Genomic DNA, 54,768 nt, shown 5'->3' with positions numbered 1-54,768 from the left:
TTGCAACGACAGGAGTCAGCGTTTGTCGGGCCAATCTCTTCAGTTTGTCTCGGGCCGGTCGCCCCAGTCACCGAGCTCGACCTCGAAGTGCTGGGCGCCGATGTCTCGGAGGTAGCCCGCGAGGGTGTCCAGCTTCTTGAAGTAGCGCACGTTACCGCGCCGGGCCTCCAGCGTCAGCTCTTGATCCCCATCGCGCAATAGCAGGACGAAGCCCGAGGCCGTTCCACGGGCCACGAGCCGACCAGCCTTGCCTGTGGCAACCAAAATACGTAATATTGGCTCGCCAAGACATACACTTTTGGACGACGACATGACTTATTCTGGCGATCAGGGCGGAGGGCCGCCGGGCACTTCGGCCGCCATGGTACGCGCTCACGCGACCGAGCCGCGTGGGCGTGCCCGCGAGCGCCAGGAGGGCATGCCGCCCATCAAGACGCCCGAGCTGCGTCACCTAGTGGCCGCCAAGGGTGTCAAGGTCTTCACCGCCAGTGAGATCGAGCCCGGTCGCTATCGGCTGGTCGTGCAGTTCGCCCAGCGCAACCATGTGCTGACCGGCGCGCGGGGCGCGCCGCGCGAATGGGCCAGCCTCGACAGCGTGGCTGCCTACATGCGCCGCCTTGGCGCAACCGAGGTCACGGTCGCCATGCTGTGGCCGCAGCCGCCGGCAGCCCGTGCTTGACCACCCACTTGGAAGACCCGCGCATGACTCAGACCATCGCCGCGCTGAACTCCAAAGGGGGCGTCGGCAAGACCACCTTTCTGGCGAACCTGGGCGGTCTGCTGGCCGACATGGGTGCGCGCACCCTGTTGGTGGACGCCGACCCGCAACCCAGTCTCACCAAGTACTTCGCCCTGGCCGATGAGGCGCCGCAGGGCCTGGTCGAGGTGGTCACCCAGGGCACGGTCACGCCGGCCTGCATTTCGCGAACCTCGGTGCCTGGGCTGGACCTGGTGCGCTCCAACGATGGCGAAGCTCAACTGCAGCACTGGCTGCATGGACGGCCGGACGCCCGCACCCGGCTGGCCCGCGCATTGCGCAACCCCTACGTCCAGGAACACTACGACTTCATCCTGATCGACACCCAGGGCGCGATCGGGCCGCTGCAGACCGCTGCTGCTTTTGCCGCAGACACCCTGGTATCACCGCTTCCCCCGGACACCCCGTCGGTGCGGGAGTTCCGCTCAGGGACCTTGCGCGTGCTCCAGCGGCTGGAGCAGGACCCCAACGAGCCGCAGGCCGCGCTGGCTCCCATCCAGGCCGTCATCTGCCGTCACGAGTACACCCGAAACGCCCGCCAGCTGCTCGGTGAGCTGCGCGCCGAGTTCGACGTTGGCGACCGGGTCACCATCCTGGACACGGTGATTCCCAGCGCCGTCGCCTACAAGGACGCGTTCACCGCCCGGAGGCCGGTGCATCAGCTCAACCGCCAGGGCGGCACCCGGTGTCCGTCGGGCTATGAAGTGATGCACAGGATCGTCTGGGAGCTGCAGCCGCAGCTCTACGGGCACTTTGCAGGCCGCCTGCGCGGCGACCCCCGTGAGGTCTTCGGACCCTCGCAGACCGCCCACGCCGCTGCAAGGGCCGCATGAACACCTCCAGGAAGCGCCAGGGCTTCAACCCGCTCACCGACGGGCTGCCGCTGACCATCCCCGTCGGGCAGGCCATCGAGAACCTGGCCGCCGCCACCGCCCGCGCCGCTGCGCGCAGGAACCGACCCAACACTGCCATGCTTCGCCCGCACGACTCGACCATGCCGACGCCCTTTGGCGCCGCCAGCCCAGACAGCCTCGGTCCTCCTGGCAAGACCCCCAGCAGAGCGCAGCGTGACGAGGCCGAGTTCAAGGCCAGCTACGCCGTGGGCGACACCGCGCCGTCCAAGATCGACCTGCGCCGGGACTTGCCGGGCCCCATGCTGCTCAAGTCGGTCGACATCGTCCGCTACGACCACAACCCACGGCTCTATGCCAACGAGAAGCGAGAGGACATCCGCCACAGCCTGAAGGCCAATGGCTATCAGGGCACGCTGCAGGTGACGCGCAGGCACGCTGGCGAGCCGTACATGCTGGCGGCGGGCTCCAACACGACGCTCGAGCTCTTGCAGGAGCTCTATGCCCAGACCGGCGACGAGCGCTTCCTGTGGGTCAACTGCATCTACCAGCCCTACCAGGGCGAGACCACGCTGCTGTCTCAGCACCTCGGCGAGAACCTGAACCGTGGCGACATGAAGTTCTGGGAAGTCGCCGTGGGCATGTGTGAGCTGCTTGGGCTGATCGAGGAAGAGCGACGCCAACACGATCCAGGCGCCAAGCCCATGGCCGTTCGCGAGGCCAGCGAGGCACTGGCCGCCCGTGGCCTGAAGGCAGACAAGTCGCTGGTGACCATCTGGCGTTTTGCCACCAGCCGGCTGGCGCCGCTGGGGAGCGCCAGCGCCCATCTGACCCACCGTGGGGTGCAGGGCATCCTGCAGCCCCGGCTGAACGCTCTGCTGGCGCTGGCCACGCGCCTGGGCATGGACGAAGCCGCGTTCTGGGACGACCTGGTCGCCAAGGAGCTGCGGCTGTATACCACCTCAGCGCACGACGTGCAGGCCTTCGACCCCCATGAGGTCGCGGATCAGGTCGAAGCAGCCCTGGCCAAGCGTGCCTCGGAGTCGATCGAGTCCGTGCGCCACATGCTCTCGCTGCTCAAGCTGAATCCGAAGCTCACGATGGCTGAGCTGCGGCAGCCCTCCCCCAACCTGATCGCCACACCACCGGCGTCCTCCGCCGGCGGGCCCCTGCAGGACAGCGCCAGCACAGGACAGCCAGTCCGGCACCCTGTCGAGCAGCCTGTAGAGCAGCCTGTCGAGCCGTCACCCAGCCAACAGCGGCCGCTCAACCTCACCACGGTGATCCAGGGGTCGCCGCCTGGGGCGGGCACTGGCGCGCTGATCCCGTCCGCCCGCTCAGGCCTTGTCGAGCCACAGGGGGATGCGGCCCGGCCGGCGACCGGCGCAACCGGGACGCCGCGCGCATCGGTCGGTCCGCTGTTCAGCGCGGGCCAGGCGGATCGGGCCGATCCTCTGGGCGCGCTGCACTCCGCCGTCGATGAGCTGCTGGCCACCGCCGGACTGAGCGACGTGCTGCGCTGGCGCGACGAGATGCCGCTGGGCTTCTACCTGGACCTGCCCGACCGGCAGACCCACAGACGCCAGACGGTGCAGATCGGCAGTCCGCAAGACCAGGCGCGAACGGTGAAGACCATCGTCTGGTGGTCGCTGACGACGATCTCCGGCCAGTGGCTCGAAGGGGCCGTCGACTGCATCGACCACACCAGCGCCTTCTACCGGAGCTTCTCCGTCGAGCGGGAGGAGTCGCCCCTCGAAGGCACGGACATCGAGCCCGTGCAGCCCGAGCCCGTCGAGCTGCTGATGGCCCGTGTCACCCCGGGCCTCATCCGGCCCGCCATGACCCAACTGCGGGCGGTCGAGGAGCTGGCCGCGACCGTCATGGAGCAATTGCCCGAGCGCTGGATGCTGCTGCAGAAGCTGCTGCTGTCCGGCAACCCGTACTGACCAAGGATCGCCCCGACATGCACCAACGAGGAACTGTGCCCGGCCACCCTGGCGAGGCCCACCGGAGCCCGTCGACCGTGACACTGCGGGATCCCGCTGTCCAGATGTTCGCCCTCACCCGGCTGATCGCAGCCATGGAGGACGCCGATCCCCAGGTGCTGCACCAGATGCTCGGCGCCGGCATGACGCCAGAGCTGCTGGACCGGCTGCGCTCCATGCCACTGAACGAGGCCTTGCGCTTCGCCGTGGGTCAGTGCGGCCTGGCGATCGCAGTCGATACCGCGGCCATGCGTGCGCAGCTGCAGCGCATCGACCGCGCCAAGGCGGACCGCGAGGCCCTGGAATACCTGGTGCGCCATGGCGCGTCGCCGCGGCTGCTGACGCAGCTGTTCACGCTGTCGCAGTCCGACGCGCGGCGCCTGCGGCGCGTGCTGGCGCCCGATGTGGCCACCGGTGGGCGCCCCAGACTGCCCCCAGACGAGATGCGCGACGAGATCGAGCGCGTCTGGGCCGAGCTCGCGGCCGAGCCGTGCCCCAGGGCGCGCATCCGCCGCTTGCACGAACGCTTCGCGACCCAGGTGATTGCGTCGCTGGAGCTGGTGATCCTGCCCCAGGTCACCGGCGCCTGGCGCAGCAGCCCCCAGGCCTGATGAACGCTCTTCGTCGCCCCACTGGGCGACCACTTCCTCGGCCAGCACAGGGCGATCCCCTGTGAGGCCGCCCGACACCGTGACGAGGCACCTGCCATGAGCCAGACGACCCCTCACAAGCCCCCCTGCCCTATTCCTGAGCCGGCGCTACGCACCACGGCGCTTGCCGCCTCCGCGGCCACGCCTGGCGTCAACGCACGCCGCTCAACCGCGCCCGCCCAGGGCGGCGCCGTCCTCACCGATCTGGCCGCTGTGCGGCGGGCCAAGCAGAAAGAACGCGCCCGTGTGGCCCAGGCGGTGGACTGGTACATGGACCGTGCCGAGCAAGTGTGCCTCGCGGTGCCGATGATCTACATCTACATCGCCCACTCGATCGCGGCGGCGGTGGCGCTCTACCAGATCGAGGCCCGCAGCGAGGGGCAGTACCTGGAGCGCGGTGACCCCTGGGTCCACCTGGACCAAAGCGCGTGGCTGTACCTGACCAAGCTCGATGAAGCGCAGTGGGTCCAGGCCCGTGGTGAGCTGCGAGCGCTGGATCTGATCGAGGAGCGGCGCCGCTATGACCTGGATCGCAGCGAGATCATCACCCAGATCCAGTTCCTGCCGGATGCCTTCTCTCGGGCCAAGGGTCAGGTCCGCGATGACATCCGTCGCCAGCTCAAGGGCGGTGTTGACGCGGGTGGCTCATTGCCTGGCTATCCCTGCTGAGGAGCCATCCGGTGGCCTTGTTCCTGCCCAGATCCCCGAAGGCCTCTGCCAGGGCGGGCACCCCGCTGGCGACGCTGGCGGTGGAGGCAGGGCGTGCCGAGACATTGGCGCAGCCCGCCAGGCGCACCGTCGTGTTGCTGGGAAGTCTTGCCGGGCCCTTGGCCCACCCAGCGCAAGGCGCGCCACTGCCGTCGCTTGAGCCGGCCCGGCACTTCGCGTCCGACCTGGCCGAGACGCCGCGAGTGCCTCGCATCGCGTCGCGGGACCGAACCGTGGTGCCACCCGGTACCGCGCGCAGCCAACTGTCGTGTTCGATCGCTGTGGCCAGCCGCGTCGTCGAGTTGGTGGACGACACCTGCTCGGCGGTGCTGTTGTCGCAGCTGATCTACTGGACGCGACGCGGCCGCGATGTGGTCGCGCGAGACGGCTGGATCCACAAGTCCGCCAGAGAGTGGGAGATCGAGACCGGCCTGAGCTGGAAGATGCAGCGTCGCGCGCGCAAGATCCTGCTCGACAGTGGCCTGTTGGAGGAGCGGCTTCAGGCCATGCCCGCGAGCCTGGCCTTCCGTCTCAATCTCCGTGCGTTCGTGCCGCTGATGGCCGAGCGCAGCGAGATCGAGATGCCCGCGATCGACCTGTCCTGGTTCGTCGATCGTGACAGTCCGATCCTGGGCCGACTGCTGGGTCGCTCGTTCCTGTTCCACACGGCCCTGACGGCCCACATGTCGGTGCCGGCGGCCATGATGGCCTCGCGCCTGCTCTCGGCACAGGGCGACCTGCGCGCGCGGCCGGCCCGGCTCAAGTACGTGCAGCTCTCCCGGGAGGCCTGGCGGCGCGAGACCGGCCTGACCCGCCACCAGTGGCAGACCGCCCGCCGCGATCTCCAGGCGCTGGGGCTGTTGCTGGAGCGCCAACACAACTTCCCGCGCCGCGTCGACCTCAGCATCGATCCGGTGGCCACCGCGTCCTTGCTGGCTTGTGCGACAGCTGCGCCGATGGCCTCTGGGCTTGACGCCCTGGGTCCCCAATCTGAAGCTGGGTCGGTTTGGGCGAAACAGACCGGTGGCAACGCACACCCACCAAAGCGACCTGCTGCGTTGACCGAACCGGCCGACAGGTGTCGACCGAACCGACCCACAGCGATCGACCATTCCGGCCTTTATCTCCAGGAATCACTACAGGTTCAACCACAACCACAACTACCACTACCGCCACAGCCTGGGCCGAGCACACGAGGCGGAGGGGTCGACCCGTCCACGCCCGACTGGGGTGGGGGTGGGTGGCCTGCAGAGTGGCCCGGCCAGGCTGGCAGCGGCGCGCACTCGACATCCTGCGGTGATGAGGTGGCGCTCGTGGAGCCCGGGCTGGTATGGCCGGCTCCCTTTGGCGCCCAAGAGGGGGACCGCGAGGCCGCGGCCAGGCACCTGGCGGGCCTGGATCGGGTCATGCAACAGACCCTCCTGGACGAGGTCGCCTGGCGGGCCTCGCAAGGGACTGTGCGCTCGCCGGTGGGACTGCTGCGCACCCTGTGCCGCAAGGCGGCTGAGGGGGAGTTCGCTGCTGACGGTGCGCACCGCATTGCCAGTGCCCGGCGCCAGCGCGATCAGGCTGCGCTCGCAGCGGCGGCATCTCCCGAGGCAGCCGCGAGCTGCGCGCCATCGGCTGAGGTACGCGCCAAGTTCGATGCTCTGCGCCAGGAAGTGAAGAGGCGGCGGTGGCCAGCATGAGGCGCTGTCACAGCCAAAGCCCGAGTGAACTTGTCTGTCTTGCTGCAAGACAGACGGACCCGACTGGGCCGTCAGGGTGCGGCGGCTGCCAAAGCGGGCGCTGGGGCAGCGGCGCCACCTCGCCGGGACGCGGCCCGCGCAGGGCGGACCGAGGGCCGGCCATGCGGCGCCGCCGCAGCGCCGCTTCGCCCGCAGACACCTCGATCAACCACAACCATCAGTGAGGAGGATTTCCATGGCTCCCAGTGACTCCCATGATTCCTATGGCGCCCATGACGCCAGTCGACGCGGTCCCCGCCATCCCCGGCATGCACCTCCGTTTCCGGTGTCCAGGTCGTCCCCATTTCCGGACGGCTATGACATCGTGGCCGAGCGCCATGCCTTGAAGGACCTGGTCGAGGCCGATGACCTGGACATGGCGGATCCGAGGTTCCAGCGCTATGCCGAGCTCGAGCGGCGAGAAGCGCTGCTGCGCAGCATGCAGTCCGAGCACCACGCGACGGGCGGTGCGCAAAGGGATGTCGTGCCCTACCGTGAGGCCGTCGCGGTCAAGAACGACCTAGGTCGCCTGACGGACGAGGCCGACGATTCGATGACCATCCATACCAGAGAGGCGTCGCGGCTCTTCATCGGCCGGGCGATGCTGCCGGGTGAGACGGGCGTCGGTCAGTCGGGGGGCAAGAAGGTCGGCGCTGCGATGCGGGCCATCTGGTACCTCTCGGGCAACGACAACCCGTATGCGGACTTTGCGCTGATCGAGACCTGGACCTCAATGGAGAACGTGATCGCTGAGCTGGAGCGGCGCATCGACGGCATGGACCGCCGCCTGCACAGGATGCAGCGCCGCGGTCTGTCCTTCTCGATTGTTCGGGCGGACCCGCCCGTCAGCGTGGAGCTGGGATTTCGCAGTCCCTACGGCTACTCGGTGGTTCGTTTGATCTCGACCTTCGACTACTTCGTGCGGATGGTCAAGACGCTGGTGCGCAAGGACCTGTTGTCCGACAAGGAGGGGTACGAGGACATCTACACGATGACCCGTCACAGCCGCAGGATCTTTGAGCGGGTGGTCTGGCTCCAGCGCTACTTGTTGAGAGACGAGCTGCGCCCGCTCTCGCGCAGGGACTGGCTGGCCAGCGCGGACGAGCTGGCGAAAAAACGCGTTCAGGCGGCGGTGGCCTTGTTTGGTGAGCTGCCGCGGGGCGTCTTCAACGGCGATGTGCGGCCGCGTCACACGCGACGGCATCTGGACGTCTCGGCGGAAGAGCTGCGCCTGCTCAACGAGGTGCCCTTGGCGGGCGATGACGCTCAGCTGGTGGCTGCCACCGAGGGTCTGCAGTGAGGGCCCGCCGTGGTGGCCTGCGCTGCGCCAGTGGCGGCGCGGCCATCCTGCCCGGGGCATGGGGCGGCAAGGGCTGCGCCTGCGGCGGGGATGGCGAGCGCAAAGGGCTGTGACAGTGGTGGATCCCGTGGGTGATGGGGCTGTGGCAGCGGCGGAGCCCGAGGCGGCATGCTGATTCAGTGGCAGGGGTTTTTGGATGGAAACGCTGATGGATGTGCCGGCGGGGCAGATGGGGGTCACACAGGGGGTGGACCGCAAAGGGCCTTTAAAGGGTAAGGGCGGAGCCCTGGCGCAGTGGCACCGGCAGGCCGCACACAAGCTCGCGACAGTGCATCACGCCATGCAGGTGCTGGCGCAGGCCACACGGGAGGTCCAAGGCCGGCGCTGGAGTCTGCAGGTGCACAGGCTGCGGGACACGGCGCGGCAGTTGCGCTGGCGAGAGGTGTCGCCGCCTCGGTCGCACACGGTGTGGGAGTGCATCGAGCCTGAGCTGTCGCAGCTGGCCCCCGGCCTGGCGCAGTGGTTGCGGGAAACGCAGGACTCGGCCGTGCTGCTCAACCACCAGGAGCAGGTGGCGCGCTACGAGCTCAAGACGATTGCCAGGTTGCTCGGCAGCCGGGCGCAGCACGGCGGCGAACACGGCGCCGGGTGACAGTGGCCTGGCGCGTCGCTAGTATTCCAATGCATCGCCCTGGAGGGCACATGAACATGTTTGGCACCGTTGCCGCCCAACCCCTTCTGGTCCTCGTGGCTGTCGCTGTGGCCCTCGGTTGTGGCTACCTGCTGTGGCAGGTGCTCATCCGGCGGCTGCCGATCCATCACTTCGGGACCCATCAGGTGATCGAGGCGCTTCGGTGGGAGCCGCTGGCGCAGCAGCAGCGCCTGGCCGCGCAGGGCTCGCTGACCCGTCTGCAGTGGTTCCTGCTGAGAAGGCGTCATCTGGTCCGGCTGCGAACCGAGCTGCGCATCCGGTAGCGGATCGCGCTGGGCATCCAGCGCATCGACACAGACAACACCAGCAGCCGCAAAGGCGCATCTCCCCGGACACACCCCAAGAGGAAGCTGATCGACAAAGGGGACACCATGTCCATTGAATCCATCGTCCGCGGCAATCTGACCAAGGATCCCGAAGCCCGCGAAGTCAAGGTGAATGGCGAAAGCCGGCGGGTGGTCGACATCCGCATCTTCAGCGACGAGTACCGGCGCGAAGGGGAACAACTCATCCAGGACGACGACCGCTGCGTGGGCGTCGACGTCACGATCTGGTCCGAGCGGCTGGGTGAGCAGGTGATGGGCCACCTGCGCAAGGGCAGCCGTGTGGAGGCCAAGGGGGCGATGTACCTGCACCGCTACAAGGACCGCGAGACCGGTGAGCCGCGCGCCGGCCTGCAGATGAACGCCGACAGCGTGACGCTGGTGCTGGCGCGCATCGAGTCGATCGCCTTCGCGCCCTCGCGCCGCACACAGGAGGCCGAGGAGGCCGCGGCGGGCTGAGACGGGCACGGCCGGCTGGGTCGGTTGGCCGTCTGACAGCGCGCGCGGCCTAGCCGCCGGACAGCACACGACAGGAGCAATGCATGCATCACAGAACGCCCCCGGATCTGGCCGAGTCTGCCTGGCGCGCGGTGCGCGCCTGCGCCTTCGATGTCGTGCACCTGGCGGCGCGCTCCGGGCGCGCCAGCCTGAGGGTGCAAGGCGTGCAGCTGCTGGCCCAGCGCCTCGGCACCCCTCGCGCCAGTGCGCCCTGGGCCTTCGTTCGGCTTAGCATGCGCCGCGGCGCAGCGCCGGCCGAGGTCACCTTCGTGTCTTCGCTGACAGAGGAACGGGATCATGGCGGCTGAGTCGGGTGTGCAACGCGCTGCGGTGGTCACCGCGCAGGTTTGGTACGGCCGCTTCGGTGACATGCTGATCGAGACCTGTGTCGACGGCACGGTGTGGATCAATGGAGAGCCGGTGGCGGGCAAGCGGTCCCAGCCAGCGGCAGTGACGACGCCTTCGCCGCCGACGTCAGCGCAGGCAGAGGACGAGGCCGGTGCCCGCCCGGACGCAGCAGCGCAGGACCAGCCCTACGACTGCGATGCGCTCATCCAGGCCGCTGAGGACAAGGCCTTTGCGGGCTGTGGCCTGTCGGATTGGCTCTGGGAGCAGCGGGTGCAGGCCTACTACGCAGGCATCCTGGCCAGGGCCCCGGCGCAGCACCGCCAGCGCACCGTACAGGCCTTGCTGGCGCGAGGCTACGAGCCGGGCTATGTCTCACCCGATCTGGGGCCCGGCTACTGCAGCCGAACCGGCATTGACGAACACTACTGCACGTGCGGCTATCACCTCTGAGGCGATCGCGGTCGTGCGGCCGAGCCTGGCCAGCTCGTCAGGCACTGCCCAGGTGACCGGTGCCATGTCCACCGATGTCACCGAGCGGCCTTCCTTCGCGCCGGTCGCGCCCGCCTTGCGACCGTTTGTCCAGCGCGCCGCTTGCGACGGTCGGCGCATGGGCCTGGCCACGCCGTTCGGGGACGAGGTGAGCGCGCTGATGCGCTCCCTGGGTGCCAGCTGGACGCCCTACCGCCGCATGTGGCTGTGCGAGGTCGACGGCCTGCGCGAACTGCTGGACGGTCTGCAGCGCGCGGCCGCTCGTCTGCCGGCCTTCTCGTTCGACGATGCGCGGGCGCTGGCAGTGGCGGCCTGGCAGAACCCTCAGACCGACTACTTCACCTCGCTGCTCGATGTGCAAGTGATGCCCTTGGCCAAGGGCGGCTACGCGGTGTCATCGGCCTTCGATCCGCTGGTGGTGCGGGCGCTGAAGCGGCTGGGGGGACGATTCCACAAGCCCGCGCGGGCCTGGGAGGTCAGGCGCGATCGGCAGGAGATCCTTCGTGTGCTGCACGAGGTGGCCGGGGTCGACGAGACCGTCGTGTTCGTGCACGAAGGAGCGCTGCTGCTGGAAGACCTGGTGGCCGCTGCCAGGAGCGAGGTGCCGATCGCTGTGCCTGGCGCCGCTCCGCCGGCGACAGGTGGCGGTGAACAGGCGGAGACAGCCATGCCCTTGGGCGCCGGTTTTGTGTCTGCGCTGGGCACGCCGCTGGTGCGCTTGGCCGTGGACGAGAAGGCGCTGGCCAGGGCCGCGCGCGAATGCGGCCTGCGTGACTACCAGGTGGCCGGCGTGAGGCATCTGCTGGGCCTCTCCAGTGGCCTGTTGGCGGATGACATGGGTCTGGGCAAGACCAGGCAGGCCGTCGTGGCCGGTCGGCTCGCTGCCGGTGCTGACCAGGTGCTGGTCGCCTGCCCTGCCAGCCTGGCGCTGAATTGGGAGCGTGAGATCCGCGCGGTATACCCGAACGCCCGCATCGCGCTGGTGGGTCAGCACCCGATGGTGCAGGTCCGCGCAGCGGACTGGATCATCGCGAACTACGAGCGCCTGGGTGGCCTGGTGCGCGAGGCCAGCCTGCGACTGGCGGTCATGTTGGTGGACGAGGCTCACTACCTCAAGGAGCACCAGGCCGGACGCACCCGCAATGCGTTCTTGCTGGCTGAGCGTGTACCGCGGCGGTTTTTGCTGACCGGCACACCTGTGCTCAACCGCGAGATCGAGGTCCACACCCTGCTGCGACTCTCGGGGCATCCCTTGGGCCGGATGCCGCTGGTGGAGTTCCGCAAACAATTCGCCGGCGACGCTGGCAAGCGCGCCCAGCTCGCCGAGCGCGTCAGCGAGTGGATGCTGCGCCGGGGCAAGGACGTGCTCAAGGATCTGGGAGACAAGCTGCACCAGACCAGAGTCCTGCAGGCGCCGGACAAGCTGGCGGTGTACCGCAGCATCCTGGCCGATCCCAGCCTGCAGACGATGCCCAAGCTCACCAAGCTGCGTCAGCATCTGGAGGCCTCCAAGGTCGACTTCCTGATCGACTCGGTCCGATGCCTGCCCCAGAACGGCAAGGCGCTGATCTTCTGCGAGTACATGGACACCGTGGACCAGCTCAAGGAGGCCCTGGCCAGCGACGGCGTGCGCTGTGTCAGCCTGGTGGGCTCAGACCCACCCAAGAAGCGCATGGCGGCGGTGGACGCGTTTCAGCGGGACCCTGCGGTGCAGGTCTTCATCGGCACCACGATGGCGGCCGGGGTGGGCATCACGCTCACTGCGGCCAACTACGTCTTCTTCGCATCGCTGCCTTGGACGCCGGCGCTCAAGCGTCAGGCGGAGGACAGGGCCTACCGCAGCGGCAACACCCGCGATGTGTTCGTCATCACACCCCTGGTGGCCGGAACGATCGACGAGCAGATCTATGCCTTGCTCGAGGCCAAGCGCGACATCGAAATGTCGATCGTTGAGGCGAATCGGGTGGGGGTGGGTTGAGTGGTTCGGGCTCGCGCATGAGGGAGTAAGCAGCGGGCTCAGCTGGGGTTTCGCAGTGACAAGCAGCTAGGGCGGTGCGCCAGCGCACCGCGGCCCGTTCAGATCGCGAAGTCGATGAGCGCCCGACCTGCCGCAAGCTGCGTCTGCAGCCACTTCGGCTTCAGCCCGCGGCCCGACCAGGTCTGGCCGGATGCTGGGTCTCGGTACTTGGCGGCCACCTTGGTGCCAGCGGCCTTCTTGACGCCGTCGCCGGCGCGATGTGCCAGATCAGCTGCGGTGAGGCCGTACTCGGCCATCAGGGCTTTGACCTTGCTGATGGCGTCGGCGCGGGCGGTGCGTTGCATCTCGGCTATCTGCCGATCAAGGGCGTCCTTCTGGGCGATTAGGTCTTGGAGTGTGGACATTGCAAGGGTGAATGCTCTAGGAGGCGTCATGGTAGCGCCGCCACCCGACGATTCAAGACCAATCTGGGGACGCGCTTCACGCAATCGTCTATGGGCGGTTGGTAGAGTGAGGCGGCGGGCGGCCGCTCAATACCCTCTACTGATCGTGTACACCTTCAGCGCCGATGGGCGGAACACGCCGCGGGCTGTCATCAGGCACGACAAGAAAGGCATCACCATCCCCGAGGAGGAAATGATCTCGCTTGAGCGCGAGGTTCGAGAAGATGCAGGCCACTTGCTCAGCATAGCCGCCCGCATGGGTTGCGATTTCTAGCTCATGCCCTGAGCCACTGGCGCGCCACCATCGCCGGATGGACACAGCCCACATCCGTCCCACTCTTCAGGCGCCCGACCGCCCCTGCTGGCACTGCTCAGCCTGGGGAGGTTGGGCATGGGGCGGGCCCGCCGGCCGGTGCACCCGCCCGAACCACTCCGCGGTGCGGGCGATGCCTGAGCGAGGGTGCGCTGGCTGGCAGCGCGATCCCGGCGCCGACGATGAGCCAGGGCCCCCCACAGTCGTGCAAAATTATTACTGTTTGCAAGTAGGGGTCCTATCTTGATTACCAGGAAAACTGTCCTGATCCTAGGTGCAGGAGCGAGCATTCCGTATGGCTTTCCGAGCGGTTTAGATTTGACCAAGCTCATCAGGGCCATGAAGGCATCTGAACTCGAAATGGTTCCTATAAGCGAGGATTCCCGTGCAAGGAATAACAGAGCTGACGAATTCCTTTTTTCGTTCAACCGCTCGCAAGCGAAAAGCATAGACGCCTTCTTGGCTCGTAGAAGTGAGTTCTCCGACCTGGGAAAACTCGCGATAGCGATCCAAATACTTAAGCTGGAACAACCGGGGGTTATTTACGAAGGTCTGGCGCCGGGACGCTGGTTTTCAGACCTTTTGCACGCAATGGACGCTCCATGGGATCAGATGAACCAGAACAGAATATCTTTTGTCACGTTCAACTACGATAGGTCGCTTGAATTTGCCTTGTCGACGGCCCTGCAATATCGCCACGGAAAGACTCCAAACGAGGTGGAGGTGCTGATGAAGGAGTTTCCCATCGTGCACGCCTACGGGCAACTAGGCTCGCTAAACCCTGACGACCCTTCCTTTGTTCAATACGGTGCGCACAGCAACCCAATGGACACGCGTTTCCTCTTTCGTGCAATGCAGGGGATTCAGGTAATCCCTGAAGGACGTGACGGCAGCGATACGTTCTCCGAAGCACAGGCGCTCATTTCCCGTGCAGATGCCATTTGCTTTCTGGGGTTCGGGTTCGATGAAACGAACGTACGACGCCTCGGAGGAGAATCAATCTTGGGATCAGGTGGGGAGACGCATTTTGCCGCCTCGGCTTTTCACTTAACAAAGGCCGAGACAGAAAAGGCCCTCAGGTCGATCTGCCATAACAAGTGGACGAGTTACTACCGGGACAGAATGTTCAATTCAGACTGCGCTAATACACTGAGGGAATCGTTGATTTTAGGGTAGGCATACATATAGAACTACATCCCCCCCTTCAGGGGGATTCACACCGCCGTGCCGCCGCGCGACGCTCGCGCGATGCCCTACGTCTTCACCCCGCCGGCTGCCTTCGAGTGGCCCGACATCTGGCTGCGCCAGGACATGCGCGGGCGCTTCTACTTCCTGATGGAGCCCATCCGAGCCGCGGCTGAGGCCTGCGGCATCCCCGAGGAGGATCTCGACCGGCAGACCGCCACGACGATCGCGGCAGAGTGGTACCGGCACCACCTGCGGCACGGCGGCCGGCACTTCCCGCTGGCTGATCGGTGGCTGGCTGACCTTGAAGCTCAGTCGGACCGTACGCACTGACCTCGGCGATCATTGACTCCCGCGACCGCGGTTCTCAGTCCATCAAGCAATCGGAGGAGAAGTTGAACAAGCGCATACTCACCACAGGGACAGTTGGCATCGAAAGAAGGAGTTGGAACCCGCCAGCGCCTCCACCGCCGAGCCCGCCACCGCCACCGCCGCCACCGCCGCCACCGCCACCGCCACCGCCACCGCCACCGCCACCGCCACCGCCACCGCCACCGCCACCGCCACCCTCGACGTGACAGAAAGTAGCGCTCGATGCCCACCACCTCCGCCACCCGAGAGCTTGGCGCCGCCGTTTCTGATGTGCGTTACGCTGTGATCTACGGTGAGCTGAATGAGCGCTTCTGGACCCGAATCGACACGGCGTTGAGCCTCGTCAGTGCCATCGGTGGCTCAGCGGCGGTGGCGACATTCCTGGCGCAGTCCAACTTGGCCAATGCAGTAGCCGGAGCCGTTCTCGCGCTCGCTGGCGTATTGGGCTTGGTGTTGCGGCCCGGCCAAAAAGCGTCGCAGTTCCGTGAAGCGCGTATCGGCTACTTGAACCTGCTGGGGCGCGCTTGGTCGATGCAGGTTGGTGAGGTCGACGCAGAGCGCGCGCGCTTGGAGGCTGCCGCCCCTATTGGGCTGGACGGCTTGGGTCCGGTTGCGTGGAATCGTCTCGTGATACAGCTTGGGGACGAAGACCGCGCGCAGGGGTTGACCACTTGGCAGTCTGTGCTGGCTTGGATCGCGTAGCACCCAGATCCAGCAAGGCCCCGCTGACACAGGCCGAGGCGGCAGACAACATGGCGGACGGCCCGCAGGACAGCCCTTCGACACCGGTTGGCCCGCACAGTTTGGCGGACTCGATCATTCGTATCGCGCTCGTGCGCAAGTCCTCTTGGCTGAAATTCCAGCAGAGGCTATCCCGGTCCAGCTGTCGACACGCTCAGATCGGCGATGCCAAGCTTGCGAAAAGCGCGTATGGGCCACGAACGGTCGCGGCGCGTTCAGCTACGCTTGAAAGCCGCCTTGCCTCGACTTGTGTTCTTCTTGCCAGGCGGTGACTCGGGCGCCCTGGCGTGACAACGGTCTATGTCAGCTCCAGGCAGCTGTCATCAATTGGGCGAAGTCGCGCCGCGACAGAACGGCCGTGCAATCGCGCCAGTCCTTTTCTGGCGGCGCCATCGTGGCGGTGTAGCGAAGGTCGAAGCCGGTGGCCTCGCGCTGGACGTTGATGTACTCGTCCATCTTCAGGCCCAGTGCCTCGATGTCGTCGATCCACTCGTCCTTGATCGTGTCCGGGACGGACCCGAACAGGTCGTAGCGGTCGCGCATGCGGTCCGAGAGGCGGTCGTAGATCTTCTCGTCGACGGTCTGCTCGTTGACCAGGTTGAGCATGTCCACGGTGTCACGCTTCTGGCCGAAGCGCTTGATGCGGCCGATACGCTGCTCCAGCCGCGTCGGGTTCCAGGGCAGGTCGACGTTCACCAGCGTGCCCAGGGTCTGAAGGTTGAGGCCTTCGCAGGCCGCATCCGTGGCCACCATGATCCGGATCTGGTGCTCGGCCACCATCTTCTTCAGCGTCTCGCGTTCGCACGACACACTGTCGCCACGTTGGTAGAGCCGGCTGCGGCCCGCACCGGCGTAAAGGCCGATCGCTTCATCGGGGTAGCGCTGTGCGAGTTGTTCCGCCACCCAGCGCGCGGTGTCGTAGTACTGGCTGAAGATGATCACGCCCAGCTCCAGCCACTTCTCGCGGTCCAGGTAGTACAGAAGTGCCGCCAGCTTGGGGTCGGACGCGATCCGCTCCAGCCGGTTCAGCAGCCGCTCCAGGGCCTCGCGTTCGTCGGTGTTTTCAACGGCCAGCTCCGCGTCGCCCTCGTCTTCCTCGTCGCGCAGTGTCTGGCCCTGAAGCAGCGCTCGCACCGTGTTCAGGCCCGCGTGGATGGACGAGCAGATGCGCTGCTCGACCAGGTTCTTCATGAACCCGCCGCCACCCGCGCGACCCTGGCCACGCGCGCTCAAGGCCTTGCCGAAGGCGCGTGCCTCACGGTAGGCCTCCCGAAAGTCTTCGCTGGTGCGCAGGGCCTTGGCCTCGAACAAGGCATCGAAGCCGTGGGGCTCTCGGATCAGCTGGCGATCAGGGTGAACGTCCACGCCCACCCGGGCCAGCAGGCCGGCGTCCTCCAGGCTGACGCGCTTGCGCAGCACCACGTGGCGCACCAAGGGGTTCTCGCGTTGGAAGAAGGTGGCGCCGGACACCTGACGGTGCAGTTCGTCTTCCAGGATCTCGCGCGTGTCCTCGCTCAGGTCGGCCAACGACCGGGCGGTCTGGGTCTCGCCGTTCACCAGCCCCAGGTCCTGGCGGATTGCACTGAACAGCCGCCTTGCGCGCGGCTCGCGCGTGGAGTCCACCAGCGGCAGCGGGGACCGCAGCAGCTCCCACGCATGCTCGGCGGAAGTCACCTCCTGCCGGCCGGACAGAATCTCCAGCACCTCGCCGGCCCGGTGCCAGGCCGCAAAGTCGTTGCCCAACACAAAGTTGCCGCGCCCCTGGTGCAGGATGCCGATCAGGTCCCACAGGTCCTGCGGCTGCGTCTGGATGGGCGTCGCCGTGCCCAGCAGCACATGCTCCGACCGGGCCGCGATCTCGCGCATGAAGGCCAGCAGCTCGTTCGGCGTGCCCGCGTCGGCACCGAAGCCCTGCCGCGTGCGGGCCTTGTGTGCCTCGTCCAGGATCACCAGGCCGAAACGCAGGCCCAGCAGGTGCTGCTTCTCGGCCGATTGCCGCATCATCAGCCCGGTCGAGACGATGCCGATGCGCAGTGGGCAACGGGCGATGTGCTCACGGCCCGCGGGCGAGATGGCCCGCTCCTGATCATCGAGCCACACCTTGCGCACCGTGTCCCAGCGCGCGCACGGAATGCCCAGCTTGTCCAGCATCTCGGTCTGCCATTGCTCGCACAGCGTGGCCGGCGCAAAGATCACCACCGGCCGCCGGGCTTGCTGCTCACGGTCGGCCAGCAGGCACAGCGTCAGCGCTGCGGTGCCGAGTGACAGCGTCTTGCCCAGGCCCACCTCATCGGCCAGCAGCAGGCGCACCACCTTGTGCATCTGGTGGTGGCGCAGACACTCGGTTACGAAGCCTTGCTGCCATGGCTGCAGGGCCAGGCCTTCGCGGTACAGCGGCGACTCGATCAGCGCGGCCGGCGCCACGTCGCCTTCGTCGTCGATCTCGTCGAACACCACCTCGCGGCGGTAGCCCCGCCGGTGCACCTCGCGGATCACCGCTTCGGGCAGAGGGCGCGAGGCGTTCCACAGGAAGTCGAATTCGCTCTCGATCCAGGCCACACCCTCGGGAGACTCGTCTTCCCACAGGATCTCGTAGTGGCGCTGCCAGCCGCTGCGGGTTTCGTTCATCGAGCCGATGAAGCCCAGCTTGCGCCCATCGGCCAGCTCGATGACGCCGGCCTTGCCGTGCACGAAGCCGCACACGCTGTCGGGCGCCACGCGCACCGCCTGGCCGTGCCGCTGCAGGAAGGCATCCAGTCGGCGGTAGCGGTCGCGGTTAAGCAGTGCCTCGGCCTCGATGGCCTTCTCGTTCCAGCGGCCCATCATGCGGGCCTCGCGCAGCTGAGCCACCTTCAGGTCGTCGGGGTGGATGTCGACGTTGCAGACGATGCGGACGTGAGGAATGCCCTCCAGCAGCTCGTGCGCCACCTCGAACAGCGAGCTGGTGAAGTAGCCCGCGATGCGCCGGTAGCTGTGCGCTCCTTTCAGGTGCTCCAGCAGAAAGCTGGCGTCCAGCCGGTGCGTGCGTGACGAGAACCGCCGGATGGACATGACGTTGTCGCCCTCAGATCCCGAAGCGCTGGTTCTTCAGCCGGGCGCCCAGCACCTCAGCTGCCGTGCGCACATCGACCTCGGAAGCGTTGCGCTCCACGAAGGCCAGCAGGTCCACCAGCAGCGGGCGGGCTTCCAGGAAGTCGGGCATCTCGGCCTGCAGCTGGCTGATGATGGTCTGCGGCTCCAGGTCGGCGCGCATCTGCTGCAGCGCAATCACCAGCCGGCCCAGGCGCGTGGCGCCGAGCTCGGTGCTGTCGGTTAGGTCGCGCGAGGCGAACTCGGTCACTTGCTTCAGCCTTGCCTCGTTGGGCGCCATGCTGGCCATCACGCGGGCGTAGTCCTGCACGCGGAAGGCCTTGGCGAAGTTCTGGTAGTTGTCCAGCTTGCGGGCGCCCGTGGTCTCCATGTCCATCATGCGCAGCAGGAAGCGCTCTATGCCGGACAGCTTGCCCCAGGTGTCTGCCGCCAAGCCCTCGGGTACCAGCAGGTTGCTGGCCGCTTCGGCGGCCTGTTGAACGATCTCGTCCACCACCGTGAACTCGCCCTTCACCCGCGGGCGCAGCGCGAAGCTGGTCACGTCTTCGCCTCCGATATGGGTGTAGCCGGTCAGCACCTTCAGTGCCGCGGCGTAGCCGGCCATCTGCAGGTCGGAGTCGTTGAACACAGGCTCGCCGTGGTGGGCCTTCACCGCGGTGTTCAGGTGCATCATGGTCCGGATCTGCCGATCCACCTCCTGCCGCACGGCGGGCAGAAGGCGCTGCTTGAAGGCAGGCCGGTCACCGGCCGGGCGCTTGCGCAGCATCAGCGTCACCGTGCCTTGCACGTAGCCGCCCTTCTTCAGTTCGGACGTGGTCTCGGTGGCGATGTACCAGGCTGCCACCACCTGCAGCCCCGCGGCCCAGAAGATGCCAACGAGATCACTCCAGACACCGGTGTCCTGGTGCGTGAACATCACGCACTGCATGCCGTTGTCGGGCATGTGTGTCGCCATCGCGGTGTAGGCCGCCACCATGTTGCGGCGGAAGTCTTCGCCAGAGCCTTGTATGGCCAGCGCGCGCCTGGAGTCCCACACCCAGGAGTCGAACGGAGCCGGTGGGTTGCGACGCAGCCAAGCGATGAAGAACTCGGTGATCTCGTGGTAGTTGACAGCGTCCGCGTAGGGTGGATCGGTGATCCAGAGGTCGCAGGCCTCGGAGACCTCGTGTGCGGGGTGGTTCCGCAGCGTGTGGGTGACGCCCGCGGGGATGGGCGCATGGGCGTTCTCGCCGTCCAGTGGGTCAAGTAGGCAACTCGAAGCCCGGCACCCGTAGTTGTAGAGAACGTTCAGCGCCTGGTTGTCGAACACCTGCTTGGTGCCGCCGCTGCGGCCGTCTCCGTCGCCAGTGGACCAGCGGGTGAGGCGGGCGCTGGTGTTGATCATCTGGCATGCCTTGAGACAGAGCTCTGCTGTCGCGTGCCTGCGCAGCTCGGCGTACAGGAGCAGCTGCCGTGCGTTGAAGAGGTGATGCCAGTGAGTCCAACCGCGTTCCCTTCCAAGCCTGGCGGTCTCGTCTCCAGCCTCAATCACCATGTCGGGCACGATCCCTTCGGCTTGCCACGCCGCCAGGTTGCGCGCAACGATTCGCTGCACTTCAGCTTCGCGCTCCAGGTCCTCGTCCGTTGGCGCCGCGAAGTAGGTGCGGGGGCGTGGGTCTGAGACGGTCGTGCCGTCGATCCACTGGATCGCGTACACCCGCTCTTGAAGCGTGTCGCCCGGGAGCGGGCCGAAGTCTTCACGTCCCCATCGGCGCAGCTTGTTCTGGGTGGTGCCATCGGCGTCGCGATAGTCGCCCCGCAACGTACGGATGGGAATGCGGTAGGTCTTGCCGTTCAGCTCGTAGACCAGGGCCCCGTCCCTCACGGTGCCGTTTGCAGCGGCCTTCATCTCTGCTGCTGATGCACCGTTGACGACTCGGATGTCGAAGCGCTGCTCCGCCTCGTTCGGAACGAGCTTAGCGATGACGTTACCGTTCTTGGAGATGACCAGTGACGGCAGGAGGGGTACGAGCCAGCCACTCTCGGGGCAGCGTGTCTCCAAGCAGTACAGATAGACCTTGGCTTGGTTGCCAGATGAGTCGCGCTCGATGCCCAGCTTGCGAACGGACTCCTTGACCGCCTTGGCAACTGCCCTTTGCTGGCGCTCGAGTTCGGCGTGCCTGGCTGCGTCTGTGCCGACGATGTTCAAGGCACCCCAGGTGAGCATGCAGGCGATGGGATTCAGGTCCGACGCGAACGCATCGCAACCGATCCTGGCTGCTTCAAAAGGGATGGAGCCACCACCGGCGAAGGTGTCCCCCACGCGCGCACGTCGGCCGTAGCGGAGCTGGCCCAGCTGCCCTACGAGTTCGGGGATGCTGCGGGCGTCGATCCCAAGGTGCGCGTAGTGCCGGTTCACATCGGCCCAGATCGGCTCGAACAGCCATTCGTCGTCGACCTCCTCCGGCCGCTTGCCCAGATCCGAGCGTTGCTCGTACGAATCTAGCGTTGCGATGTAGCGGCGATACAGCTCCAACTTCTGTTCAGGTTCGATGTCGCGCCGCCAGCGCAGCGTGATGCCTCTCTCATCGCAATCGAGCGGGAAGGTCCAGTACGCCAGCTGCCCCTCCTCTGGCTCCTCGCCCTTCACCTTTGCAGTGAAGAAGGCCCATGGATTAGCCAAAGAGATGCGCTTGGCCATATCGTGTGGCTTCACGCCGTCAGCGACAAACGCCCGGCGAGCCAAGCCCTCTGGGTCAAAGCCCATCAGCTTCTCGAAAACGTCAAGGTCCCGCTCGGCGTCGTCGGTCTGCGGTAGCAGCACACCGAGCACGATGGCCCTTACAAGGATCAACGGCTTGCGTCCCTTCCAGTAGGACCCCAGGCCGGTCAGCGTTTGGTAGAGGTTGGCCTTCCGCTCGCGTTGAGCTTCATGCGAGACCTTCTGCACCGGGAACACCGATTCGATCAGTGCCGGTGTGTCGCGCAGTGCGCCGGGGGTGAGGTTGGGGCGGTTGGTCATGCGGCGGCTTCAGGCACGGTAGGCCTGGTCCGGGTCATTGGGTTTGTCGGGCCGGGTCATAGCGATCCGGCCGGCGCGCAGCAGCGGGCGCAGGTAGTTCTGGCGCACGGTCTCAGCGTTGCGGCCCAGCAGGGCCGCGATCTCCTCGGCCCGCCAGGGGCGCAGTTCGCAGAGCGCTACCACCAGGTCTTGCACCTCCTGCGGCGGGCGGCGCTGGCCGATGGCGCCCACCCGGGCGGCCAGGCCGCCGGGCAGCTCGTTCAGCAAGGCCTGGCGGCGCGGGTCGGCCAGCGGGTCATCCCGAGGTTCGGGTTGTCGAGGGTTACTGTCCTGGGAGCTGAGGTTGCTAGACAAGGCGCCGGGGTTACTAGATAAGCCGAGGGGGTTACTAGACAAGCCGGTCCTGCCCGAGCCTTGGGCAGCAAGTTCTCCGGCATTCTGGGCCGCGCCGTCCTGGCCGCCATCATGGTCATTGCGGCCGAGCATCCGGGCGGTGGGCTGGTACCAGGTGGCCGATCCGCGGTCCTTCTGGGTGAAGAGGCCGGCGTCGCGCAGCCGGCGCAGCGCCTTGCTCGCGGCCAGGGTGTCCACCTTGTTGATCTCGCGGTAGGTCTGGTTGTCCATGGCCCCGGCCTCGCGGGCCACCACCAGCGCGCGCGCCTCGGCCTCGGAGAGCTGCAGCTCCTTGAACCGCGCCAGCCAGGCCAGGTCGTCCGGCCCCAGGAAGTGGTGGAAGAAGAGGCGCAGCGTGAACTGGTCCTGCCCGCGGTCAGACTCGAAGAGCGGCGGCGCCAGGCCGGCGCGCTCGCACATCTCTCGCATCACCCGCACGCCGCTGCCCTTGGTCTCGGCAAAGCGGGTGTCGTACAGCGCGGCGGCCACCTTGGGGTTGCGCGGTACCGAGCCGGGTTCGCCCAGGTGATCGGGCGACTTGAGCGAGAAGCCCGGGTTGCGGATCTCCAGCCGGTTGCTGTAGCGAATGATCTGCACCGGCGCCTGCAGCCGGTAGCTGCGGTGCATCAGCGCGTTGACGACGGCTTCGCGGATCACTCGCTGGGGGACGAGTGGGCTGTCCTGCCGCTGCAGTTCGCCCTCGGCCAGGCCGAAGGCTTTGGGCAGGTCGTCAAGGATGGCGGCCTGTGCGCGGCGGATCAGGCGGAACAAGGGGTCGCGCAGCTCGACGGTGTCGAAGCGGCGGTCCGGGTCGGGCACCCAGTCGCGGCCGGGCACGCGGATGTAGTCCACGCGCGTCATCGGGAAGCAACGGCGCAGCGCCACGGGCTTGCCCAGCAGCACCAGGCCGGCCACTGTGGGCTGCCAGGCCCCCTGCGCGTTGCGGCGCACGGCACCCAAGGCCTGCAGCAGCTCTTCGTCGGACCAGCGCAACTCTTCGGCGTCGGGGTTGGCCTCGCGGCGGGCGACGCGGTAGTCGGCGATGGCTTCGGGGGACAGGTCGTCGAGCGTGGTGTCGGGCACCAGGCCGGAGTCGAAGCTCTCCACCTGGCGGGCCTGGTACAGCGCGATCAGGTCGTCCTCGGTGCAGCGCTGGTCGGTGCTGCAGATGCGGCGGAAGGCTCCGCGCGGCAGGCCCTGGGCCTTCAGGTAGACCGGTTTGTCCTGCGGTGCCGCCTCGGGCACGAACACCACGAGCACCACTTTGCCTTCGAGCTGCTCGGTACGCACTTCCAGCCGCACGGGCTGGTTGAACATGCTGGCCGCCTGGGTGGCGAGGTCGGTGCCCACGCGCTCGGGCTGCTCCACGCCCTCCACCGAGTAGCCGGGAAAGAGCGCCATCTCCTCGCGCACTACGCCCAGCAGCAGCCAGCCGCCGCCCATGCCGGGTTCGTTGGCGAAGGCACAGACGGTTTCCATGACCGACTTGCCCACGTCGGAGCCCGCCTTGGCTTCGATACGCTCGGTTTCGTCGAGCAGCTGCAGGCGTTCGAGCAGCTCCTGAGCGGTCATTCCGTACCGTCGCTGAAAAGGTCGAGCGTCAGCCGCTGGCCCACGACACCGCTGTCACGGGTGACAAGCGCGCGGCGCGCGCGCGGTGACAGCAGCTCGCTCTGCGCCACGTCGCCCAGCGCATGGCGCAGGGCCAACCGCCAACCCTTGTCACCGTCTCCGATGCCGCCGGTGCTCATCGCGGTCATGCCGAAAAGCCACCAACGTTCTTCGGGGCGCAGCGCGAGCCAGTTGCGCACAGCGACGGGGATCTTCTCCATCTCCATGTGCTCAACCGCCCAGACCAACACGCACAGCTCCTTGCCCAGCAGCCGATCGACTGGGTTGTCGCCAGCCTTCCAGGCGCTGGGCTTAAGGTGGTGCGCTCCGAGACGGGCATTGAAGGCGCGTTGCGCTTCGGCGCGAATGGCGGTCCAGCGCGCCCGGTCGAGCACCGCCCGATCAATCACAGAGTGCTCGTTGCTCAGGGCCTGCAGGCCGAGGTACTCGCTCAGCTGCACGGGAGCGGTGTTGCTACGCGGGACAAACACCTTGAAGTGATGCGGGTCCGAGGTAGCTGGCACTCCGAAGCCCAGTGTCGGCCGTACATCAGCGAATGCTCCGCTCGAGGTGGTTGCGGACGCCGTGACGTTGGCATTGAGCGCTGCGGCAGTGCGGGTGGGCCTGGGTTTTGCCATCGATTCAGTCCTCCTGGACAACGTCACCGGGCCTCAGCTCCAGTCCCACCAGCTTCGCAAACTCCTTGGCTGCGAAGCCGGTGTCGAAGTGGGCGCCGTCGCTGACGTTCACGACCACTGGCGCTTGGTCTTCGGCCAGCAGCCGGCGCAGGCTGTTGATCACGCCCTCAATCACGCTGGCAGTGACCTCGCGCTCCTGGAAGCGCACGGTCACAGTATTCTCTCCCTCACCGATCTCGATGCGCACGCCCTTGAAAAGAGTTCCAGGTAGATCTCGGAAACGGTTGATGACACCAAACACGCGGTCGGTGGTGTCCAGGCTGATGCGCTTGGGTTGCAGTTTGACGGGTTTGGTGTCGTTGATTTGGACGGTCTTGTCGCCGCTGGCCGGAATGTGGAAGTCTGCCGTCTTGATAGCCTCGCCGGCGCGGGCATGAACGAGCAGTCGGGCTGCGGTGGCGCCAATCTCGAACGGCCCTTCGTAGGCCAAGCCGTCGCGCGGGTTGGAGCCGTCCAACGTGTAGGTCAGCGTGGCCTTGGGCGCGCACGCCAACGTGACGCGGCGCTTGTCGGCGGCGGGCTCCACCTGGTGGCGGATCTTCAGCTCGGCGGTCCAGCGAACGGGCGTGCCGGTCTCATAGTGGCCCGTGGTGTCTCGGGCGAGGAAGTACAGCGTGCCTTCCGTCGTGGTGAAACTGTCGAGGTCCTCGACTGACTGCCCGTTCACCAGCCCCTCGGGGCGGGTGGCGTACACCACCACCGGGCTTTCGCCCGCGTGGCGCGGCGTGAGACTCAGGATGGTGGCGCCCGTGTCAGGCTGGGTGCCAATGACCGACACGTTGACCGTAGTCTTGTCCTTTGGGAACGGCCCCTTCTCGATGTACCCGTCTTCACCCAGGCGCCAGCGGCCTTGCTTCAGGGCCTCGGTCTTCAGCGTGTCCATGCCACCTGAGCCAGGCATCCAGGGCCAGTCGGGGTTGCTCTTGGCACGCGCGACCACGTCTTTCCACGGCGTGCGGCGGTTGTCCTTGCCCGAAGGCCACAGAACTTCTTCCGCCATGGCGAAGTATTCGCCGAAGCTGTCTGTCAGGTTGGCGGCCAGCTTGTAGTTGGCGCGCGGGCTGGCCAGCAGCGTCTCGATCTGAGCCTCGGCGGACTGCTCGCCCTTGCCGAGCTTGAGGCCGTTGTCGATGGTGACGTTGGCCAGGAAGTGCCGGCCGTCGATGGGATCGGAGCTCGGGAAGTAGACCCGGTTGTAGGCAGCGGAGAGCGCCTTGGCAAAGCGGCCTTCCGCTTCTTCGAGCCGGTCACGCGCCTCCTCGAACAGGGTGTCGCCAGCCTTCAGGCGCTTGTGGATTTGCTCGATGGCGTAGAGCTCACGCAGGCGGTCTTCCACAGCGTCGGCCAAGTGACTGTCTTGCCCCGTCAGCACCAGCAGATTGTTCTTCTCCTGTTGGTAGTCGAAGAAGTTCTGCAACTCGCTGGGCGGGACCTTGCCGTCCGGCTTGATGACGATGAGGGTGCGTGGGCCGCTCAGGCGGATCTCGTCGAGGCGGGGCAGCACCTGCACGTCTTGGTAGGCCTGTCGCCTGTCCGGCTGGAGGATGCCGGTGAGCCGGTTAATAAGCGCCTGGTCGATCTTGGGCTGTGGCACCTCTTTGGCGTTGCGCTCGATCTGGCGCGAGAGGTTCTCGGTCTCCTTGACGAAGAGACGCTGGTCCTCGCGGTGCAGATACCAGGCTTGCTCGCGCAGCCTCTGCAGGACCTGCAGGAACTCGTCGGGCTTGCGGCCAGGTGCGGCGAGAAACTCAATGACCTCGCTCTCTGAAAGTCCGATGCGACCGCCCACTGCGCGGGACAGCGACGACGCCAGCAGCAGCGTCATCACCTGGCGGGATGCGTCGGTATCGAGCTCGGCGTCGATGGTCTCGGCGATTGCGTTGCCTTTGTCAGCGATGTCCCGCGTGACTGCCGGCAGCAGCTTGGGGGCGATGCGCTCGATCTCGTCGCGTACCTGGTCATCGTTGAGGGCGAGATGCTGGGCGCCAATGAGGTGGACATCATCGTCTTCGCGCTGCGCCACGCTCTTGAGCAGCCGCGCGGTGAACTGCATCAGCCCGCGGGTCTGTCGGAAACCTTCGTTCTCCTTGAACAGGGCGACGAGGTGCTTGAAAGATGGATGGAAAGGGTAGGTCTCCCGGACCTGTTCGGCAATCTGCTCGATGCTGGCCGCGACGATGTAGCCTGCGTCCTCGGCCTTCTTGACCTGTTGTGCGTACTCCTCGGCCACGTCGGAGATGACGCGCTCGCTGGGCATCTCGTCGATGAGACGTGTCTTCAAGATCTCGTAGATCTCGTTGCCGGCCAGCTGTACCGGAGTGATCGTCATCGCTTGACGGCGCGTCTCCTGCTGAAGGTTCGAGATAGCGTCGGTCAACGCCTTGGTCTGCGCCTGGTAGCTGCCAGACAGGTTGGCGACGACGATGCAGCAATTGGGCAGTTCCAGCGCCGCACTCATCAGGGTGGCCAGCGAGAACACCACCATGTTCGCCAGGGTGCCTTGCCCGAAGACCTGGGTGCTAGCGTTGTCCAGGTAGGGCGGCAACTCGTCAAGAAGGATCAGGGTCGGCTTGTCGCCGATGATCTCTTTCCACTTCGCCTGGTCGACGGACTTCGGGCCGTTGGCCCAGTAGGGCTTGATCGCTTCGGGCTCGCCCAGCTGCGTGGCGATATCCCCCCAGATGTAGTTGTCGGGCGTGTTGCGGCCATTGAAGGCTGCGATGCGTGCCTGGCCGAAGTCGATACGGTCCTTCAGGTCGGCCGGCAGTACTTCCTGCCGCAGGTTCGGGTGGCGCGCCAGCAGTCCCAGCGCGATCATCATGTGCGTCTTGCCGCCGCCCATCGCCTGGGTCAATTCGAATACCGCTTGATCCGACTTTCCAGACAGTCGCAGAAGGCCCTCGCGGAACAACTGCGCCATGCCGTGGGTGACGAAGTTGCGCGAAAAGAACTCGCGCCCATCCCCGGCGTCGTGAATGAGGTCGGCCAGGTTCTCGATACCCTGGCTCATCCGGTAGTCGTAGATGGCCGCGCTGAAGCGGCAGGCCTGCTTGACGGTCTTGATCACGAAGAGGCTCCCTTGGCCGCGCGCTTGTTGCTGGTGGACGCATCTGTGGCGATGCCCTTGACCCTGCAATGCTCGCGGATCATCACCTCGACCATGTTGGCGATGGAGCGGTGTTCCAACTCGGCAGCCCGCTGCAGCGCTTCCTTGATCTCTGGTCCGATGCGAAGCGTTAGAGTGGCGGTCTTGCTGGCAGCCATGGCGTCCTCTTGTCGGGACTGCAAATGTACTGCATCAAGCAGCCACAGACTGCGAGTAGGCCAGCTTGGTACTTGCGTGCTCGCCGTATCTGCCAAACACCCAGCGGACGATTCGCCGAGAGCGTTTCCCAGTCACTTCATGCGTTCGCCGTCGGAAGCTACGGATGCGTCCGCGGCGGTAGTGCCCCAGGGTGAGCGCGCCTTCAGGGTGCGGCGCAGGCAGTCATTGGGCGCGAGCGGCTGGTCGAGCATGGCCTGAAGGGCAGCAAAGCCCTTGGCATCAAGCGCGAAGAAGGTTTGGTCCAGCAACACTTCTTCGGCCCGCCGGCAAGCCGATTCAAGTACGAAGTCCGAACGGGTGCAGCCTAAACGGTCGGCCGCTTGGCTGATCAGGTTTCGCTGCCACGCTTTGCAGCGGATACTGATCTTGACCAGTTCCTTTGATCTAGTTTGGCCCATGAAGCGCCCTTCTTCTGCTGAATCCGCAATGTCAGAGTCGGATGTCACACCATCCTATTTTGTAGTCAGGGCCCAGTGGCCGGCTCGGGAAGGGCCCGATCCCGGCGGGCCACGCCCTCATCTGTGTCGCGGTTGGGCTCACACTTGGTTGGGCAATATGGCCGGTTGACGTTGGCCCGCCAGCAGGCTCACAATCCATCTGCTTGCTGGCTGCCCTGCAGCCCGGTAGTGGCACGAAACGCCACGCCCTCAACATCGTCAGGCTCCTGCAATAGCGATGGGGTCCAGCCGTCAGGCCCGGACTCGGGAGTTGAATCTCCTCTTGCCGAGTGGCATTGCCCCCGAGCGCACCCGCCGTGTGTGTCCTCGGGGGGCAATGTCGCCCGCGCACACAGGAGCCCCCATGGCACACGCTGCCGTCCTCCCTGGCCACGATGAGGCCACGCCCGAACGCATGGCATCCGCCGGCGTCCCCTTTGAGACCGCGTGGTGGTATCACCTCATCGGTCGCAGACTGACGCGCTTTTCGGAGCGTGACATCGATCGCATCATGGAAGTGCGTCGTCTCGTTGCCGAGGCGAGTCTGTGACTTCCTGTGGACCCCGGCTTGAGGCCGGGTTCTTCAAGCGCTTGAGTACTGCACCGGGCGCTTGAAGAACCAGGTTTCCCTGCCTGACCGACTCAATCGGTCCGACCGTGGCACGTTACGCCACGCCCAGACACCGAAAGGCTCCTGAAAGAGCGGTGGACCTGCCGGCCCTCAAGCCGGCAGCCTGGAGTTCAGTTCCATCAACCCCCTGGGGATGTCATCCATCCCCGGCGGGGCTGGGTGCGTCCCCTTTTCTTGTCACTGGAGATGCACCATGCCTGAAGCACAAGCCCAAACCGTCTCGATGTTCAACCTGATCGTCGAAGGTGTCGGCTACCTCAACCGGGTTCGCTCCGTCACGCCGAAGAAGGGGCCCGCCTACCTGGCGTGCACCATCAACGCGATGATGGGGGAGTCCACAGCTGTCGAGTACGTCTCGATCGATTGCCGCATCGTCGGCAAGCAAGCGCTCGAAGCGGTTCAGCAGTTGGCGGACGCGGTGAAGGCCAAGCAGAAGGTGATCGTCGGCTTCCGTGCCGGTGACCCCAAGCCTGACTTCTACGAGTTCACTGACAGCAACACCGGCGAGGTGGTCCAGCGCGAAGGCCTCAAGGCCCGCCTGCTGCAGTTGACCTTTGCGAAGGTCGACGGCCAGAAGGTGGACATTCCTGTGGTCGAGCGCCCGCAACGCGCCGATGAGTCGGCCGAAGCCGGTGGTGCTCAGCGGCACGAACCGGCAGAGGCCTGATGAAGCGCAAGCTCAATCCCGAGCAACGCAAACACGTTGCCGGGGTGATCGACAAGGCCGCCATCGCGTACTTCGCGGTGGTTGGCTACACTGCGTGGTCAGCAGGTCAGTACCTCGTTTTCGCGCATGCCATCCTGGCATTCGTGGTCTTCGAGGCTCTGGCCGTCTGGATTTTGAAGGAGCCCGAAGATGAGCACTGAGCAGCAAATCGCCTCCGTCGTCATCGGCTGGGGAATGATCGCCATCGCCGCGGCCGTCGCGTACTGGGTCCATTGGACCGACAAGCGCGTCGATCGTGAACGGCGGTCAACTTCAAGCCACTGACCAGCCTCCCTGAGCCTGCCCCTTCCTAGGGGCGGCTTTCTAGACCGGCGCGGGCCGCCGGTGCAGAAAGCCAAGGTTTCACGTTTGTTCCCGAGTGGCGGCTTCTTGGCAATCAAGCCGCGCCTGGTTTGTGCGTTTTCCCAAGACGCACGCCCTGACACCGCAAGGCTCCTGCAAGAGCGGTGCACCGACAGCCTTGGCTGACGGCCTGGAGTGCGATTGATGCAAGCTGCCCGGCTCGGCCGGGCCTCGTCATGGCGGCGCCTGATGGCCAACCGCCGAATCGCCTGCGGCTGAACCCTGCAGGCACCGTGCTTCCTGGACCGCGGGGCTTCGGCCTCGCGCGGTCTTTTCCAGGAACGGCGCATCCAGTTCGCCAGCCAAGCCGGCACAGTTCCCCAACCGCTTCGCGGGACCCCCAGTCCCGCCAGGGGCCTGGCACGTCCTTCGAGGCTTCATCTCAGCCCCAAAGGAGCTTAGCTATGCCCATCTCAGTCCGAGGCACACTCGTCGTCACGCGCAAGCGCGGCCGCAAGGGTGAGTTCAACATTGGCGACCTGTGCACCGAGATCGGTGAGTTCGAGGTCAAGGACGCCCTGATCGAAGAGTTCGAGCCCGGCAAATACACCGGCGAGTTCGTCATCAAGTGGATCGAGCCCGACTCGTTCTCCTGGCGCGGCAAGGTCTTCGTCAAGGTCCGTGCGAACCTGGAGGCGATCTACATCGACGAGGCCGATGAGACGCCGGACGCTGCTCAAACGGCGCTGCCGCCTGAGCCCGATCCTGCGGATCCCACGCCGCCACGCGACGAGCGAGCCGCCACTGTCGAAGCGGTTGACCAGGGAAGTCCGTCTGCAGCGCGACGGCCTCGCGCTGCACCGGCGGATGAGCCCGCGCCCGACGACCAGGCCCTGTTCGGTGCTGAGCTGTACCCGCTGCTGGAACAGCGGCAAGCCATGAAGCTCGACCCGACGATCGATCGCATGCAGTTCCGGCAGCAGCGGGACCGGCTCAAGGCGCTGGGCTACACCTTCGACGTGAAGAGCCAGACCTGGTCCAGCGACGTGCCAGTCTGAGCGTTCTGAGCCCACAAGGCTCGATCGCTCCAACGCCCGCCTCGTGCGGGCTTTCCAGAGCGCCTAACGGGGCGCTTCGGCAAGCCCGCGCAGTACTGGCGGTAGATGATTCCTGGGTGGCCACGCCCCCCATGCGTGGTGCCGTTTTGCTGTTGCAGCGGTGAAGAGGATCGAAGTGGTGTCCGTCGTCTGCGAGTTCGGACACGCCGCACGCGGGCCTGGGGATGGGCCAGCAGGTAGAGCAGACGTAGTCGATCCTGAGCCCGGTCCATTGGCCGGGTTCCTTGAGTGCTTGCGCCTCTCACCATGAGGGGATGGAGCCCTGAAGGAACCTTTTGCGCTTTTCTACCGCCGACCGTCGGTTTCGGTCCGAATGCGTCACGTCACGACGCGCCCATACGCGAGCTGGCTCCTGAAAGGGCTCGCGGGCGCCGCCAGGTGCCTGGAGTGTGATCGTTCAACCACCCCCGGGGTCGTTCACCCCGGACATGGGGTGCGGCCACCTTTTTCTTTGACAAGGAGATGTCCATGCACCCTCATCACGTCACCATCAGCGGCCAAGCCCACGTCCGCGCTGGCGAGCAACTTAGCACCATCGACCTCGGCCTGCGCAGCTGGGACGAAGCGGTTCGGCTGTTGCTGGCCGCACATTTGCACGCCACGGCAGAGGGCCAGAGGATGGTGGAAACCCACCTGGTGCGGATGGCCCAGATTGCTGACCTGGCCCAGAACGCCGTTGCCTTGCTCGACCGTCTGCCCGACGCCGCGATGGCGCCACTCGGGAAGCACTGGACTCAGCTGCGCGGAGCGCTGCTGCAGCGTGCCCTCACACTGAGCGGGCCTGCGTCGCCGACCGTGTCACGCCCTGCACCTGAAACGCAGGGCGAGGCCCAGCGGCCACCGCTCGGACTGCTGGCCCAGCGCTCGGGGCAGGACCTGCCGCTGGAGATCTGCTACAGCGCTGCCGGCTTCTACCTGGGCACCTACAACGACGAAGGGCCTTACACCCGCGAATCGCAGGAGTACTGGCCCCAGCGTGAACAGGCGCAGCGCGCTCTGGACACGGGCCACTGGACCCAACGCTCTGATCATTGACACGTCGCACCCGCGGCGCACCCGGCTGGCCTTTCAGTGAGGCCTTTCTTGGCAGCCGGGTTCTTCAAGCCCTTCGACGATCGGTCTTGACCTGACGAGGGCTTGAAGAACAGAATCGAGACGGTTCCCGCCTGACCGACTCAATCGGTCCGACTGTGGCTCGTGACGCCACGCCCTCAAACACCGATAGGCTCCTGCAAGAACGGTGGATCGGCAACCCCAAGTTGTCGACCTGGAGTTTTTTCTCTCATCAACCCTCGTGGGGATGTCATCCATCCCCAGCCTGGGGTTTGGTGCGTCCCCATTTCTTTTGGAGACGCACCATGAACTTCCCTCCCATCACGGGCCTCGACGGCGTCGTCATCCCTGACCACGCTGAACCGTTGGCCTCGTCCCCCGTGCTCCTGGCCGGCACCGCCCCTGGCGACGCCGAGACCATGGACATGTGGCAGTACTTTGTGGAGCACATCGACGAGTTCGAGGTGGCCAAGGCCATCGTCGATCACTTCGACAGCTGCCCGAAGGACTTGCACAGCGACAAGATCGACGTGGACGCCTTCGCGCTGTACCTGCGCGCGAAGATCACGCTCAAGCGCCAGGCGGTGGCCTATGCCACCGCTCAGGCGGCCCTGACGAAGGCCCGCGAGCAATCGCGCGGCCTGCGTTCGGTGGTCCAGGCCTTGAGCCAGCACCTCGGTGCGCTGCGCCGGGCACTGTTGTCTCAGCCCGAGGCGTTTGCGCTTCTGGCGGCCACGGCGGTCTACATCGTCATGCGTTGATCAAGGCTCCCCGCCTATGTCATGACTTGCCGAGCGATCCGAGGCCCTGGTGCCTCGGTCCTCGGCCCTCTTCTTCACCCATCAGGGGCGTTCGTCCCCTGCAGGGACGCACTCCGCCTGAGTTTCTCTATCGGAGATGCCCGATGCGCCCTATTGATCTGGCCGCGACGCCGCTGCGCGCCCCCGTGGCCTTGTCACCGACCTTGTCCATCGAAGCCAATCGGCAAGCCTTCTGGCGTGCTTACCTGAGCTGGCAGTCCGATGCCGACGACGCTGATCTTGCGTTACTCGCCCAGGCCCTGGAGCCGCATGCCCAGCATGTCCGGCCCATCCACCAGGCCATCGGCGCTGCGCTGCCGGATCCGTCGACGATGGACCTGCTGCCAATGGGCCTGCTGTGGCATCTGGAAAGTGCCGGCTGGAGAGTCGAGCGCACCGCGCGACCGACCTTGCCGCTGGCAGCGTAGTGTCCACCTGGCGTCGCTGGTCGGCTCCCTCCTCTTGCCCACCGGGCCTCAGCGCCCGAGAGGCCCTGGGGTCCCTCTCCTTCGGAGTTGCCCCATGGCCCTGATCTTCCCGCGCATCGCGCAGAACTTCATCAAGAACGGGTACTTCCCCACTGACAACGACACGCTCGCGCGCATCGCCGCGGCGCTGGATGCTCCACCGGAGCCCGTTCGCATCATCGACCCGTGCTGCGGCGAGGGCGCTGCACTGCTGGCCTTGAGCGAACACCTGCAGTCCCGCGGCGCGGTGGTGAGCAGCTACGGCGTCGAGTTGGATGAAGAACGCGCCTGGCATGCCAAGTCTGTGCTCGGCACCGTCGCTCACGCGGACGTGCACGAAGTGCGTGTGACAGACCGCAGCTTCGGACTGCTCTTCCTGAACCCGCCCTACGGAGACCTGGTGACCGATGCCGTCGGCTCAGGAGACCGCCCGATGGGTCGCCTGCGCCACGAGAAGATCTTCTGCCGGCGCACGTTCAACCTCCTGCAGCCGGGCGGCATCCTGGTACTGATCGTTCCGTACTACGTGCTGGACCAGGAGCTTTCTTCCCTGGTCTCCCGCCACTTCGAAGACGTGAGCGTCCACCTGGCGCCTGAGCAGCAGTTCCAGCAGTGCGTGGTGATGGGACGCAAACGTCGACCCGCCACACCGGACGCAGGCATCGTCAAGCGCCTGGTGGCCTTTGCTGCCGGCGACGACCAGCGCGAACTGCCCCAGATCTGGCCGACGGAACCCTATGAAGTGCCGGCGATCAGGCCGGGCGATGAGTTCAACATGACCGTGGTTCGCCTGGATGCCCGGCAACTTCGCGCGGAGCTTGATGGCGGTCTGGCCAGGCACAGCTTGTGGCCAAGATTCGACCTGCACATGAAGCCCAGGTTGGGTGACATGCGGCCACCGCTGCGCGCGATGACCGACTGGCACCTCGCACTGGCGCTGGCGGCCGGACAGGTCTCTGGCGTCGTGACGTCGGAGGCAGGCCGCCGCTTGCTGGTCAAAGGCCGAACCCACAAGGTGAAAGACACCCAGGTGCTGACCGAGACGGCTGAGGACGGCTCGATCACCGAGACCCGTGTGCTTGTCGACCGCTTCGTCACGGTGATCCGCGGCCTTGATCTCACGCCTGGCGTGACCCTGGGCCAGATCGTGACGATCCAGTAGGCACTGGCCAGATCCTGGCAAGGCGCTGATTCGCATCCTCCCTGCCCACCTCCGGGTGGGTTTCCCCTGAGCCGGGTCGCTCCGCGATCCCCGCCCAGGGGGCTTTTTGAAGGCGTCGCACCCCGACCCCTTCAGAAAGCCCCTGTGGTGCCTTGCAGGCCTGATGTGCAGGCCTGCAGAGCTGATTCCCTACCCGTTGCTCGGGGATACGAGCCGCTGACGGCGTAACCGTCGCCACGAACGCACAGGCCTCCTGAGAAGTGCGGCCGCAGGCAGTTGCCCACCCGGCACTGCCTGCGTGGGGGTTCGATCGAGAACTTGTCCCTGCCGGGCTCACCAGCCCGACGGGGAGGGTGATGCACGGCCCTCTTCATCCCGAAAGGAGTCACCGTGAATGCACCCCCCAAGCACCCGCCGGTAGGCGGGCAACCTGAAGGTGTCACTTCGGCATTGGCCGCTTACGTCCATACCGCCAGGAGCACCGACATGATCGATCTGCGCTACCCCAAGCCACTCCATGCACCGCTGCAGGTTCACTCCCTGCTGGCGTTCTCTCAGCCTGAGGAATCAGCGCTGCCGATCTGCGTTGCGATCTCTCTGGATCAGGTGGTTCTTCGCAGGCTCTTTGACCTGTGGAACACCCTGCTGATCCTGCAGGCCGACGAGATCGGCGACTGGTCACTCAAGACCTCTGCGCAGCTCAGCTGTGACTGTGATGTCCCGCTGCCTGCCGTGCTCACGGTGGGTGCGACGGTCTATGCCAACGGTGAAGTGGAGTTCGCCGTGATGTTGGAAGGTGTTGATCAGCCTGCGAAGACCAGCGATCAACTGGACTTGAACAGCTTGCAGCGTGCCGAGACGGCGCGCCAGAGCCCATCAGGAGCCACACGATGAGCCAGCACTACTTCAGCACACAGCGCCAGGGTGAAGCTGTCACCGTCCTGCTGGGCTGGGACCGACCACTCGGCCACTTCTTCATGGTGGTGGAGCGAGACGATCCCCGGCCGGACCAGGAGGACTACCTCTACGTCAACCTCGACGAGCCGAACGCCTTTGAGCTGGACCTGGACTTCTTCCAGGCCAAGCTGACGGAGCTGGGCATCTCGGTTCCTCCCGAGATGTTTGAGCAGGTCTATCTGGACCAGGTCTTCTCAACGGGCAACCGGCGAGTGACCTACCAGGCCGACGGTCAGTTCGAAAGCGCATCGATCTAGCGCGAGACAGGCTGCCGGCCGGCCCAGGGCTGGCCAGCCGTCTTCCTCTTGAACACAGCTGCCCAGTGGCAGCGACTTCGTCTATGGAAAGGACCCATCATGATTTCGCATCCCAAAGGGTTGTCGGACAACCTCCTTGAAGATCTGCTGCTGGCCGGTGCCCGCGGCCTGCACGCGGCCACAGCCAGTACCTGCGCGGAAGTCATGCCGCGCTACAGCTGCACGCCTCAGTATCGGCGTGCGGCCCTCGCCAGCCTGATGAGCTGCGCACGCGAACTCCTCGTGCGCCAGGCCGCCAAGGATCTGCGGCACAAGCCCCATCTGACGTCGCCGTCGGATGTGGGGACCTACCTCGTCCAGCACTTCGAGGGCTATGACTTCGAGGCCTTCGTCGTGATGTTCCTTGACGCCCAGCACCGCCTGATCGCGATCGAGGAGATGTTCCGGGGCACGCTGACACAGACCTCGGTCTACCCGAGGGAAGTGGTCAAGCGGGCGCTGGCCCATGGCGCTGGCGCCGTGATCCTGTCGCACAACCACCCCTCGGGCAGCCTGGAGCCGTCCCGCGCGGACGAGCACCTGACCCAGGCCCTCAAGTCAGCCTTGGCGCTGGTCGACGTGCGCGTTCTGGACCACGTCGTGGTCGGCGCCAGCGGACACCGCTCCATGGCTGAACGCGGCCTGATCTGATCGTTCATCTCACTGCCGCCAGGCGGGTTCTCCCGCCTGGCGCGGGAGCCCGCCTCCACTTCAAACCTGGAGGTTCTCATGTTCGTTCTCGAACAACAGTCGGACGTGTTTGTCGACGCGCTCGTCGCCGACCATCGCTCCCAAATGCTCTTCCTCTCGGTCTATGGCCGGGACACCTCGATCCAGCAGCTCATGGCGCGGCTTCATCAGCGGCCAGACCAGGGCGGTGTAGACGATCTGACCCTGCAGGATCCCGCTTCGCGCGCCGAGGTGATGCGGGTTCTGGTAGGCGATCCAGCGCGCTTGGACAAGATCACCGGACGCCTGCCGCGATCGGGTCTGCTCGGCAATCTGCTCCACGCCTGGATCTTCGATCCGACGCTGCTCAAAATCGATCCAGCCACCGGCTCGGGTTGGCTGCTGGAACACCTGCAAGGCGACTGGCCCAAAGGTCACCAAGCCGCCCATGAAGCCGCACAGGCCTGGCGAATGATCCAGGAGCTGTCACCGGTGCCGCTGCTGGACCACTGGATGCTGACGGTGCTCGCGCACCTGCAGACGGTCCAGGCACTCGTGAGGCCTGCCAGCGCCGGTCCCGTGTCCGCCTTGCGGATCGAGTTGCCGCAGGACTTCATGTCCTGGGTGTCGGAGCAAGTCCGCCATGGCCTGCTGCCTGAGACGGCCCCTTCTGCTCGTCAAGGAGTCGCTACACCTGGACAGGTGGCGCTGTTCCATGCCGCCTGAGGTGCCCATGGCCACGTTGGACCACCTGAGCTTTGAGCAGGCCTGCGCGAAAGCCTCGGCACGCGCCCGGCGGTCTGGGCAGGAGCGCTACGTCGTTCACGAAGGTGATGGCACCTACGCCGTCGCCTGCGAGGACGACCTGGACACCTGGTGGCTCGGCGCCACCGTGCTCGCTGCCTTCGATGCCGACGGCTGTCGTCTCGACTGACCCACTGGGCTGCGCCCCTGTCTCTTCCTCCCCCGCAGGGCCTGCCTCAACCGAGGCGGGCCTTGCCCCTTCTTGTTTCCTCTGCTGGAGATGCCATGTCTGATACCGATCTGATCGAACAGCCCGCCACCGCAAGTGCGGGTGAGTCCATGTCCATTGGCGACTTCGTGCGGGAGTACCGCAGCAGCCTCGTCGATGCCGTCCGAGTCCAGAACCCGCCGATCTACGATGGGCAGCAGAGCCCGTCGCTCAATGCCATGCTGGACCAGCTGACCCGGGCACCATTTGCTGCGCAGCGGGACGTCGTGCATGCGGTCTGCCGACTCCTCGTCGATGCTGGCCACCCTTCCGCCGTGATCAACGCCGAGATGGGGACCGGCAAGACGATGATGGCCATCGCCACGGCCTGGCTGATGCACCACCTGGGTTTCCCACGCACGCTGGTGATCTGCCCTCCCCACCTGGTCTACAAGTGGCGGCGCGAGATCAAGCAGACGGTGCCCGGCGCCACGGTCTGGATCCTTAACGGTCCGGATACCCTGAAGAAGCTCCTGCAACTGCGTCTGGTCAGTGGCCGCGCTGCGGCCCCTGAGTTCTACGTCATGGGCCGTGTGCGCATGCGCATGGGCTTCAACTGGGTGCCGGTTTTTGTGAAGCGGCGACTGATCGACCTGGAGATGATCGGCCCGGAGCGTCTGGCCAAGGCCACGTCCTCTGTGGCTGCCTGTCCGGATTGCTACGAGCCGATCACCGTGCCAGACACCGATGGCACGGACCGGCCGCTTGCTCCTGAGGAGGCCTCGTCGCGGCTCAATGTCCGCCAGATGCGCTGCGCGCATTGCCATGCCGCGCTGTGGTCGCTCGTTCGTCCTGGCACGGCACCGAGGACCCGGCGCGAGATCCTGAAGGACTCCATCACCCAGCTGCCCACCATCGGGGACAAGACGGCCGACAAGCTGATCGACGCCTTCGGGGAGGACATGCTCGGCGGGATGCTGGAAGACAACGTCTACGAGTTCATCAACCTGATGGACGACCGGGGCGATCTGTTCTTCAGTGACCGGCAGGCGCGGCGCATGGAGCGGGCCATGGCCAACATGGAGTTCTCGTTTGGTCAGGGAGGCTACCAGCCCACCGAGTTCATCAAGCGCTACCTGCCCAGGGGCTTTTTCGGATTGATGGTGGCAGATGAGGGCCACGAGTTCAAGAACGACGGCAGCGCCCAAGGTCAAGCCTTCGGTGTGCTGGCCAGCCAGTGCCGCAAGACGCTGTTGCTGACGGGCACGCTGATGGGCGGCTATGCCGATGACCTGTTCTACCTGCTGTTCCGGATGAACCCGGCGGCCATGGTCCACGACGGCTTTCGGTACCAGCGAGGTTCACTGGGATCGGCGAGCTGGGCATTCATGCGCACCCACGGCGTGGTCAAGGACATCTACAAGACCAGCAGTGCAGCGGACGAACGATCGCACCGAACGGCCAAAGGAAAGAGCGTGACGCATCGCGAAGCCAAGGCACCCGGGTTCGGACCACTGGGCGTGATGCGCTACGTGCTGCCCTGCACGGCCTTTTTGAAGCTCAGGGAGATCGGCGGCAATGTGCTGCCTCCCTACGACGAGTTCTACACCGGTGTGCCCATGACGCCGGAGCAGGAAGCGGCCTACCGCGGACTGGCGAACTCATTGAAGGAGGCGCTGCGACAGGCGCTGCGGGCCGGCGACCAGAGTCTTCTGGGGGTCGTGCTCAATGCGCTTCTGGCGTGGCCGGACTGCTGTTTCCGTCCGGAGACCGTGCTGCACCCGCACCGCAAGACCACGCTGGCCAGCGTACCGGCCTTGTTCGATGAGCTCACCCCCATGCCCAAGGAGCGCAAGCTGCTGGCGCTGTGTCGGAAGGCCAAGCGAGCTGGACGGCGCGCCCTGGTCTACACCGTCTACACGGGGACCCGAGACACCTCGGCGCGGCTCAAGGCTCTGCTGGAGGCTGAAGGTTTCAAGGTCGCGGTGCTGCGGGCCGGCGTCGAGGCAGCCAAGCGCGAAGACTGGCTGATGGAACAGGTCGACCGCCAGGTCGATGTGATCGTGACCAACCCGGAGCTGGTGAAGACCGGCCTGGACATGCTGGAGTTCCCCACCATCGTGTTCATGCAGTCGGGCTACAACGTCTACACCTTGCAGCAAGCCAGCCGGCGCTCGTGGCGCATTGGCCAGCGGGTCAACGTCGAGGTGCATTTCCTCGGCTACGAGGGATGCGCCCAGATGGAGTGCCTGTCCCTGATGGCCAAGAAGATCTCGGTGTCGCAGTCCACCTCTGGCGACATGCCGGACTCCGGCCTGGATGTCCTCAATCAGTCGGGAGACTCGATTGAGGTGGCGCTGGCCAAGCAGTTGCTGGCCTGAGGCTCGGGCCGTGGAGGAACCATCCCCACGGCCCTCCTCTTTTCACGGCGCCGGCTCACCTGCCGGCCCTGGCCAGGAGCGCTTGCCCTTGCAGCGCCCGGCTTCTTGCCGGCGGCGCCGCGCTGTCACCCCACATCTGCTGTCGGACCGTGGCTTGCCAGGGCAGTCGGTGAACGATGGCATTGAGGAGGAGGATCTGCTCGCGCTCAGCCAACGTGCAGCCGTCATTCCCCAGCACCTTGGTGTTCGTTACGATGTTCATCGGTGCCAAGAGCAACAGGATCTCGCCATGCGTCACCCAGTCCCAGCCAAGGTGAACGTCGCCCGAGCGCCACAGCGTGAAACCGTAGGGTATTTCGGCGTCCGGGTCGTCAGGATTCACGTCGGTGTCGACATGATTGAATTCAAGCTGGAAGAGGGTTTCAGCATAGGTGTTGAGGTCGCTCTTGGCGAAGGCAAGTAGGTTCAAGGAATTTCCTTCCTGATGTCCTGTGGTTTGTGGCCACGGTCTGGGCAGATTGCTTGACAATTCGACCTCGGTCAACCCGCCCGAGTAGGTAGGGCGGTTCGCCTTTGTGGGAGTTCGCGGTGCTTTTTTCCGACTTTTTGCAGCTGGCAAGGTCATCCTCGATTGCTGAGTTGCAAGAACGCCTTGTTGCGTTTGCACACGACTTCCAGTTTGCAACCATCACCGCCGTTCTGGTCGTGGAGAAGCCCGTCGGCCCGCCGGCTTTTCGGTCGATAGGCAATACGCCGGAAGGTTTCCTGAAGGCGTACACGAACGTGGCGTCCTCACGCCGCGATCCGGTGCTGGCCGCGCTCAAACGGGTCAGTACACCGGTGCTGTGGGACCGCCGGACGTACGAGGAGGCGGGTGCCCACGATCTGTTCGAGGAGCAGTCCGCATGGGGCTATCGGCATGGCGTGGCCATTGCCACCCACCTGCCCAACGGCCAGCATCTGCTCGTGGGCGTGGACCGGTCGGATCCTCTGCCCAACTCCGACGCCGAGCTGACCCGGCTGATTGCAGACCTCCAGCTCACGCTCGCCTACGCCCAGGACGCCGCCGTCAGGCTGCTGGGCGTGGAGGCGGCCCCGGTCAGCACCTTGACCCCCCGCGAAGTCGAAATCCTGAAGTGGACGATGGAGGGCAAGTCAACCTGGGAGATCGGTCAAATACTCTCGATCTCGGCCAACACGGTCAAGTTCCATTTGAAGAACGTTACCGCCAAGCTCGACTGCGCCAGCAAGCACACCGCAGCAGTCAAAGCATCTCGCTTGGGATTGTTGGACCCACGCTAGGACCTACCTAGTTGGGTAGTGCACCGGTGGGCACCGAATTGATGTAATTCACCCCATGCCCGGTTCGGGATTAACTCTGTGAGGGTGAAATGGATCTGTTTGCAATCATCATGGAATATCTCTGCGACCTTCCCCGCGGTGGGGGCTGGTAAACAGAATAACCAACCTGTGGCGCAGGGAGAAACCGCCGAATCCCTCCTCCTGGCATCGCGCCAGGAACATTTGCCCGGCGAGTTGAATACTTGTCCGGGCCTCTTTTTCTTGGGCTGACGTCGACTGGGAAAATAGAGTTGAACTCTACGATTTCGATGGCTGAGCTGATCAGAATGGCTATCCATGTAGCAGCCGCCATCGACCGGGGCCTCGGCCGTGATTTCACGTCCGAGGCCTTTTACGCTGCCGTCTCGCGCCAAGACCTGGTGGGAGAAATCCGAACCCGCTTCGGCGCTGAGCTGAGCCTGGCGGAGCTGGGCGCTGATCCCTGGCGTGTGCTGGCCTTTGAAGGATTGATCGCCGGCGCGCTGCCCCACTACGGACGCAACAGGCGCCGCTCGGTGACCGAGCCCACCGGGCTGTGCATGCTGCTGGCCTGCCTGCTTGAGCAGGTGGACAAGCACTCGTCCATGCAGGGACGGCGACGCGACGAGCGGCGCGTTCCCCTGCTGGAGGTCCTGCTGGGATAGGTCGAACCAGCTCGAAGAGCATCGCCACTCGCTCATGCCTCTGCCCATTGGCAGCGGCCCGCACGTGTGGTAATTTCTGGCTCGCTCATGCCAATCTTTGAGCCGCTGACCGCGTCACCGTCGCCCCGACCGCACAGGCCTTCTGAGAAGTGCGGCAGTTGATCTCCCCGATCAGCTCGAAGGTGTGATCGCAACCCGCGCCGGGAGTCCATCCCGGTTTGGGGATGCTCTCGGCTTCTTTCTTTCATCCCCCGAAAGGAGCCCTCCATGGCTGACACAGCCCTCTGCCTTGCGTCCGCGTCGCCTGCCGACGATCAACGCACCATCCTCCCGACACTCGTGCCTGGCCACCTGCGCTTGGCATTCTTGCCACGCGTCTTCGGACCGCGACACTACGGCCAGGCTGAAGCCGAGGTGTACGGCTGGATGGGCAACCTCTGCCCCGAGTACCACGGCGGCTATTGGCAGTTCTATGACCTGTCCAACGGCGGCTTCTACCTGGCGCCCGAGGCCAAGGTCACAGCCGACCAGGCCGGTCCCGTCTTCGTCGTTCGTGCGCCGAACGGCTTTGAGGAAACGATGAGCTACAACGCCGCCGGCATCACCGCCACGCTGTACGCGATCAACAGCCTGATCTGGAAGGGCGCCGACCACCTGGAAGACGCCTTCTACAAGCTGCGCGACTTCGCGATCGAGCACCGCGAGAGCCGCCAGATCCTGCGCGCCATCGACTGAGCCAGCATCCGCCAACCGCCCGACCTTGAGCGGGCTACTTTCAACCCAGCAGGGAACAACCAGCCCCTGCAAGGGGCTGCCCCTGCTTCCCTATTCAAGGAGGCACCATGCCCCAAGTCCAAGAGCTGCAGGCGCTTGTCCTGCGCCTGCCTGAGGGAGGCCGTCCCAGAGGCCTCCCCGGAGAGCACTACTACCTGCCCATTGTTCGCGATGAGGGCCGCCGATGGTCAGCCCTGTGCCCCGGCATCCACTGGATGTACGCGGGCGAGGTCATCCGCAACATCTGCGCAGGCCGCGCGGTTGACGTGGTCGATGGGTCCCTGTCGGTGCACGGCGAGCGTCGCATATCCCCCGAGCGCTACATCGCTCGGTGGCGCGACGCGATCGCGCACAGCATGGACATCCGTGCGGTCGGTGCGAACAAGGGGGTGCAGCCCACCGCGCTCTTCGAGTTCGATCGCCGCGCGATCGCGCTGGCGCGCTGCTTATGGTCGAACGAGCCCGAGGGCGGCCTGGCCAACCTGCTCGATCTCTACGCCGACTCCACGACCCCCGTCAGCTGGGTTCGCGATGGCGAGCCCGTCGATCCCCCCGACGCCTTGCGCGTCGCCGTGGATCTGACCACCGATCTCGGCTCGCAGCACGCCTGGTGGCTGCAGGACTACCTGCGTCCGCGCGGCGAGAACCCGTACCCGCTCAAGGTGTCGATCGAGTTCCCGGCGGCCACGTCGGTGCGCGAGAGAACCTGGGCACCGAGCTTTCTGAACCCCATGGCCACGACCCTGGAGCCGCAGTGTCTGACCAAGGCCGCCTGACGGCATGAAAGGAGACGTGTGATGAGCTATCGCATCGAGTACCAATGGATGTGCCTTCCGATCACCGCGAACTTCGCGGAGGGTCTGTCTGAGACGCACTACGTCATCGCGATCGAAGGCGGCTGCAACAACCTGACTACCGTGGACCGCGACGGACGCGAGCGGCGTTCGCGCGAGTGGGAAATCGGCATGATCGGCACCGAGCGACAGATCTTGCGACAGACCACGCGGTTCGCCAGCGCCTGCGAGGGCGCGATGCTCAGACCCCGGGGGAGGACATGCACGCCGGAGGCCTACATCCGGCGCATCCGCCGCCTGCTGAAGACGCCCAAGGGTCCGTCCTGGACGCTGGGTCACCTGGGTCTGGGCGCCCGCCTTCCAGCGGCTCATCCGCTGGTCAGCGGTGCCGAGGAACCAGGCTTCAGCTACTTCCCAGAACGGCGCTTCGGCGAAGACTTCGTCAAGTTGATTCCGACCTGGCGGGACCAGTGGGCACGGTACTTCGAGCTGCTGGGGCCCTACCTGGACGACTTCAGCCTGTCGCCCTGGTCGACGGGTCACATCCACCTGATGCCGGGCTCCTGAGCCCCTTCGAGATCACCAACCCTTGGGGCGAGCGCCGTCAGGCCTCGCCCCGTCCTTCATGCAAAGGACCAGCACCATGAGCTACAGCGCTTGCGATCTTCAGGCTGACGTTGATCGTCTGCTCGATCGACTCTCCCTCGAAGTGACCGGCGACGATGAAGATGGCTTCACGATCCGCCGCGGTCACTCAACGGTACACACCAACCAGGGTACCTACTTCGACTCAGCGGCCGAGGCCTGCGGCGCAGCCCTGCAAGGGCTGTTCGATCACATCGAGGACCTGCTCAGCGCAGCCAAGGCAGTCATTGGACGCTGGGAACGTGGCGACCTGGCCGAGGCGGTTCGCGAGCTGGACGTGTGCGTCCGAGTTCTGGATGAGCGCGCGCCAGGCGAGGCTGGCCAGGACAAGGTGTCGGATCGCCTGAAGGCACGTCTCGCACACCTGGTGCGCGACGGTCTGAGCTTCGGGGACTGCGTGCAAGCCTTCGGCGTGACCGAGCAACAGGATCCGGCCGTCGGGCTGGCTCGTCGCCTCATCCACCAGGAAGGTGACATCGAGATCGAGACCACCACCGTGGTCAGCAGGGACGAAGGCGACGGCGCCTACGTTCTGGCCTGGGCCCACGTGCCCGAAGACGAGCGGGCACCCAACAGCGCCGGCTGAACCCTTTCGACTGACCTGCCCCGAGGGCCGCCCCTCGGGGTGGCGCCTTGGGGTCCCGACTTCAAGGAGCCATCATGGACATCTTCACTCGCAGGCTCGGCCTGCACCGCGGCGCGCCGCGCCTCTACCTGGACACCCCAGCGCTGTCGCGAGCCGGCTTCCTGCCGGGAGCCTCGATCCGAGTCCGATCCGACCCCGAAAACGCACGCGTGGTGGTAGAGGTCTGTGACGATGGCGACCGACGCGTCTCCCGAAAGACCCGTGGGCACGCCGAGACCCTGGTGCCAGTGATCGACCTCAACAGCCAAGTGGATCTCGGGCCGATCGCTGGCTACGGAATCGTGCGAGTGGTCTTCCAGCAGCGCGCCATCCATATCCTGGCCACGGCATGCCATGCCCGAAGCCATGAGCGCGCCCTGCGTCTGTTTATGCGCCTGCGGGACGGCCAGCCTCTCAGCTGTGCCAGCATCGCCTTCGGCGTAGGCATCACGAGTTGGGCTCTGCACGAGGGCTTGGCTGATGCCGGCGTGCGAGCGTCACTCCGCCTTGCCAATGAGATCGACGAAGATCTGGTAGATCACGGGATCCGGGTCCATCCACTGATGGACGGGGACACCGTGGTGGTCAACGCACCCATGCAAGATGCCGTGGCGGACGCATGGCTGTTGCAGCGTATCGGCCATGTCGACGTTCTCGAAGCAGGTATCCCCTGCTCGGGCGCCTCGCGCGCCGGCGTGTCCAAGAGAGGCCTGCAGCGGATGGAGGATCACCCGCTGGTGGGCCACCTGGTGGCCGCTGTCATCCAGTGGATTGCCGCGCTGCAGCCGGCCATCTTCTTCGCAGAGAACGTGCCCGACTACCAACGCACGGCCAGCGCCTCCATCCTGAGGTCCTGGCTGCGCGATGCGGGCTATGTGGTTCACGAGGCCGTGCTGGATGCGGTGGACTTTGGCAGCGTGGAAGGCCGGCGACGCTGGTTCCTTGTGGCCGGCCCTGCAGAACTGGCCTTGCAACTGCATGACCTGGCATCGCAATCGCGGTCTGCTGGGAAACTGGAAGCACTGCTGGATGCCGTACCTGGTGATGACCCATGCTGGCGGCCGGTGGTCTACCTGAAGAGCAAGGAGCAGCGCGACGCCGACAAGGGCAGCGGCTTCTCGATGCAGTGGCTCACGCCGCAGTCGACCCGAGTGCCCACGCTGCGCAAGGGTTACCACAAGGGTGGATCCACCGATCCAAGGTTGCTGCACCCAAGCGACCCAGGGCTCTCGCGCTTGTTGACACCGAGAGAGCACGCCCGGATCAAGGGCGTGCCCGAGCACCTGATCGGCGGCCTATCGGCCACCGCGACCCACGAGGCACTGGGGCAAGCGGTGGACACCAGGCCTGTCCGTGCGCTCGGTCGATGGCTCGGCCGCGCGCTGGCCACCATGGCAGAGCCCGCAGTCGGCAAGCCTTGCGCCACTGTCGAGTTCGACAGCATTGCCGCCTGATCGGGAGATCCGCGGCGGGTGGGTAGGGAGGGCGCTGAAGAGGCGTCCTCCCCGCTCTCCAGCATTGCCGTACACGTCTGCTCGACCCAAAGGCGGCGATGCAGCGGAGGACTAAACCGCTCTCGCGGTAGGCGACCTCGATGCGTTGAGACGGTGGTCGCGGCATTGGGTTGTGCGAAGTTGAATAGCGAGGCGATTGGCCTCGTTGATCAACGGAGCTGCAACCATGGACACCACCACCCCGGCGGTCTCGCCGCTGCGTCAACGCATGCTCGAAGACATGCGCATGCGCAAGCTGGAACCCAGGACCCAGGAAGCCTACATCCGTGCCGTGCGCAAGCTGAGTGCGTTCCTTAAGCGCTCGCCCGACACGGCCACGGTCGAGGATCTGCGCAATTTCCAGCTGCATCTTGTCGACACCGGCACCTCGCCCATCACGCTCAACGCGACGCTGACGGGCTTGAAGTTCTTCTTCGACACGACGCTGGGGCGCAGCGAGCTGATGGTGCGCATGCAGCCAGTGAAGCTGCCGCGCACGGTGCCGGCAGTGCTCAGCGTGCAGGAGGCCGCAGCGCTGTTGGCAGCCACTCGCAACATAAAGCATCAGGCGGCGCTGTCGGTGGCTTACGGCGCTGGCCTGCGCGCCAGCGAGGTGTGTCGACTCAAGGTCGGTGACGTGGACAGCCAGCGCATGGCACTGCGCGTCGAGCAGGGCAAGGGCGCCAAGGATCGCTACGCCATGCTCAGCCCAGTGGTGCTGGCACGGCTGCGCAGTTGGTGGCGAGTGGGCCGTGCTCAGGGCAAGATGCTGCCCGGCGGCTGGCTCTTCCCTGGTCTGGACCCAATGGATCCGCTGACGATCCGCCAGCTCAACCGTGCGGTGCACGACGCTACAGCGGCCGCCGGCATCACCAAGCGCGTGACGACACACACGCTGCGCCATTCGTTCGCCACCCACTTGCTGGAGCGCAAGGTCGACATCCGCGTGATCCAGGTACTGCTTGGCCACAAGCGCCTGGAGACCACATCGATCTACGCCCACGTAGCCACCGACTTGCTGCGCGAGGTGCTCGGCCCGCTGGAGCAGACGCCGCCCGCCTGAGACGGCGGCAGTGCAGCGGCCTTGTCTGGAGGTCGCCGACATCTTCCGAGAGCACGGCCCAGCCTGGCGCGAGGCGCAACGCGGCCACCTGAGCCTGGCGCAGCTCAAGGTCATGTCGGCCATCACCCAATGCCGCACCGCGGCACTGGGCGGCCATGTATTGCGCTGCGAGGCCTGCGGCACCGAGCAGGTCTCGTACAACTCCTGCCGCAATCGGCACTGCCCGAAGTGCCAGAGCTCAGCTGCGCAGCGCTGGCTCGACGCCCGGCAGGCTGACCTGCTGCCGGTGGAGTACTACCACGTAGTCTTCACGCTGCCAGCACCCATCGCCGACATCGCCTACACGAACAAGGCCGCCGTCTACGGGCTGCTGTTCGACATGGCCGCCGAGGTGTTGCAGACCATCGCCATGGATCCCAAACACCTGGGCGCCAGGATCGGCGCCACGCTGGTGCTGCACACCTGGGGTTCGGCGTTGACGCACCACCCGCATGTGCATGGCATCGTCCCGGGAGGCGGGCTCGCGCCGGATGGCACGACATGGCTGGCCTGCCGGCCGGGGTTCTTCCTGCCGGTGAGGGTGCTGTCTCGGCTGTTCCGGCGTCGCTTCCTGGAGGAGCTGCTGCGGCTGCATCAGGCTGGCCGGTTGAAGTTCTTCGGTGAACACGCCAGTCTGGTCGACGCCGCCGAGTTCCGCGCTTGGCTGGCGCCGCTGCGCCGCATCGAGTGGGTGGTCTATGCCAAGCGGCCCTTCGCCGGGCCGCAGGCGGTGCTGGCCTACCTCTCGCGCTACACCCACCGGGTGGCGATCTCCAACCGCCGACTCGTGGCCATGGATGACCACGGCGTGCACTTGCGCTGGAAGGACTACCGGGCCAAGGGCCGCACGCGCTACAAGACCATGACGCTGTCGCCGCAGGAGTTCATGCGCCGCTTCCTGCTGCACGTGCTGCCCGGTGGCTTCCACCGCATCCGGCACTACGGACTTCTGGCCAATGGCAGCCGCCGAGCCGACCTGGCCAAGGTGCGCCAGGCGCTACAAGTAGAGCCCAAGCCTGCAGCGCAAGATGCCGTGGCGCTGGCTACGCCATCACCTGTCTTCGTGTGTCGCCACTGTGCTGGCCCCATGCAGGTGGTACAGACCTTCCTGCGCGCACAGACCTGCCTGCGCGCAGAGACCATCCGCGGGCCGCCGACATCATGAACCGCCGCAACACGACCCTCGTTGAGATGTCGACAAGCCGCAGACGCGCCTCGGCCGGGATAGCCTGCGCCGCCAGTTCGTGCAAGCCTTCCACGGGCCTCAAGACGCTTCTTGAAGCTTGCTCGGTCAGGCCTCAGCGCAAGAAGGCAGCCGTGCAATGGACACCACCAGGCCACTGCCGGCGCCATCCAGTGAACGTGCCGAACCTGCAATCCCCATAGGCCGACGCGTCAAATCAACGCCCGTGGCATGCGCCGCGGTTTCCTCCCTCGAGGCTTGTGCGACACCTGCCCTCAGGTCAGCATCGGCTCGATGCGCCGCCGCCTGCGCGGGCAGGTATCCCACAACCCTAAACAATGGTGGTCGTCGACTCTGTCCGCCTTGAGGCCCAGATTCAGGCTATCCGGCATAGTGGCTGGCAAGTGACTCACGTTCACCTAACTGCGGCGCAGGAAGTGCTTGCCAAGCGGTATGGGAAGCGGCGTAACAAGGCAAGGGAGCTCGGCTCCTATGCGGCGCTATCTGAGAGCGAGACCGAGCGTAACGTCGAGGAGCTGGGAAAGACCGCGGACGTTGTCATCAATACGGACAGATGCAACCTTGACGACGTCTACGCTCGGGTCGCTTCGCGCTTAGAGACGCGACCAGTCACTGCGGCTCCACTGGTCGACGTGTTGATTGGCGGTCAATACGGGAGCGAAGGCAAGGGAAACATCGTTCATTTCCTTGCGCCCGAGTACGACGTGCTCGTGCGAGTTGGTGGACCCAATGCGGGACACAAAGTCTGGCAGCGCGGGGGAGAGGCGTTCACCTTCCATCAGGTTCCATCAGGGGCGATTGCAAACCCGAGTGCCAAGCTCATTATTGGTGCTGGTGCGGTTGTCAGCCTCACCGTCTTGAGAACAGAGATTGCAAAACTTGGCCTGGACATCAATAGGTTGATGATTGACCCACGGGCGATGGTCATTGAGGATGAGGATGTTGCCTGGGAGAACGCCCAGTTGCGCAACGAGATTGCATCGACTGCGCAGGGTGTCGGCAAGGCGACCGCTCGCAAAATCATGCACCGCTATCCGAACAGCGATGTGCGCCTTGTTAAGGACGTCCCTGCGCTCGAACACTATGTCGGCGATACGATTGAGTTTTTCGCGCAGTGCTTGTCGGAGGGCAAGCGCATCATGCTCGAAGGCACTCAGGGCACATCGCTGGGCATCCACCACGGGCCGTATCCGCACGTGACCTCGCGGGTCACCAGCGCGCCAGGCTGCCTCGCTGAGGCGGGCTTGTCTGCGCGTCATGTGCGCAAGGTCGTGATGGTGTGTCGCACCTACCCGATTCGCGTGGGCGACACCGACACCGGCAAGACCTCTGGGCCCATGAGCGCGCCCATCAATTTGAAAGTCATCCACCAGCGCTCGCGCATTCCCCTCAAGGAGCTTGAGAGGACAGAGCGCACGTCGACGACAAACAGGCCTCGTCGTATCGCCGAGTTCGATTGGGCGCAGCTTCGGCGGTCGTTGCTCCTGAACGGTCCCACCGATATAGCGCTCACGTTTGCGGACTATTTGGGCGTGGAAAACCGCGAAGCCTACCGATACGAGCAGCTGAACGAAGAGACCCTTCGCTTCGTTGAGGAAGTCGAAAAGGTTTCCGGCGTGCCCGTCTCTCTCATTTCTACCGCGTTCAATGACCGTAACGTCATCGACCGGCGTCTTTGGTAGCCACTCGTGACTCCTGAACAACTTATCGCACTCTATCCGCGCGTCTATCACATGGCGGAAGCAGGCAGTTGGCCCAGTATCCGTGAGCACGGGTTGCTCAGCTCCAATGAGGTGACTCGGCTATCGGGCGCTACTGACCCAGCGGCAACGCATCTGCGTCGTGGGCATCGTGCTCAGAAGGTGCCCGTGGACGTGCCTGGCATCGGAACAATCGTATTGCGTGACCAAATTCCGATGGAGCCCGCACGCATTCAGCGGGCCCTTCCAGAAGGCGTATCGGCTGCCGACTGGTACGAGCTCATCAACGAGCGCGTTTTCTTCTGGACGGCTGAGGAACGCTTGCACCGTCTGCTAAACGGCCGGCAATATGGCCACCTCGAACACGACGTCTTGACTCTCAACACGGCTTCGCTCGTTGCCGCCCACGGCGACCGGATTCGCCTTTGCCACATGAACTCTGGCAACACATTTCCGGCCATGACCAGACGTGGCCCGGAAATCTTCAAGGAGCTGGCTGCCTACGAGATGAACACCCGCGGCCATCCTCGCAAACCTGTTGTGGAACTAACTGTGTTGCAAGGCGTGCCGGATATCGCTGCTCACGTCGTTGACGTTCGCAGGATGCGCGGCGAGGTTGTGTTGCGGCAGATTCCTCGGTGAAGCATGAGCGCTGGTGCGGGAGGCGACCGAGTGGTTCTCTTGCTCAGCGGACCAGTGGCGGTCGGAAAGTCGAGCGTAGCCACAGAGCTTGTGGCGGCGTTTGATTTCGAACGTGTGAGGTCTGGCGCGTTTCTACAGAGGCGAGCCGTGGAACTCCATCGGGCGTCTGACCGCGCAGGCCTGCAAGCGCTCGGCGACGAACTCGATGAGGCCACCGACTACCGTTGGCTGGTCGATGAAGTGGCACTCCCGACCTTGCGGGAGCGAGCTGACCAGCAGAGGTGGCTCATCGACGCTGTTCGCAAACAGCAGCAGGTTGAGCATTTCAGGCGAGCCATTTCGGGCTCGGTGTTCCATGTTCATCTCGACGCATCGGAGTGCACGCTGCGGGCGAGATTCGAAAGCCGCATGCTCGCTGGGGAGGAATATTTGGGAGCAACGCCGTATGACATGGCGATACAGCATCCGAACGAGGTGGCTTCCCGTGGGTTGAGGGACGTCGCGGACGCCATAGTGTTCGTCGAAGGCAAGACTGCGGCTGAAGTGGCAGCGGAGATTGCGGGCGTACTCACCACGCCTGGCTAGCTCTCGCTCGGTTGCGGTTCCTTGGCCGTCGTCACCTACTTCGAGTACGCACCACGCTTTGAGACGTACGAGCCGCGGGCGTCGTACTTCCGGCCGGCATCCCAATCAGGGCGAACGTAGAGCATGTCGGACTGCAGGTAGATGAGAACAAGCGCAGTTCCGGCGGTGCTGGCAATGCACTGTTCCCGAACTTCGTACTTTTCAGCGTCATCGTTCTGGAACCATGCATCGGCCGATTGCTTTCCGAGGCCGCGGCACTCCTTCCCGTGGTTAAGGAAGTCGTACGTGAACGAGTCCTCGTCGAGCTTGTCGTTGAGAATCCAACGCCGCGGAACATCGGCCGCAGGTATGGCCCAGCGTCGCCCACCCTTGTCGTAGCAAGCGACGATAACCGGCAGCGTGTTGATGCCAGCCAACCGCAAGGACGTGGCCATGATGCTAGTGTCGAACTCACCCGCCAATTTGGTGAGCTGCTGAAACGTAGGCTGCCCGAGCTGTGCGACCAGCGGATTGAAGATGGGGCGTGGCATCAGCAGATGGGCGGCGAACGCATCGGCCTCCTTCTCGAACGCCTTGTTCGACGCGAGGTTTGCGCTCGGGTCATCAACACGACACTGGAAGGAGCGGCCTCTGTGAAGGTGCCAGTGTCCAAGCTCGTGTGCCACCGAAAAGCGTTCCCGGCCGCGCACGCCAGACGGATTGATGGTCGCAATGGCACGGTCCTCGAAGCCTGCCAGCGAGGCTTCGCAACCCGTCATTTCCTCGTAGACGACTTCAACACCTGAATCAAAGGCAATCGCCTCGACGTCGAGCTCGCCGGGAGTGCTGATGCCTAGCTCTGAGACAAGTGCCTCAGCGCGTTCGCCGGGAGTCATCACTTCATTGTTCCATCGTCGCCTGGTTGCAGAGACCTGAGCTTTGCGTACAACTTGATGGCCTCGTCGTCCGATAGGTCGCCAAGGTTACGTGCAGCCACGGTAAATCTCACGTCGTTGGATGCCTGAGCAATGAACCGACGAGCTTCCGCGGCGGACACGACTGGGGCATCTGCGTGCGGTCGAGACTTCAGGTTCGCGTAGCCAGCTCGAGCTGCAGCCATCCTTGAGCGGCCAGCGGCAGCTTTGGCCGATTGAAGCAGCCGCAGGCCGTTTGCCTGAACCGCCGCTGGATCGTGCCCTTCCAGCAAGTGCTCGTCGGGCGTCGCAATGAGTTCATCGGTCAAGGCGTCGATGAAGGTATCAAATTCGTTCTTTGGCTTGGTCATTTCGGTCTCCGGTCGGGGTCCAGCGCTGCCAACCTGCGCAGCAACCTGTTTCGAGCGGCGTCATATTTCTTCGCGTCCCAGCCCAATGCCTCTCTCGCCTCGGCACCGCGCAGGCCGTCGGCCCACACCATAACGAGGTACTCCAGTTCCTGGTCGCCGCCAAGCGCCGCGTAGACGGCGGCCATCTGCTGCTTGCCGGAAACTTCGTCTTCCGGCGTCACGGTGGCCTGGCCATGGGCCACCGGCGTTTTATCGGCTTCCTCAGCCTCGAAGGGTTCGACGACCACGTTCTCGTCGATGGGGCTGGCCTTGTTGTGCTTGCGAGTGTTGCTGGCCACGCTGCGCATCGCGGTCTTGAGCACCACGAGCGGGTGCAGGCCACCCGGCCAGCTGCGGGTACCGGCCACCAAGCTGGTCAGGGTCTCTTGCAGCAGGTCCATCGGCATCCACCCGGTCAGACCGCCGCAAAAGCTGGCGGCGATGTGCTCCGCACGCTTCCAGTCGGCTGCGCTGAAGGCGCTGATGGTGGCCTCGACCTCGGCGGGCGTCAGGGGTTTTGGGGGTTCGGGAATCGCAGACATAGACGGGGCCTCCCTCCCTGGGACTCTCCAGCAAGCGGCCGTGGACACCAAGCGACGAAAAATATTTTTTGATGCCGGCGTCCACGGCGCCGTTCTCGGGAGTCCTTCTGGGTAAGGGGACGGTTCTGCGCCATCCCCCCCAACAGCCTAAAAGGAGTCCTAAACATGCAGATTAACCGTAAAACCCGCAACATCTCCAAGTACCTGAAGCATCTCCAGCCGTCCGAGCTGTACGTGCTCGGTCTGGCCGTCCACCCCGGCGTCGAAGGCCGCCTCGCGGCGCTCGGCTTCGATAGCCCGCTCGTGCCCGGTCAGCGCCTGCTGGCGCCGGCTCGAAGGGGGCCTGCGTCCCGCCGCAACGCTGAAGGCTACGACATCATCCACCGTGACCAGCCCATGGAGACTTCCTACCGCCAGGTCGTCTGGCGCTGGACCCAGTTCGCCGGTCGCCAAACCGAAGAGATGGAAAAGCTGGTGGACGTGCCCTACCAGCGCTACCCGCGCACTCACGTTCCGCCCTACAGCTTCGAGCTGGAAGTCAAGGTACGCGGTGATGGCCAGGTCTACGTGGTCGCCGGCCCGTTCTCGAACGACGAGGCCAGCGTTGTCGTCGCCACGAACACCGCTAACATGATGCGGGAAGCCCTCGGCGGCTTCGAGGTTCTGGACAAGGACCCGACCAACTGGGTCAGCGCCCCGGTGCGACGCCTTTACTGGCAGCTGCTGCCGCCCGGCAAGAACCCGTGGCAGTCGGCGGTTCCGGCGCTCGAGCAGATGGTCGAGCGTGCTCCTGCCGGCAACCAGGGTGTGCTGCGAGCTCGCATGTCCGCGGTGGGCGAAAAGAAGCCCGACTTCGTGGCCATCGGCGTCGGTGGCTTCGAGGGCTACTGCGTTTTCGGTTTCGTCGAGCAGGGGCTGTGCGTCCTCGAATGCCCGCAGGTCAATAACGCCACCTACGTGCTGCCGATGGAGTCGTGGGAGACGGTGTCCCAGATGTCGAAGGCGGAAATCCTGGATGCCCGGGCGCACAAGGCTCGCATCGTCCATACGCGCGCCTGGTTCGACGCGCTCGATGCGGTTCTCGACGCCGGCCGCAAGGCTGCGTGACGGCCGCTCGAGGGGCGGCTCCGGCATCGCAAAGTACGCCCCAGACCCCACCTATCCATCCGCCGGTGAGCGTGACGGTGCCCGTTGTTAGGGCACCGTCACGAGATTGTCGCTAGGTCATTTGATGAGCTACCGATTGCACTAGGGTTGTCCGATGAGTTCACCGTTGTATAGCCTCAACCGCCTCGCGGCCATCTACGCCACCGCCTACGACTACGAGGAGCCCACGCTCGCATTCGAGGCTGCAATCGGCCAAGGCAGGCTTCTCTTCATGATGTTCTTCTCCGACGAGGACAACCGCCGTCGAGCTCAGCACTTGAGCCAGACTAGAGATTGGTCTATCGCTTGAGCTGAGATGTCATGGCTGCGCCGGACTCGGACTTCAGATGGGCGGCTGCTTTGCAGCGAGGCTGTGTGAAAACCCGGCTTGGCAGAAGCGATCGATTGCCTAGAGTCGTGGACATATCGACTGCGGGAGCCGGTATGCCGAGGTTCATCGAAGGCGAGGACCGATACCAGGTCACGCTGCTTCCCGAGTCCCTCGATGACTTCATCGCTGCGGACAACCCGGTGAGAGTGATCGACGCGTTCGTCGATGAACTCGACCTCGAAGTCCTCGGCTTCGAGGGGGCGAGACCGGCGTTGACGGGTAGGCCGTCGTATCACCCGGCCGTTCTGCTGAAGATCTACATCTATGGCTACCTCAACCGGCTGCAGTCGAGCCGACGTCTCGAGCGCGAGTGCTATCGAAACGTCGAGCTATTGAGCCGGCATCAAAGTGTTGAACTCAAGCCGCATACCGAACCGGCTCATGCTCGAAGTAGCTCTTGATCCGCT

The 54,768-nt window shown here is 65.2% G+C and carries 59 protein-coding genes and 2 pseudogenes; 47 read left to right on the top strand and 14 right to left on the bottom strand.

The features are described from left to right. Positions 1-39 precede the first annotated feature (39 nt). Positions 40-312, bottom strand: a complete 273-nt coding sequence (locus tag KAK07_RS23645; protein ID WP_210803108.1) for a ParC-related protein — start codon at positions 310-312, stop codon at positions 40-42. A 106-nt stretch (positions 313-418) separates the two neighbouring features. Between KAK07_RS23645 and KAK07_RS23640 the strand changes: the two genes are divergently transcribed. The 13 genes from KAK07_RS23640 (at position 419) to KAK07_RS23580 (ending at position 12,326) form a co-directional block, all read left to right on the top strand. Then, positions 419-679 (top strand): hypothetical protein, encoded by a 261-nt coding sequence (locus KAK07_RS23640; protein ID WP_210863446.1) that lies wholly within the window; start codon positions 419-421, stop codon positions 677-679. Then, complete coding sequence (locus tag KAK07_RS23635) at positions 649-1,590, top strand: ParA family protein (RefSeq protein WP_310740768.1); 942 nt, start codon at positions 649-651, stop codon at positions 1,588-1,590. The genes KAK07_RS23640 and KAK07_RS23635 overlap by 31 nt, the downstream gene beginning before the upstream one ends. Further along, positions 1,587-3,554, top strand: a complete 1,968-nt coding sequence (locus KAK07_RS23630) for a hypothetical protein (RefSeq protein WP_210863445.1) — start codon at positions 1,587-1,589, stop codon at positions 3,552-3,554. Before KAK07_RS23635 ends, KAK07_RS23630 begins: the two co-directional genes overlap by 4 nt. A 104-nt stretch (positions 3,555-3,658) precedes the next feature. Next, positions 3,659-4,204, top strand: coding sequence for an STY4526/YPO1902 family pathogenicity island replication protein (locus KAK07_RS23625; RefSeq protein WP_210863444.1), 546 nt, complete (start codon positions 3,659-3,661; stop codon positions 4,202-4,204). Positions 4,205-4,300: 96 nt separating this feature from the next. Continuing rightward, on the top strand, positions 4,301-4,912 hold the full coding sequence (locus KAK07_RS23620) for a hypothetical protein (protein ID WP_210803112.1): 612 nt from the start codon (positions 4,301-4,303) through the stop codon (positions 4,910-4,912). A gap of 11 nt (positions 4,913-4,923) precedes the next feature. After that, complete coding sequence (locus KAK07_RS23615; protein WP_210863443.1) at positions 4,924-6,639, top strand: hypothetical protein; 1,716 nt, start codon at positions 4,924-4,926, stop codon at positions 6,637-6,639. A gap of 364 nt (positions 6,640-7,003) precedes the next feature. Next, positions 7,004-7,978, top strand: coding sequence for a PFL_4669 family integrating conjugative element protein (locus tag KAK07_RS23610; RefSeq protein WP_210863442.1), 975 nt, complete (start codon positions 7,004-7,006; stop codon positions 7,976-7,978). Between the two features lie 196 nt (positions 7,979-8,174). After that, complete coding sequence (locus KAK07_RS23605) at positions 8,175-8,630, top strand: hypothetical protein (RefSeq protein ID WP_210863441.1); 456 nt, start codon at positions 8,175-8,177, stop codon at positions 8,628-8,630. A 50-nt stretch (positions 8,631-8,680) separates the two neighbouring features. Beyond that, positions 8,681-8,953, top strand: coding sequence for a hypothetical protein (locus KAK07_RS23600; RefSeq protein ID WP_210863440.1), 273 nt, complete (start codon positions 8,681-8,683; stop codon positions 8,951-8,953). A gap of 108 nt (positions 8,954-9,061) precedes the next feature. Further along, the gene (locus tag KAK07_RS23595; RefSeq protein ID WP_210863439.1) at positions 9,062-9,472 is read left to right on the top strand and encodes a single-stranded DNA-binding protein; all 411 of its coding nucleotides are present in this window, start codon (positions 9,062-9,064) and stop codon (positions 9,470-9,472) included. Between the two features lie 83 nt (positions 9,473-9,555). Beyond that, positions 9,556-9,819 carry a hypothetical protein gene (locus KAK07_RS23590; RefSeq protein ID WP_210863438.1) on the top strand — a complete coding sequence of 88 codons (264 nt, stop codon included), beginning with the start codon at positions 9,556-9,558 and terminating at the stop codon, positions 9,817-9,819. Beyond that, positions 9,809-10,309, top strand: coding sequence for a hypothetical protein (locus KAK07_RS23585; RefSeq protein ID WP_210803119.1), 501 nt, complete (start codon positions 9,809-9,811; stop codon positions 10,307-10,309). The genes KAK07_RS23590 and KAK07_RS23585 overlap by 11 nt, the downstream gene beginning before the upstream one ends. After that, a complete protein-coding gene (locus tag KAK07_RS23580) occupies positions 10,227-12,326 on the top strand; it encodes a DEAD/DEAH box helicase (RefSeq protein WP_210863437.1) in 2,100 nt (699 codons plus the stop codon). The genes KAK07_RS23585 and KAK07_RS23580 overlap by 83 nt, the downstream gene beginning before the upstream one ends. Before the next feature lie 98 nt (positions 12,327-12,424). Here the strand turns inward: KAK07_RS23580 and KAK07_RS23575 are convergent, their stop codons facing one another. After that, a complete protein-coding gene (locus KAK07_RS23575) occupies positions 12,425-12,730 on the bottom strand; it encodes an H-NS histone family protein (RefSeq protein WP_210803121.1) in 306 nt (101 codons plus the stop codon). 145 nt (positions 12,731-12,875) lie between these two features. Here KAK07_RS23575 and KAK07_RS23570 point away from each other — a divergent pair, with 145 nt between their 5' ends. From KAK07_RS23570 to KAK07_RS23560, 3 genes are all read left to right on the top strand, one after another. Next, positions 12,876-13,043 (top strand): hypothetical protein, encoded by a 168-nt coding sequence (locus KAK07_RS23570; protein ID WP_210803122.1) that lies wholly within the window; start codon positions 12,876-12,878, stop codon positions 13,041-13,043. Positions 13,044-13,421: 378 nt separating this feature from the next. Beyond that, positions 13,422-14,258, top strand: a complete 837-nt coding sequence (locus KAK07_RS23565; protein ID WP_210803123.1) for a hypothetical protein — start codon at positions 13,422-13,424, stop codon at positions 14,256-14,258. Positions 14,259-14,330: 72 nt separating this feature from the next. Then, positions 14,331-14,600, top strand: coding sequence for a hypothetical protein (locus KAK07_RS23560; RefSeq protein ID WP_210803124.1), 270 nt, complete (start codon positions 14,331-14,333; stop codon positions 14,598-14,600). A 78-nt stretch (positions 14,601-14,678) separates the two neighbouring features. Here KAK07_RS23560 and KAK07_RS23555 read toward each other — a convergent pair whose 3' ends face one another. After that, positions 14,679-14,834, bottom strand: coding sequence for a hypothetical protein (locus KAK07_RS23555; RefSeq protein WP_210863436.1), 156 nt, complete (start codon positions 14,832-14,834; stop codon positions 14,679-14,681). A gap of 27 nt (positions 14,835-14,861) precedes the next feature. On the opposite strand from KAK07_RS23555, the gene KAK07_RS23550 reads away from it, so the two are divergent. Next, on the top strand, positions 14,862-15,341 hold the full coding sequence (locus KAK07_RS23550; RefSeq protein ID WP_210803126.1) for a hypothetical protein: 480 nt from the start codon (positions 14,862-14,864) through the stop codon (positions 15,339-15,341). 342 nt (positions 15,342-15,683) lie between these two features. Here the strand turns inward: KAK07_RS23550 and KAK07_RS23545 are convergent, their stop codons facing one another. The 7 genes from KAK07_RS23545 to KAK07_RS23515 form a co-directional block, all read right to left on the bottom strand. Continuing rightward, positions 15,684-18,431, bottom strand: a complete 2,748-nt coding sequence (locus KAK07_RS23545; RefSeq protein ID WP_210803127.1) for a phospholipase D-like domain-containing anti-phage protein — start codon at positions 18,429-18,431, stop codon at positions 15,684-15,686. Between the two features lie 13 nt (positions 18,432-18,444). Further along, the gene (locus KAK07_RS23540) at positions 18,445-21,471 is read right to left on the bottom strand and encodes an anti-phage-associated DUF1156 domain-containing protein (protein ID WP_210803128.1); all 3,027 of its coding nucleotides are present in this window, start codon (positions 21,469-21,471) and stop codon (positions 18,445-18,447) included. Positions 21,472-21,480: 9 nt separating this feature from the next. Then, positions 21,481-23,436 (bottom strand): DUF8451 domain-containing protein, encoded by a 1,956-nt coding sequence (locus KAK07_RS23535; protein WP_210803129.1) that lies wholly within the window; start codon positions 23,434-23,436, stop codon positions 21,481-21,483. Next, positions 23,433-24,113 carry an anti-phage-associated DUF3780 domain-containing protein gene (locus KAK07_RS23530; RefSeq protein WP_210803130.1) on the bottom strand — a complete coding sequence of 227 codons (681 nt, stop codon included), beginning with the start codon at positions 24,111-24,113 and terminating at the stop codon, positions 23,433-23,435. The genes KAK07_RS23535 and KAK07_RS23530 overlap by 4 nt, the downstream gene beginning before the upstream one ends. A gap of 4 nt (positions 24,114-24,117) precedes the next feature. Further along, a complete protein-coding gene (locus tag KAK07_RS23525; RefSeq protein WP_210803131.1) occupies positions 24,118-27,240 on the bottom strand; it encodes an anti-phage-associated DUF499 domain-containing protein in 3,123 nt (1,040 codons plus the stop codon). After that, positions 27,237-27,437 carry a type II toxin-antitoxin system antitoxin gene (locus KAK07_RS23520; protein WP_210803132.1) on the bottom strand — a complete coding sequence of 67 codons (201 nt, stop codon included), beginning with the start codon at positions 27,435-27,437 and terminating at the stop codon, positions 27,237-27,239. Before KAK07_RS23520 ends, KAK07_RS23525 begins: the two co-directional genes overlap by 4 nt. Before the next feature lie 132 nt (positions 27,438-27,569). After that, positions 27,570-27,944 (bottom strand): type II toxin-antitoxin system TacA family antitoxin, encoded by a 375-nt coding sequence (locus tag KAK07_RS23515; RefSeq protein WP_310740767.1) that lies wholly within the window; start codon positions 27,942-27,944, stop codon positions 27,570-27,572. A 355-nt stretch (positions 27,945-28,299) separates the two neighbouring features. Between KAK07_RS23515 and KAK07_RS23510 the strand changes: the two genes are divergently transcribed. The 15 genes and pseudogenes from KAK07_RS23510 (at position 28,300) to KAK07_RS23445 (ending at position 39,430) form a co-directional block, all read left to right on the top strand. Continuing rightward, positions 28,300-28,485, top strand: coding sequence for a hypothetical protein (locus tag KAK07_RS23510; protein WP_210803133.1), 186 nt, complete (start codon positions 28,300-28,302; stop codon positions 28,483-28,485). Positions 28,486-28,759: 274 nt separating this feature from the next. Next, positions 28,760-29,233, top strand: a complete 474-nt coding sequence (locus KAK07_RS23505) for a DUF3577 domain-containing protein (RefSeq protein WP_210863435.1) — start codon at positions 28,760-28,762, stop codon at positions 29,231-29,233. After that, positions 29,233-29,433 (top strand): hypothetical protein, encoded by a 201-nt coding sequence (locus KAK07_RS23500; protein ID WP_210803135.1) that lies wholly within the window; start codon positions 29,233-29,235, stop codon positions 29,431-29,433. The genes KAK07_RS23505 and KAK07_RS23500 overlap by 1 nt, the downstream gene beginning before the upstream one ends. Next, entirely contained in the window at positions 29,423-29,557 is a 135-nt protein-coding gene (locus KAK07_RS25645) for a hypothetical protein (protein WP_256441162.1), read from the top strand. Before KAK07_RS23500 ends, KAK07_RS25645 begins: the two co-directional genes overlap by 11 nt. A 482-nt stretch (positions 29,558-30,039) precedes the next feature. After that, the gene (locus tag KAK07_RS23495; protein WP_210863434.1) at positions 30,040-30,633 is read left to right on the top strand and encodes a DUF3275 family protein; all 594 of its coding nucleotides are present in this window, start codon (positions 30,040-30,042) and stop codon (positions 30,631-30,633) included. Positions 30,634-31,161: 528 nt separating this feature from the next. Further along, a complete protein-coding gene (locus KAK07_RS25530; protein WP_247664572.1) occupies positions 31,162-31,728 on the top strand; it encodes a hypothetical protein in 567 nt (188 codons plus the stop codon). 323 nt (positions 31,729-32,051) lie between these two features. Further along, entirely contained in the window at positions 32,052-32,507 is a 456-nt protein-coding gene (locus KAK07_RS23485) for a hypothetical protein (protein WP_210863433.1), read from the top strand. 143 nt (positions 32,508-32,650) lie between these two features. Further along, complete coding sequence (locus KAK07_RS23480; RefSeq protein ID WP_210863431.1) at positions 32,651-32,974, top strand: hypothetical protein; 324 nt, start codon at positions 32,651-32,653, stop codon at positions 32,972-32,974. Positions 32,975-33,068: 94 nt separating this feature from the next. Beyond that, positions 33,069-34,175, top strand: a complete 1,107-nt coding sequence (locus tag KAK07_RS23475; RefSeq protein ID WP_210863429.1) for a DUF6094 domain-containing protein — start codon at positions 33,069-33,071, stop codon at positions 34,173-34,175. 486 nt (positions 34,176-34,661) lie between these two features. Beyond that, entirely contained in the window at positions 34,662-35,069 is a 408-nt protein-coding gene (locus KAK07_RS23470; RefSeq protein WP_210803140.1) for a hypothetical protein, read from the top strand. Next, complete coding sequence (locus KAK07_RS23465; protein WP_210803141.1) at positions 35,066-35,389, top strand: hypothetical protein; 324 nt, start codon at positions 35,066-35,068, stop codon at positions 35,387-35,389. The genes KAK07_RS23470 and KAK07_RS23465 overlap by 4 nt, the downstream gene beginning before the upstream one ends. A 234-nt stretch (positions 35,390-35,623) precedes the next feature. Then, positions 35,624-36,079: pseudogene (locus tag KAK07_RS23460) on the top strand (JAB domain-containing protein); the annotation flags it as partial. Positions 36,080-36,157: 78 nt separating this feature from the next. Then, entirely contained in the window at positions 36,158-36,823 is a 666-nt protein-coding gene (locus KAK07_RS23455; RefSeq protein WP_210803143.1) for a hypothetical protein, read from the top strand. Between the two features lie 7 nt (positions 36,824-36,830). Then, complete coding sequence (locus KAK07_RS23450; protein ID WP_210803144.1) at positions 36,831-37,031, top strand: hypothetical protein; 201 nt, start codon at positions 36,831-36,833, stop codon at positions 37,029-37,031. 95 nt (positions 37,032-37,126) lie between these two features. Next, a complete protein-coding gene (locus KAK07_RS23445) occupies positions 37,127-39,430 on the top strand; it encodes an SNF2-related protein (protein WP_210803145.1) in 2,304 nt (767 codons plus the stop codon). Between the two features lie 55 nt (positions 39,431-39,485). Here KAK07_RS23445 and KAK07_RS23440 read toward each other — a convergent pair whose 3' ends face one another. Further along, positions 39,486-39,899 (bottom strand): DUF4902 domain-containing protein, encoded by a 414-nt coding sequence (locus tag KAK07_RS23440; RefSeq protein WP_210863427.1) that lies wholly within the window; start codon positions 39,897-39,899, stop codon positions 39,486-39,488. A 119-nt stretch (positions 39,900-40,018) separates the two neighbouring features. Here KAK07_RS23440 and KAK07_RS23435 point away from each other — a divergent pair, with 119 nt between their 5' ends. From KAK07_RS23435 to KAK07_RS23380, 12 genes are all read left to right on the top strand, one after another. Then, positions 40,019-40,732, top strand: coding sequence for a LuxR C-terminal-related transcriptional regulator (locus KAK07_RS23435; RefSeq protein WP_210803147.1), 714 nt, complete (start codon positions 40,019-40,021; stop codon positions 40,730-40,732). A gap of 308 nt (positions 40,733-41,040) precedes the next feature. Further along, on the top strand, positions 41,041-41,415 hold the full coding sequence (locus KAK07_RS23430; protein WP_210803148.1) for a hypothetical protein: 375 nt from the start codon (positions 41,041-41,043) through the stop codon (positions 41,413-41,415). A gap of 357 nt (positions 41,416-41,772) precedes the next feature. Continuing rightward, a complete protein-coding gene (locus tag KAK07_RS23425; protein ID WP_247652914.1) occupies positions 41,773-42,150 on the top strand; it encodes an antirestriction protein in 378 nt (125 codons plus the stop codon). A gap of 107 nt (positions 42,151-42,257) precedes the next feature. Further along, positions 42,258-42,965: a hypothetical protein gene (locus KAK07_RS23420; RefSeq protein ID WP_210803150.1), complete on the top strand. Its 708-nt coding sequence runs from the start codon at positions 42,258-42,260 to the stop codon at positions 42,963-42,965. Between the two features lie 21 nt (positions 42,966-42,986). Beyond that, positions 42,987-43,550 carry a hypothetical protein gene (locus KAK07_RS23415; RefSeq protein WP_210803151.1) on the top strand — a complete coding sequence of 188 codons (564 nt, stop codon included), beginning with the start codon at positions 42,987-42,989 and terminating at the stop codon, positions 43,548-43,550. 76 nt (positions 43,551-43,626) lie between these two features. Continuing rightward, positions 43,627-44,214 carry a hypothetical protein gene (locus KAK07_RS23410; protein WP_210803152.1) on the top strand — a complete coding sequence of 196 codons (588 nt, stop codon included), beginning with the start codon at positions 43,627-43,629 and terminating at the stop codon, positions 44,212-44,214. A 74-nt stretch (positions 44,215-44,288) separates the two neighbouring features. Further along, the gene (locus KAK07_RS23405) at positions 44,289-45,707 is read left to right on the top strand and encodes a DNA cytosine methyltransferase (protein WP_210803153.1); all 1,419 of its coding nucleotides are present in this window, start codon (positions 44,289-44,291) and stop codon (positions 45,705-45,707) included. 226 nt (positions 45,708-45,933) lie between these two features. Continuing rightward, entirely contained in the window at positions 45,934-46,809 is an 876-nt protein-coding gene (locus KAK07_RS23400) for a tyrosine-type recombinase/integrase (RefSeq protein WP_210863425.1), read from the top strand. A 10-nt stretch (positions 46,810-46,819) separates the two neighbouring features. Then, positions 46,820-48,013: an IS91 family transposase gene (locus KAK07_RS23395; RefSeq protein ID WP_210863423.1), complete on the top strand. Its 1,194-nt coding sequence runs from the start codon at positions 46,820-46,822 to the stop codon at positions 48,011-48,013. Positions 48,014-48,369: 356 nt separating this feature from the next. Continuing rightward, positions 48,370-49,734 (top strand): adenylosuccinate synthetase, encoded by a 1,365-nt coding sequence (locus tag KAK07_RS23390; protein ID WP_210804680.1) that lies wholly within the window; start codon positions 48,370-48,372, stop codon positions 49,732-49,734. Positions 49,735-49,740: 6 nt separating this feature from the next. Next, on the top strand, positions 49,741-50,394 hold the full coding sequence (locus KAK07_RS23385) for a DUF7002 family protein (protein ID WP_375140911.1): 654 nt from the start codon (positions 49,741-49,743) through the stop codon (positions 50,392-50,394). 3 nt (positions 50,395-50,397) lie between these two features. Beyond that, complete coding sequence (locus KAK07_RS23380; protein WP_375140912.1) at positions 50,398-50,979, top strand: AAA family ATPase; 582 nt, start codon at positions 50,398-50,400, stop codon at positions 50,977-50,979. A gap of 35 nt (positions 50,980-51,014) precedes the next feature. On the opposite strand, the gene KAK07_RS23375 is transcribed toward KAK07_RS23380, so the two are convergent. The 3 genes from KAK07_RS23375 to KAK07_RS23365 are packed head-to-tail and all read right to left on the bottom strand — an operon-like array spanning position 51,015 to position 52,824. Continuing rightward, a complete protein-coding gene (locus KAK07_RS23375; protein WP_210804682.1) occupies positions 51,015-51,854 on the bottom strand; it encodes an ImmA/IrrE family metallo-endopeptidase in 840 nt (279 codons plus the stop codon). Then, entirely contained in the window at positions 51,854-52,243 is a 390-nt protein-coding gene (locus tag KAK07_RS23370) for a hypothetical protein (protein WP_210804683.1), read from the bottom strand. The genes KAK07_RS23375 and KAK07_RS23370 overlap by 1 nt, the downstream gene beginning before the upstream one ends. Beyond that, complete coding sequence (locus KAK07_RS23365) at positions 52,240-52,824, bottom strand: RNA polymerase sigma factor (protein WP_210804684.1); 585 nt, start codon at positions 52,822-52,824, stop codon at positions 52,240-52,242. Before KAK07_RS23365 ends, KAK07_RS23370 begins: the two co-directional genes overlap by 4 nt. A gap of 165 nt (positions 52,825-52,989) precedes the next feature. Here KAK07_RS23365 and KAK07_RS23360 point away from each other — a divergent pair, with 165 nt between their 5' ends. The 3 genes and pseudogenes from KAK07_RS23360 to KAK07_RS23350 all read left to right on the top strand — a co-directional run. Further along, a complete protein-coding gene (locus tag KAK07_RS23360; RefSeq protein ID WP_210804685.1) occupies positions 52,990-53,931 on the top strand; it encodes a hypothetical protein in 942 nt (313 codons plus the stop codon). 154 nt (positions 53,932-54,085) lie between these two features. Beyond that, positions 54,086-54,280 (top strand): hypothetical protein, encoded by a 195-nt coding sequence (locus KAK07_RS23355; RefSeq protein WP_210804686.1) that lies wholly within the window; start codon positions 54,086-54,088, stop codon positions 54,278-54,280. Positions 54,281-54,414: 134 nt separating this feature from the next. Further along, positions 54,415-54,696, top strand: a pseudogene (locus KAK07_RS23350) (transposase); the annotation flags it as partial. Positions 54,697-54,768 lie beyond the last annotated feature (72 nt).

It is taken from the genome of Ideonella alba (assembly GCF_018069875.1).
Lineage (GTDB): Bacteria > Pseudomonadota > Gammaproteobacteria > Burkholderiales > Burkholderiaceae_C > Ideonella > Ideonella alba.
The sequence above is the reverse complement of the archived record's forward strand: the minus strand, read 5'-3'. Positions and strand labels throughout refer to the sequence as shown.

What these genes read in the sequence shown, in the direction of transcription:
- KAK07_RS23400 (WP_210863425.1), top strand. Translation starts at nt 45,934, where the DNA reads ATGGACACCACCACCCCGGCGGTCTCGCCGCTGCGTCAACGCATGCTC.
- KAK07_RS23480 (WP_210863431.1), top strand. Translation starts at nt 32,651, where the DNA reads ATGCGCCCTATTGATCTGGCCGCGACGCCGCTGCGCGCCCCCGTGGCC.
- KAK07_RS23365 (WP_210804684.1), bottom strand. Translation starts at nt 52,824, where the DNA reads ATGTCTGCGATTCCCGAACCCCCAAAACCCCTGACGCCCGCCGAGGTC.
- KAK07_RS23560 (WP_210803124.1), top strand. Translation starts at nt 14,331, where the DNA reads ATGCCCTACGTCTTCACCCCGCCGGCTGCCTTCGAGTGGCCCGACATC.
- KAK07_RS23355 (WP_210804686.1), top strand. Translation starts at nt 54,086, where the DNA reads ATGAGTTCACCGTTGTATAGCCTCAACCGCCTCGCGGCCATCTACGCC.
- KAK07_RS23545 (WP_210803127.1), bottom strand. Translation starts at nt 18,431, where the DNA reads ATGTCCATCCGGCGGTTCTCGTCACGCACGCACCGGCTGGACGCCAGC.
- KAK07_RS23580 (WP_210863437.1), top strand. Translation starts at nt 10,227, where the DNA reads ATGTCTCACCCGATCTGGGGCCCGGCTACTGCAGCCGAACCGGCATTG.
- KAK07_RS23625 (WP_210863444.1), top strand. Translation starts at nt 3,659, where the DNA reads ATGTTCGCCCTCACCCGGCTGATCGCAGCCATGGAGGACGCCGATCCC.
- KAK07_RS23505 (WP_210863435.1), top strand. Translation starts at nt 28,760, where the DNA reads ATGCCTGAAGCACAAGCCCAAACCGTCTCGATGTTCAACCTGATCGTC.
- KAK07_RS23590 (WP_210863438.1), top strand. Translation starts at nt 9,556, where the DNA reads ATGCATCACAGAACGCCCCCGGATCTGGCCGAGTCTGCCTGGCGCGCG.
- KAK07_RS23455 (WP_210803143.1), top strand. Translation starts at nt 36,158, where the DNA reads ATGTTCGTTCTCGAACAACAGTCGGACGTGTTTGTCGACGCGCTCGTC.
- KAK07_RS23550 (WP_210803126.1), top strand. Translation starts at nt 14,862, where the DNA reads ATGCCCACCACCTCCGCCACCCGAGAGCTTGGCGCCGCCGTTTCTGAT.
- KAK07_RS23420 (WP_210803150.1), top strand. Translation starts at nt 42,258, where the DNA reads ATGCCCCAAGTCCAAGAGCTGCAGGCGCTTGTCCTGCGCCTGCCTGAG.
- KAK07_RS23360 (WP_210804685.1), top strand. Translation starts at nt 52,990, where the DNA reads ATGCAGATTAACCGTAAAACCCGCAACATCTCCAAGTACCTGAAGCAT.
- KAK07_RS23500 (WP_210803135.1), top strand. Translation starts at nt 29,233, where the DNA reads ATGAAGCGCAAGCTCAATCCCGAGCAACGCAAACACGTTGCCGGGGTG.
- KAK07_RS23605 (WP_210863441.1), top strand. Translation starts at nt 8,175, where the DNA reads ATGGAAACGCTGATGGATGTGCCGGCGGGGCAGATGGGGGTCACACAG.
- KAK07_RS23620 (WP_210803112.1), top strand. Translation starts at nt 4,301, where the DNA reads ATGAGCCAGACGACCCCTCACAAGCCCCCCTGCCCTATTCCTGAGCCG.
- KAK07_RS23495 (WP_210863434.1), top strand. Translation starts at nt 30,040, where the DNA reads ATGCCCATCTCAGTCCGAGGCACACTCGTCGTCACGCGCAAGCGCGGC.
- KAK07_RS23470 (WP_210803140.1), top strand. Translation starts at nt 34,662, where the DNA reads ATGATCGATCTGCGCTACCCCAAGCCACTCCATGCACCGCTGCAGGTT.
- KAK07_RS23445 (WP_210803145.1), top strand. Translation starts at nt 37,127, where the DNA reads ATGTCTGATACCGATCTGATCGAACAGCCCGCCACCGCAAGTGCGGGT.
- KAK07_RS23430 (WP_210803148.1), top strand. Translation starts at nt 41,041, where the DNA reads ATGGCTGAGCTGATCAGAATGGCTATCCATGTAGCAGCCGCCATCGAC.
- KAK07_RS23415 (WP_210803151.1), top strand. Translation starts at nt 42,987, where the DNA reads ATGAGCTATCGCATCGAGTACCAATGGATGTGCCTTCCGATCACCGCG.
- KAK07_RS23565 (WP_210803123.1), top strand. Translation starts at nt 13,422, where the DNA reads ATGAAGGCATCTGAACTCGAAATGGTTCCTATAAGCGAGGATTCCCGT.
- KAK07_RS23640 (WP_210863446.1), top strand. Translation starts at nt 419, where the DNA reads ATGCCGCCCATCAAGACGCCCGAGCTGCGTCACCTAGTGGCCGCCAAG.
- KAK07_RS23595 (WP_210863439.1), top strand. Translation starts at nt 9,062, where the DNA reads ATGTCCATTGAATCCATCGTCCGCGGCAATCTGACCAAGGATCCCGAA.
- KAK07_RS23450 (WP_210803144.1), top strand. Translation starts at nt 36,831, where the DNA reads ATGGCCACGTTGGACCACCTGAGCTTTGAGCAGGCCTGCGCGAAAGCC.
- KAK07_RS25645 (WP_256441162.1), top strand. Translation starts at nt 29,423, where the DNA reads ATGAGCACTGAGCAGCAAATCGCCTCCGTCGTCATCGGCTGGGGAATG.
- KAK07_RS23530 (WP_210803130.1), bottom strand. Translation starts at nt 24,113, where the DNA reads ATGGCAAAACCCAGGCCCACCCGCACTGCCGCAGCGCTCAATGCCAAC.
- KAK07_RS23645 (WP_210803108.1), bottom strand. Translation starts at nt 312, where the DNA reads ATGTCGTCGTCCAAAAGTGTATGTCTTGGCGAGCCAATATTACGTATT.
- KAK07_RS23485 (WP_210863433.1), top strand. Translation starts at nt 32,052, where the DNA reads ATGAACTTCCCTCCCATCACGGGCCTCGACGGCGTCGTCATCCCTGAC.
- KAK07_RS25530 (WP_247664572.1), top strand. Translation starts at nt 31,162, where the DNA reads ATGCACCCTCATCACGTCACCATCAGCGGCCAAGCCCACGTCCGCGCT.
- KAK07_RS23540 (WP_210803128.1), bottom strand. Translation starts at nt 21,471, where the DNA reads ATGACCAACCGCCCCAACCTCACCCCCGGCGCACTGCGCGACACACCG.
- KAK07_RS23375 (WP_210804682.1), bottom strand. Translation starts at nt 51,854, where the DNA reads ATGACTCCCGGCGAACGCGCTGAGGCACTTGTCTCAGAGCTAGGCATC.
- KAK07_RS23370 (WP_210804683.1), bottom strand. Translation starts at nt 52,243, where the DNA reads ATGACCAAGCCAAAGAACGAATTTGATACCTTCATCGACGCCTTGACC.
- KAK07_RS23600 (WP_210863440.1), top strand. Translation starts at nt 8,681, where the DNA reads ATGAACATGTTTGGCACCGTTGCCGCCCAACCCCTTCTGGTCCTCGTG.
- KAK07_RS23405 (WP_210803153.1), top strand. Translation starts at nt 44,289, where the DNA reads ATGGACATCTTCACTCGCAGGCTCGGCCTGCACCGCGGCGCGCCGCGC.
- KAK07_RS23630 (WP_210863445.1), top strand. Translation starts at nt 1,587, where the DNA reads ATGAACACCTCCAGGAAGCGCCAGGGCTTCAACCCGCTCACCGACGGG.
- KAK07_RS23535 (WP_210803129.1), bottom strand. Translation starts at nt 23,436, where the DNA reads ATGACCGCTCAGGAGCTGCTCGAACGCCTGCAGCTGCTCGACGAAACC.
- KAK07_RS23390 (WP_210804680.1), top strand. Translation starts at nt 48,370, where the DNA reads ATGGTGGTCGTCGACTCTGTCCGCCTTGAGGCCCAGATTCAGGCTATC.
- KAK07_RS23510 (WP_210803133.1), top strand. Translation starts at nt 28,300, where the DNA reads ATGGCACACGCTGCCGTCCTCCCTGGCCACGATGAGGCCACGCCCGAA.
- KAK07_RS23465 (WP_210803141.1), top strand. Translation starts at nt 35,066, where the DNA reads ATGAGCCAGCACTACTTCAGCACACAGCGCCAGGGTGAAGCTGTCACC.
- KAK07_RS23475 (WP_210863429.1), top strand. Translation starts at nt 33,069, where the DNA reads ATGGCCCTGATCTTCCCGCGCATCGCGCAGAACTTCATCAAGAACGGG.
- KAK07_RS23520 (WP_210803132.1), bottom strand. Translation starts at nt 27,437, where the DNA reads ATGGCTGCCAGCAAGACCGCCACTCTAACGCTTCGCATCGGACCAGAG.
- KAK07_RS23410 (WP_210803152.1), top strand. Translation starts at nt 43,627, where the DNA reads ATGAGCTACAGCGCTTGCGATCTTCAGGCTGACGTTGATCGTCTGCTC.
- KAK07_RS23380 (WP_375140912.1), top strand. Translation starts at nt 50,398, where the DNA reads ATGAGCGCTGGTGCGGGAGGCGACCGAGTGGTTCTCTTGCTCAGCGGA.
- KAK07_RS23585 (WP_210803119.1), top strand. Translation starts at nt 9,809, where the DNA reads ATGGCGGCTGAGTCGGGTGTGCAACGCGCTGCGGTGGTCACCGCGCAG.
- KAK07_RS23575 (WP_210803121.1), bottom strand. Translation starts at nt 12,730, where the DNA reads ATGTCCACACTCCAAGACCTAATCGCCCAGAAGGACGCCCTTGATCGG.